Source organism: Pseudoalteromonas sp. APC 3358, from assembly GCF_030408075.1.
Classification (GTDB): Bacteria; Pseudomonadota; Gammaproteobacteria; order Enterobacterales; family Alteromonadaceae; genus Pseudoalteromonas; species Pseudoalteromonas arctica.
Genome location: NZ_JASDCE010000018.1, coordinates 1 through 57,671, shown reverse-complemented (window position 1 = coordinate 57,671; position 57,671 = coordinate 1). Strand labels below are relative to the sequence as shown.

52 protein-coding genes (1 of these 52 running past the window's edge) are annotated in these 57,671 nt (G+C 39.5%); 30 read left to right on the top strand and 22 right to left on the bottom strand.

What is annotated here, in order from left to right; translation table 11 throughout:
• From hemF to QL995_RS20140, 6 genes are all read right to left on the bottom strand, one after another.
• Nucleotides 1–891, bottom strand: partial view of an oxygen-dependent coproporphyrinogen oxidase gene (gene hemF / locus QL995_RS20165; RefSeq protein WP_010555164.1) — the 5' portion only. 60 nt of this gene lie to the left of the window's left edge; only the first 891 of its 951 coding nucleotides appear in the window; the start codon lies at nt 889–891; the stop codon falls past the left edge of the window.
• Between the two features lies 1 nt (nt 892).
• Entirely contained in the window at nt 893–1,456 is a 564-nt protein-coding gene (locus QL995_RS20160; RefSeq protein ID WP_010555163.1) for an L-threonylcarbamoyladenylate synthase, read from the bottom strand.
• Nucleotides 1,457–1,481: 25 nt separating this feature from the next.
• Nucleotides 1,482–2,057, bottom strand: a complete 576-nt coding sequence (locus QL995_RS20155) for a topoisomerase DNA-binding C4 zinc finger domain-containing protein (RefSeq protein ID WP_008138064.1) — start codon at nt 2,055–2,057, stop codon at nt 1,482–1,484.
• A 114-nt stretch (nt 2,058–2,171) separates the two neighbouring features.
• Nucleotides 2,172–2,645: a DUF494 family protein gene (locus QL995_RS20150; RefSeq protein ID WP_010555161.1), complete on the bottom strand. Its 474-nt coding sequence runs from the start codon at nt 2,643–2,645 to the stop codon at nt 2,172–2,174.
• Between the two features lies 1 nt (nt 2,646).
• On the bottom strand, nt 2,647–3,738 hold the full coding sequence (gene dprA / locus QL995_RS20145) for a DNA-processing protein DprA (RefSeq protein WP_290294939.1): 1,092 nt from the start codon (nt 3,736–3,738) through the stop codon (nt 2,647–2,649).
• A gap of 31 nt (nt 3,739–3,769) precedes the next feature.
• On the bottom strand, nt 3,770–4,888 hold the full coding sequence (locus tag QL995_RS20140; RefSeq protein WP_010555159.1) for a LysM peptidoglycan-binding domain-containing protein: 1,119 nt from the start codon (nt 4,886–4,888) through the stop codon (nt 3,770–3,772).
• A 118-nt stretch (nt 4,889–5,006) separates the two neighbouring features.
• Here QL995_RS20140 and def point away from each other — a divergent pair, with 118 nt between their 5' ends.
• From def to trkA, 4 genes are all read left to right on the top strand, one after another.
• Nucleotides 5,007–5,510, top strand: a complete 504-nt coding sequence (def, locus tag QL995_RS20135) for a peptide deformylase (RefSeq protein WP_007584168.1) — start codon at nt 5,007–5,009, stop codon at nt 5,508–5,510.
• Between the two features lie 24 nt (nt 5,511–5,534).
• A complete protein-coding gene (fmt, locus tag QL995_RS20130; protein ID WP_101216779.1) occupies nt 5,535–6,488 on the top strand; it encodes a methionyl-tRNA formyltransferase in 954 nt (317 codons plus the stop codon).
• Nucleotides 6,481–7,776: a 16S rRNA (cytosine(967)-C(5))-methyltransferase RsmB gene (rsmB, locus tag QL995_RS20125; RefSeq protein ID WP_007584175.1), complete on the top strand. Its 1,296-nt coding sequence runs from the start codon at nt 6,481–6,483 to the stop codon at nt 7,774–7,776. Before fmt ends, rsmB begins: the two co-directional genes overlap by 8 nt.
• Before the next feature lie 86 nt (nt 7,777–7,862).
• A complete protein-coding gene (gene trkA / locus QL995_RS20120) occupies nt 7,863–9,239 on the top strand; it encodes a Trk system potassium transporter TrkA (protein WP_004335170.1) in 1,377 nt (458 codons plus the stop codon).
• An 81-nt stretch (nt 9,240–9,320) separates the two neighbouring features.
• Here the strand turns inward: trkA and QL995_RS20115 are convergent, their stop codons facing one another.
• From QL995_RS20115 to QL995_RS20080, 8 genes are all read right to left on the bottom strand, one after another.
• Complete coding sequence (locus QL995_RS20115) at nt 9,321–9,536, bottom strand: EF-hand domain-containing protein (protein ID WP_007584177.1); 216 nt, start codon at nt 9,534–9,536, stop codon at nt 9,321–9,323.
• Nucleotides 9,537–9,613: 77 nt separating this feature from the next.
• Nucleotides 9,614–9,826, bottom strand: a complete 213-nt coding sequence (locus QL995_RS20110) for a calmodulin (RefSeq protein WP_004335174.1) — start codon at nt 9,824–9,826, stop codon at nt 9,614–9,616.
• 139 nt (nt 9,827–9,965) lie between these two features.
• Nucleotides 9,966–10,178, bottom strand: a complete 213-nt coding sequence (locus QL995_RS20105) for an EF-hand domain-containing protein (RefSeq protein ID WP_007584184.1) — start codon at nt 10,176–10,178, stop codon at nt 9,966–9,968.
• Nucleotides 10,179–10,643: 465 nt separating this feature from the next.
• Nucleotides 10,644–11,303, bottom strand: coding sequence for a flagellar brake protein (locus QL995_RS20100; protein WP_165729282.1), 660 nt, complete (start codon nt 11,301–11,303; stop codon nt 10,644–10,646).
• A gap of 44 nt (nt 11,304–11,347) precedes the next feature.
• The gene (locus QL995_RS20095; protein ID WP_007584186.1) at nt 11,348–12,799 is read right to left on the bottom strand and encodes a TrkH family potassium uptake protein; all 1,452 of its coding nucleotides are present in this window, start codon (nt 12,797–12,799) and stop codon (nt 11,348–11,350) included.
• Nucleotides 12,800–12,895: 96 nt separating this feature from the next.
• Entirely contained in the window at nt 12,896–13,510 is a 615-nt protein-coding gene (locus QL995_RS20090; protein ID WP_290294938.1) for a YigZ family protein, read from the bottom strand.
• Between the two features lie 88 nt (nt 13,511–13,598).
• Nucleotides 13,599–14,921, bottom strand: coding sequence for a Xaa-Pro dipeptidase (gene pepQ, locus QL995_RS20085; RefSeq protein ID WP_008171989.1), 1,323 nt, complete (start codon nt 14,919–14,921; stop codon nt 13,599–13,601).
• A 310-nt stretch (nt 14,922–15,231) separates the two neighbouring features.
• Nucleotides 15,232–17,118 (bottom strand): transglycosylase SLT domain-containing protein, encoded by a 1,887-nt coding sequence (locus QL995_RS20080; RefSeq protein ID WP_007584188.1) that lies wholly within the window; start codon nt 17,116–17,118, stop codon nt 15,232–15,234.
• A 192-nt stretch (nt 17,119–17,310) separates the two neighbouring features.
• Here QL995_RS20080 and fadB point away from each other — a divergent pair, with 192 nt between their 5' ends.
• From fadB to tusA, 3 genes are all read left to right on the top strand, one after another.
• Nucleotides 17,311–19,470 (top strand): fatty acid oxidation complex subunit alpha FadB, encoded by a 2,160-nt coding sequence (gene fadB, locus QL995_RS20075; protein ID WP_290294936.1) that lies wholly within the window; start codon nt 17,311–17,313, stop codon nt 19,468–19,470.
• A gap of 4 nt (nt 19,471–19,474) precedes the next feature.
• Nucleotides 19,475–20,644, top strand: a complete 1,170-nt coding sequence (gene fadA / locus QL995_RS20070) for an acetyl-CoA C-acyltransferase FadA (RefSeq protein WP_007584192.1) — start codon at nt 19,475–19,477, stop codon at nt 20,642–20,644.
• A 315-nt stretch (nt 20,645–20,959) separates the two neighbouring features.
• A complete protein-coding gene (gene tusA, locus QL995_RS20065) occupies nt 20,960–21,199 on the top strand; it encodes a sulfurtransferase TusA (RefSeq protein WP_290294934.1) in 240 nt (79 codons plus the stop codon).
• A gap of 199 nt (nt 21,200–21,398) precedes the next feature.
• Here the strand turns inward: tusA and QL995_RS20060 are convergent, their stop codons facing one another.
• The 7 genes from QL995_RS20060 to dnaA form a co-directional block, all read right to left on the bottom strand.
• The gene (locus tag QL995_RS20060; RefSeq protein ID WP_290294933.1) at nt 21,399–21,848 is read right to left on the bottom strand and encodes a hypothetical protein; all 450 of its coding nucleotides are present in this window, start codon (nt 21,846–21,848) and stop codon (nt 21,399–21,401) included.
• Between the two features lie 75 nt (nt 21,849–21,923).
• The gene (gene glyS, locus QL995_RS20055) at nt 21,924–23,993 is read right to left on the bottom strand and encodes a glycine--tRNA ligase subunit beta (protein WP_290294932.1); all 2,070 of its coding nucleotides are present in this window, start codon (nt 23,991–23,993) and stop codon (nt 21,924–21,926) included.
• Nucleotides 23,994–23,995: 2 nt separating this feature from the next.
• Entirely contained in the window at nt 23,996–24,898 is a 903-nt protein-coding gene (gene glyQ, locus QL995_RS20050; protein ID WP_007584197.1) for a glycine--tRNA ligase subunit alpha, read from the bottom strand.
• Between the two features lie 142 nt (nt 24,899–25,040).
• Complete coding sequence (gene gyrB / locus QL995_RS20045; protein ID WP_008172005.1) at nt 25,041–27,467, bottom strand: DNA topoisomerase (ATP-hydrolyzing) subunit B; 2,427 nt, start codon at nt 27,465–27,467, stop codon at nt 25,041–25,043.
• Nucleotides 27,468–27,479: 12 nt separating this feature from the next.
• Nucleotides 27,480–28,574 (bottom strand): DNA replication/repair protein RecF, encoded by a 1,095-nt coding sequence (gene recF, locus QL995_RS20040; protein WP_008138030.1) that lies wholly within the window; start codon nt 28,572–28,574, stop codon nt 27,480–27,482.
• A 15-nt stretch (nt 28,575–28,589) separates the two neighbouring features.
• On the bottom strand, nt 28,590–29,693 hold the full coding sequence (gene dnaN / locus QL995_RS20035; RefSeq protein WP_010555149.1) for a DNA polymerase III subunit beta: 1,104 nt from the start codon (nt 29,691–29,693) through the stop codon (nt 28,590–28,592).
• Between the two features lie 13 nt (nt 29,694–29,706).
• A complete protein-coding gene (gene dnaA / locus QL995_RS20030; RefSeq protein ID WP_010555148.1) occupies nt 29,707–31,095 on the bottom strand; it encodes a chromosomal replication initiator protein DnaA in 1,389 nt (462 codons plus the stop codon).
• Between the two features lie 530 nt (nt 31,096–31,625).
• Here dnaA and rpmH point away from each other — a divergent pair.
• The 21 genes from rpmH (at nt 31,626) to glmU (ending at nt 52,958) form a co-directional block, all read left to right on the top strand.
• A complete protein-coding gene (rpmH, locus tag QL995_RS20025; RefSeq protein WP_004335215.1) occupies nt 31,626–31,760 on the top strand; it encodes a 50S ribosomal protein L34 in 135 nt (44 codons plus the stop codon).
• 7 nt (nt 31,761–31,767) lie between these two features.
• On the top strand, nt 31,768–32,190 hold the full coding sequence (gene rnpA, locus QL995_RS20020) for a ribonuclease P protein component (RefSeq protein ID WP_007584204.1): 423 nt from the start codon (nt 31,768–31,770) through the stop codon (nt 32,188–32,190).
• Nucleotides 32,191–32,319: 129 nt separating this feature from the next.
• On the top strand, nt 32,320–32,595 hold the full coding sequence (gene yidD, locus QL995_RS20015; RefSeq protein WP_008138026.1) for a membrane protein insertion efficiency factor YidD: 276 nt from the start codon (nt 32,320–32,322) through the stop codon (nt 32,593–32,595).
• Between the two features lie 8 nt (nt 32,596–32,603).
• On the top strand, nt 32,604–34,241 hold the full coding sequence (gene yidC / locus QL995_RS20010) for a membrane protein insertase YidC (protein WP_290294931.1): 1,638 nt from the start codon (nt 32,604–32,606) through the stop codon (nt 34,239–34,241).
• A 135-nt stretch (nt 34,242–34,376) separates the two neighbouring features.
• Entirely contained in the window at nt 34,377–35,741 is a 1,365-nt protein-coding gene (gene mnmE, locus QL995_RS20005) for a tRNA uridine-5-carboxymethylaminomethyl(34) synthesis GTPase MnmE (protein WP_007584209.1), read from the top strand.
• Between the two features lie 1,106 nt (nt 35,742–36,847).
• Nucleotides 36,848–37,297 (top strand): FMN-binding protein MioC, encoded by a 450-nt coding sequence (gene mioC, locus QL995_RS20000; protein WP_024591277.1) that lies wholly within the window; start codon nt 36,848–36,850, stop codon nt 37,295–37,297.
• A gap of 428 nt (nt 37,298–37,725) precedes the next feature.
• Nucleotides 37,726–39,615, top strand: coding sequence for a tRNA uridine-5-carboxymethylaminomethyl(34) synthesis enzyme MnmG (mnmG, locus tag QL995_RS19995; RefSeq protein ID WP_290294930.1), 1,890 nt, complete (start codon nt 37,726–37,728; stop codon nt 39,613–39,615).
• A gap of 15 nt (nt 39,616–39,630) precedes the next feature.
• Nucleotides 39,631–40,251 carry a 16S rRNA (guanine(527)-N(7))-methyltransferase RsmG gene (rsmG, locus tag QL995_RS19990; protein ID WP_290294929.1) on the top strand — a complete coding sequence of 207 codons (621 nt, stop codon included), beginning with the start codon at nt 39,631–39,633 and terminating at the stop codon, nt 40,249–40,251.
• A 14-nt stretch (nt 40,252–40,265) separates the two neighbouring features.
• The gene (locus QL995_RS19985; protein ID WP_004335235.1) at nt 40,266–41,051 is read left to right on the top strand and encodes a ParA family protein; all 786 of its coding nucleotides are present in this window, start codon (nt 40,266–40,268) and stop codon (nt 41,049–41,051) included.
• A gap of 20 nt (nt 41,052–41,071) precedes the next feature.
• Nucleotides 41,072–41,995, top strand: coding sequence for a ParB/RepB/Spo0J family partition protein (locus QL995_RS19980; protein ID WP_290294927.1), 924 nt, complete (start codon nt 41,072–41,074; stop codon nt 41,993–41,995).
• Between the two features lie 142 nt (nt 41,996–42,137).
• On the top strand, nt 42,138–42,518 hold the full coding sequence (locus tag QL995_RS19975; RefSeq protein ID WP_007585983.1) for an ATP synthase subunit I: 381 nt from the start codon (nt 42,138–42,140) through the stop codon (nt 42,516–42,518).
• A gap of 15 nt (nt 42,519–42,533) precedes the next feature.
• Nucleotides 42,534–43,391 (top strand): F0F1 ATP synthase subunit A, encoded by an 858-nt coding sequence (atpB, locus tag QL995_RS19970; RefSeq protein ID WP_004335244.1) that lies wholly within the window; start codon nt 42,534–42,536, stop codon nt 43,389–43,391.
• 61 nt (nt 43,392–43,452) lie between these two features.
• Nucleotides 43,453–43,695: a F0F1 ATP synthase subunit C gene (gene atpE / locus QL995_RS19965; RefSeq protein WP_008112128.1), complete on the top strand. Its 243-nt coding sequence runs from the start codon at nt 43,453–43,455 to the stop codon at nt 43,693–43,695.
• A 41-nt stretch (nt 43,696–43,736) separates the two neighbouring features.
• The gene (gene atpF, locus QL995_RS19960) at nt 43,737–44,207 is read left to right on the top strand and encodes a F0F1 ATP synthase subunit B (protein ID WP_004335264.1); all 471 of its coding nucleotides are present in this window, start codon (nt 43,737–43,739) and stop codon (nt 44,205–44,207) included.
• 16 nt (nt 44,208–44,223) lie between these two features.
• Nucleotides 44,224–44,757, top strand: coding sequence for a F0F1 ATP synthase subunit delta (atpH, locus tag QL995_RS19955; RefSeq protein WP_007585978.1), 534 nt, complete (start codon nt 44,224–44,226; stop codon nt 44,755–44,757).
• A 14-nt stretch (nt 44,758–44,771) separates the two neighbouring features.
• A complete protein-coding gene (gene atpA / locus QL995_RS19950) occupies nt 44,772–46,313 on the top strand; it encodes a F0F1 ATP synthase subunit alpha (RefSeq protein ID WP_007585976.1) in 1,542 nt (513 codons plus the stop codon).
• A 60-nt stretch (nt 46,314–46,373) separates the two neighbouring features.
• Nucleotides 46,374–47,234: a F0F1 ATP synthase subunit gamma gene (gene atpG, locus QL995_RS19945; RefSeq protein ID WP_007585974.1), complete on the top strand. Its 861-nt coding sequence runs from the start codon at nt 46,374–46,376 to the stop codon at nt 47,232–47,234.
• 33 nt (nt 47,235–47,267) lie between these two features.
• Nucleotides 47,268–48,653, top strand: coding sequence for a F0F1 ATP synthase subunit beta (gene atpD, locus QL995_RS19940; protein WP_007585971.1), 1,386 nt, complete (start codon nt 47,268–47,270; stop codon nt 48,651–48,653).
• 13 nt (nt 48,654–48,666) lie between these two features.
• Nucleotides 48,667–49,089 (top strand): F0F1 ATP synthase subunit epsilon, encoded by a 423-nt coding sequence (locus tag QL995_RS19935; RefSeq protein ID WP_007377666.1) that lies wholly within the window; start codon nt 48,667–48,669, stop codon nt 49,087–49,089.
• 164 nt (nt 49,090–49,253) lie between these two features.
• Nucleotides 49,254–51,356, top strand: a complete 2,103-nt coding sequence (locus QL995_RS19930; RefSeq protein ID WP_169061389.1) for a winged helix-turn-helix domain-containing protein — start codon at nt 49,254–49,256, stop codon at nt 51,354–51,356.
• Between the two features lie 243 nt (nt 51,357–51,599).
• Nucleotides 51,600–52,958 (top strand): bifunctional UDP-N-acetylglucosamine diphosphorylase/glucosamine-1-phosphate N-acetyltransferase GlmU, encoded by a 1,359-nt coding sequence (gene glmU, locus QL995_RS19925; protein ID WP_024592267.1) that lies wholly within the window; start codon nt 51,600–51,602, stop codon nt 52,956–52,958.
• A 27-nt stretch (nt 52,959–52,985) separates the two neighbouring features.
• Here glmU and QL995_RS19920 read toward each other — a convergent pair whose 3' ends face one another.
• Nucleotides 52,986–53,828, bottom strand: coding sequence for a LytTR family DNA-binding domain-containing protein (locus QL995_RS19920; protein WP_290294924.1), 843 nt, complete (start codon nt 53,826–53,828; stop codon nt 52,986–52,988).
• Between the two features lie 144 nt (nt 53,829–53,972).
• Between QL995_RS19920 and QL995_RS19915 the strand changes: the two genes are divergently transcribed.
• A complete protein-coding gene (locus QL995_RS19915) occupies nt 53,973–55,202 on the top strand; it encodes an acyltransferase family protein (RefSeq protein ID WP_290294923.1) in 1,230 nt (409 codons plus the stop codon).
• Nucleotides 55,203–55,284: 82 nt separating this feature from the next.
• A complete protein-coding gene (locus QL995_RS19910; RefSeq protein WP_290294922.1) occupies nt 55,285–57,078 on the top strand; it encodes a choice-of-anchor I family protein in 1,794 nt (597 codons plus the stop codon).
• Nucleotides 57,079–57,671: the final 593 nt, after the last annotated feature.

Genomic DNA, 57,671 nt, shown 5'->3' with positions numbered 1-57,671 from the left:
GCGTAAGTAATACTGATATAGGTTAGCTTCTGGGCTACTTGGCTCTGGTTTATAGTTATATTCCCAGCGTGCAAGTGGTGGCATAGACATTAATATAGACTCAGTGCGCCCGCCACTTTGCAGTCCAAACAACGTGCCTCTATCCCATACTAAATTAAACTCTACATAACGTCCGCGACGATAAAGCTGAAAATCACGTTGTTGTTCTGTGTATTCGTCATTTTTGCGACGTTCAATAATAGGTAAATAGGCATCTAAAAAGCCATTACCCACCGATTGCATAAACGCAAAACTCTTTTCAAAACCAAGTTCGTTTAAATCGTCAAAAAACAAACCGCCTACTCCGCGCGTCTCGTCTCTGTGCTTTAAATAAAAATACTCGTCGCACCATGTTTTATATTTTGGATAAACTTCACTACCAAATGGCGCACAAATGTCGTGAGCAACTTGATGCCAATGCTGTACGTCTTCTAATACTGGATAAAAAGGAGTGAGATCAAACCCGCCACCAAACCACCATATTGGCTCTTCGCCTTCTTTTTCGGCTATAAAAAAGCGCACATTGGCATGACTTGTTGGTACATGAGGGTTTTTAGGGTGAATAACTAACGACACACCACACGCATGAAAGCTGCGCCCTGCAAGCTCTGGCCTGTGTGCTGTTGCAGAGCCTGGCATTGAAGCGCCAAATACGTGTGAGTAATTAACTCCGCCTTGCTCTATTACAGCGCCATTTGTGGTTACACGTGTACGACCACCACCGCCTTCTGCTCGCTGCCAGTTATCCTCTATAAATTTAGCACTGCCATCTGCAGCCTCCAAACCTTTGCAAATAGTGTCTTGCAAAGCCATAAAGTATGCTTTTACTTGATCTAATAATTCGCTTTGCATATTAACCTCTAAATATTTTGCCAGTCATGGCGTCTTTTATTGTGCTTGGTTGAGTATTACCACCTAACGCCTCATCAACGTAAAAGCCAACTTGTTCTGCAAATTGCGCTTTCGCTTGCTCAATACTAATTACTGTTTCTTGACCGGTTAAGTTTGCACTGGTTGATACTAGTGGCTTACCAAACTCCTGGCACAAACGCTTTACTGTTGGATGGTTTGTTACTCTTACTGCGATGGTATCAAACTGCCCTGTGAGCCATTTAGGCGTATTTTTAGATGCAGGCATAACCCATGTAATAGCAGCAGGCCAACTGGAAAAAATATCAGCGCGTTTATCCATTGGTATTTTTGCATCATCTACGTATTTTAATAACTGCCCATAATTATCAGCGATTAAAATAAGCCCTTTTTCAACCGGGCGCTGCTTAATAGCTAATAGTGCCTCAACGGCTTGTTGATTATCTGGATCACAACCTAAACCATATACAGCTTCTGTTGGGTATAAAATAACTTCGCCTTGCGTTAAGCATGTTATTGCAGTGGGCGTATTTGAAAGGTCTGACAAAGTAGTCTCCAGATATAATTAAACGTTATTCAGTTGGGGTAAGCTTATGCATGCAGCTTTTTTGTGGGCATTGCAATAATGTGCCATTTGCCATATTTCTTTCTATGACAATAGGCCAGTCACATTCAGGACACGGATGTTCAACCGGTTTATTATTAAGCGTGTATTTACAACTTGGGTAGCAATCACAAGAATAAAATACTTTACCAAACTTATTACTGCGCGCGACTAAATGACCTTTTTTGCATTTAGGGCAACTAGGCAAAGTATCTTCGCTTTGCTTTTCTTCATTTTCGTTAGCAATATAATGACACTCTGGATAACCCGTACACCCAATAAACATACCATAGCGGCCATTTTTAACCACCAGCGGTTTGCTACACTCAGGACATGCTGAATCTTCTAATATTTTGATTTCGTTACTGTCGTGATGTGCTAGCGGCCTAATAAAGTCGCATTTGGGATAACTTGCGCATCCTAAAAAAGGACCTGATTTACTATTGCGGATCACTAACTCTGAACCACACTGTGGGCATATCTCGTATTCTTTTTCGAGGGCGTGCTTGTTCGCCGAGAAAAGCGAATGGTCGATTTTACTCATGGTGATCCTAATGGGTTGGTGAATTTTCGCCTAATATACCCAAACCACTTAAAGATACAAGCAATGCCGTGCTTATCCGTTTAAGTAATTTGAGTACAATTAAGATAATTATCTCTAATGAAGAAGTTCGCTGGGTTCATCAAAAATCAAATCTTCCATTTGCTCGTATGCCTCTTCAGAGCCAGGAACGTTAAACAAGATCATAAGTACAATCCACTTTAAGTCTTCTAGGCTTATAGTTGGTTTATCGAGAGAGGCTAAACAGTCCATTACCATTTCACGTGTTACATTGTTAATTACGCCTATTTGCTCAATAAACATTAAAAAGCCACGACACTCAGCGCTGAGCCTTTGGCATTCACTATCGGTAAATATACGCACAGCATCTTTAGGGTTAGTAATAAGATAAGGAGACTCATCGCTGTGTTGTAAATCAGCGAGTTGCTCTAACCAATCGAGAGCTTTAAATATCTCAGGCTTATTAAAGCCCGCACGCAGTAGCTCATCGGTTAACTCATTTTGCTCTGCAAATATATCCGCTTCGCTATGAATGTAATTTTCAAAAAGATATAAAAGAATATCAAACATATTACCTCCCTGCGCTCAACTTAATATAACCATCTAACACTCGCTCAATCTGATCGTCTAATTCTAAATCGAGCAACCTACTGAGTACTTTGTCTATTGGCCACTGCGCACGACGTACAATGTCGTCTACGCTGGTTACTTCAAAGCCAATGCTATTTAAAACCTCGCATTGAGAATTTGCCTGAATAGGCTGCTCTTTGTTACATACATTATTGTCGTAAGTAAAACTCACCTCATCAAGAATGTCAGCCACGTTTTCTACCAGCTTAGCACCTTGCTTTATTAAAAAATGACTTGCCTGCGCTAACGGGTTTTTAATAGAACCCGGTACTGCAAATACCTCTTTATTTTGTTCAAGCGCATAGCGTACTGTAATTAACGAACCACTTTTAATTTCAGCCTCAACAATAAGCACTCCCAACGATAACCCAGAAATAATACGATTTCGGCGCGGAAAGTTATGCGCATGAGCAGCTGCCCCTGGTAAAAACTCACTCACCAACAGGCCGCTTTCTAAAACTTGGTCTGTTAATAGTTTATGGCGTTTAGGATAGTAAATATCAACCCCAGTACCAAGCACCGCTATGGTTTTACCCGTACCAGCAAGAGAGCCCTTATGTGCTGCTCCATCTATTCCCCGCGCCATACCTGAGGTAACTGTAATACCCGCTAAAGTTAACTCGTATGCAAATTCTGATGCTATTTCAAGCCCGGTAGGTGTGGCATTACGACTCCCTACAATTGCAATTTGTGGAGTAGATAATAACGAGACATCTCCCCTACAAAATAGTAATAAAGGCGCACTGGCAATCTGTCGGAGATCTTCTGGATAAAGCGCATCAAAAATACAGACAACCGTAATGTTGTGCAGCGTAATTAGTTGCTCATAATGGCTGACTTGTTGCCAATTGGTGTTGAGTAAATTACTCGCCTGATTAGCGGTTAATCCAAGCTGTAAAAGCTTGTCATGAGATAAGTCGAATAACGACCCAAGGGAATAATTTGTAGATAGTGCTAAAAGGGTTTTGATACCCAACCCTTTACACATATAAAAGGCAAGCCAGTGGGCTAGCTTGCCAGATGACTGATCCATGCTCTCTCCTAGAGCACCGACTCGCTACTTCTTAATGAATAACTGCAATATCTCCAATGCGAATTGGGTGCTGGTTTTTAGTTATTAATGCATAACTTATTTTGTCATACACTTTAAAGACAATTAGCTCGCCAACTTTTTCTTTAGGCATAGTCCACGTTGTGCTCTCTTCGTCAGACTCATCACCAAATAATTGGCTCACATCAGATAAAAGCTTCTCGTATTTACTAGAATCTTCTGGGTAACGAGGGCCACGAGGACCATCAATAACCGTTGGCGATTGACGTTCTAGATCTAATACATGACCCGCTTCTATGTTTTGTTCACTGCCTAAGTTTAGCACTACAACATCCATTGTGCTGAATTCTCTAACTTGTCGTGGGGAAGCAATAATATTCCCTGTTACGGGCTCAGAAGGACGGTGAATATTAAAGTACGCAGGAAGCATTTGACCTTCCATTGCCGGCATTAAAAAATCGCCTTGCTGAATTTCTCGTTTAACAGACTCAACACGTAATGACGAAGGCACACCATTGTGTTCATCACCCGCTCTAAACGCACGTGCGATACCCACGTAAGATGCACGCGTTGCTAACACTTCACCGGTTAAATCAGTGTAAGGATCACCTTTATGGTAAATGGCATATGCCTTATGTACTTGTAAGTCGCCTTTAACATATAAAATATGGCCTAACGTTTGTGTTTTAGTATTTTCGTTAGCACCTAAAATATAAGGTTTGCCTTTAATATCGTCACTATTCATTGCTTGCTCGTAACTGATATACGGTTTGATCATTTCAAGCGGCAAAGTAGTAATAGCATTACGCCCTTTTGGTGTAATACGACCCTGAGGAGATAGCTTTCTATATCCTTTATTAATCACTAAACGTGGGTTTCCATCTGCATCGTATATCAGCGCTAATGCATCACCGGGGTAAATTAGGTGCGGGTTGTCAATTTGTGGATTCATTTGCCAAAGTTCAGGCCATAGCCAAGGCTCATCTAAATAGATGCCAGAAATATCCCAAAGTGTATCGCCTTTTTTTACAACATACTGTTTTGGTGCATCTTTTTTTATTTTAAGCACGTCAGCAATTGCGGGAAACGCAGCACTTAGCGTAAGCATGATTGCAAGTAATGGAGATTTCATTGAGCTTCCTTGTATTGTTTTTTCATTATTATTGCCCAAAACCTGTTAAAGGTGAACGCGAATGGCTAAAATAAGAGCATACAATACCCTAAATTAAGCACAAGTGAAAAAGGTAACTATGGCTAGGTTAGAAGTTTTAAGATTTCCAGATGAACGTTTACGTACTATAGCAAAAGATGTTGCACAAGTTGACGATACAGTACGCCAAATTGTAAAAGACATGCTAGAGACAATGTACGATGAAAATGGCATTGGACTTGCGGCCACGCAAGTAGATATTCATCAACGAATCGTTGTTATTGATGTATCAGAAGAGCGCGACGAGCCACTGGTATTAATTAATCCACAAATCATTAAAAAAGACGGCTCTACCGTTAGCGAAGAAGGCTGTTTATCAGTACCTAACTCGTATGCAAAAGTAGACCGCGCTGAAACAGTAACAGTCGCTGCACTTAACGAAAACGGTGAAGAGTTTGTACTAGATGCAGATGAATTACTGGCTATTTGTATTCAACACGAACTAGATCACCTTCAAGGTAAGCTGTTCATTGATTACTTATCTCCATTAAAGCGCCAACGTATTCGTAAAAAGCTTGAAAAAGAAGCTAAATTTGCAGATTAGTAATAAGTACCTTAGGAAAACTCAGTGACTCAACCATTACGCATTATATTTGCCGGTACGCCGGACTTTGCAGCACGTCATTTACAAGCGCTGATACAAAGCGAACACCAAATAGTGGGTGTATATAGCCAGCCAGATCGCCCTGCAGGTCGTGGTAAAAAATTAAAAGCCAGTGAAGTGAAAGAGCTAGCGCTTGAGCACAACTTACCGGTTTTTCAGCCACAGTCATTAAAAAATGATGAAGCACTAGCAGAACTAACAAGCTTAAATGCCGACATTATGATTGTTGTAGCGTATGGCTTAATCTTACCTAAAGCTATATTAGAAGCCCCACGTTTGGGTTGTTTAAATGTGCATGGTTCTATATTACCGCGCTGGCGCGGCGCTGCACCGATTCAACGCGCAATTTGGGCAGGTGATGAACAAACCGGCGTAACAATAATGCAAATGGATGAAGGGCTAGATACCGGCGATATGCTACATATAAGTCGCTGCCCTATTAGCACGACAGAAACTAGCGCTAGTTTATATACAAAGCTTGCTGAGCTAGGTCCAGACGCGTTAATTGAAACCATTAATAAATTAGCGAATGGCGAGCTCACCCCTGAACCTCAAAATGATGAACTTGCTAACTACGCTAAAAAGCTTTCTAAAGAGGAAGCTAATATCGATTGGTCAATGAGTGCACTGCAAATTGAGCGAAACATTCGCTCTTTTAATCCATGGCCAGTGTGCTTTACCCAAATGGGTGGGCAAACAGTAAAAATTTATCAAGCGCAGGTTGTGCTGCAATCAGGTGATCCTGGGCAAATTTTATCAAGCGATAAGAATGGCGTAGTAGTGGCGTGTGGCGAACACGCTTTATGTATTACGCAATTACAGCCGCAAGGTAAAAAACCAATGGCAATTAACGACTTTTTAAATGGTCGTAGTGACTGGGTTACCCCTGGCACAATATTAGGCGAAAACAATGAGTAATGTTCCAAACGTACGAGCGCTGGCCGCTGAAACTTTATATAACGTAGTTGATAAAGGCGCATCGCTTAATCAAGAACTTCCATTTGCAAGCCAAGGCTTGCCGCCTAAAGATAAAGCGTTGCTACAGCAAATTTGTTATGGCGTTTTACGCTACTTACCGAGCCTTGAAAATTACTGCCAACACTTAGTAGAGCAGCCATTAAAAGGTAAACGTAGAATATTTCAGTTTTTATTATATGTAGGTATTTATCAACTGCAGCATATGCGCGTACCACCACATGCTGCAATTTCAGAAACTGTAAACGCACTGGCTCAACTTCGCGCTTTAGGATTAAAAGGGCTGATAAACGCCATTTTACGTAGTTTTCAGCGCCAACAAGCAGAGCTTGAAGAAAAAGCGAAGCTTATTCCGGTATGTTTATACAACCATCCAAATTGGTTTATTAAACAGGTGCAAACAGCCTACCCAGATAGCTGGGAAGCACTACTTGAAGAAAACCAGCAACAAGCGCCAATGTGGCTTCGTGTAAACCAAGCACAATTTAGCACGCAAGAATACAGCGAAATGCTTAGCGCTAACGATATTGAACACACCTTAAACCCTGACTTTATTGATGGGATTAAGCTTGCCAAACCACGTGATGTATTTTCGTTGCCTGAGTTTGATACAGGTGCATGTTCAGTACAAGATGCTGCAGCACAGTTGGCAGCCCGCTTTTTAGAACCTAAAGCAGATGACTATATTTTAGATGCCTGTGCAGCACCTGGCGGAAAAACGTGTCATATATTAGAGCTTGCTGATGCTGATGTACTTGCACTTGATAGCGACTCAACTCGCCTTGAACGCGTTAAGCAAAACTTAACCCGTATTGGCTTAGGTGCAGACCTACAATGTGGCGACGCATCACAACCACATACTTGGTGGGACGAAAAATTATTTGATCGTATTTTGCTTGATGTGCCTTGTTCAGCCACTGGCGTAATTCGCCGTCACCCTGATATAAAATGGTTACGTCGCGCATCAGATATCGAAGACTTATCTAAGTTACAAAACGATATTCTTGATAGCATTTGGCCACTGTTAAAACCAGGTGGCACATTGGTATATGCTACGTGTTCGGTTCTTCCACAAGAAAACCAACAGCAAGTTGCTAAGTTTTTAGCTAATAACGATGATGTAGAACATATACCTCTACACGAAAATGATACCGTAACAACTCCAGGTTTGCAGTTACTGCCCGGTGAAAGTGATGGATTTTATTACGCTAAGCTAGTTAAAAAAGCCTAATAGCCGTACACTAAATAGTTAGCCATTTATGAAACATTAAATGGCTATTTTTTTAATTAAATTATGATCAATACCACGGGTAAATAATGAAAATAATTATACTCGGTGCCGGGCAAGTTGGTGCTACGCTTGCTGAAAACTTAGTTGGCGAACAAAACGAAATTACCGTTGTTGATATAGACGGTAACCGATTACGTGAACTTCAAGATAAGTACGACTTACAAGGGGTTATGGGCCACAGCGCGCACCCTGATGTATTACGCCGTGCAGGCGCTGAAGATGCCGATATGATTATAGCGGTAACCAGTTCAGATGAAGTGAACATGGTTGCATGCCAAGTGGCGTACAGTATTTTTAAAACGCCCACTAAAATTGCCCGCATTCGCTCAGAGCAATATTTAAAATACCGCGAAAAACTATTTCAAAACGATGATTTACCAATCGATCATTACATTGCTCCCGAAGCACTGGTCACTAAGTATATTCGCCGTCTAATTGACTACCCTGGTGCTCTGCAAGTATTGCAGTTTGCTGATGGCATGCTCTCGTTAGTAGCCGTAAAAGCTTACTATGGGGGTTTATTAGTAGGTTATGCGTTATCTGCACTTAAAGAACATATTCCTAATGTAGAAACTCGTGTTGCCGCTATTTATCGTCAAGGTAAAGCAATCAAACCACTGGGTACCACCGTTATTGAAGCCGATGACGAAGTATTCTTTATTGCCGCTACAAAACATATACGCGCAGTAATGAACGAGCTACAAAAACTTGAGCGTTCGTACAAAAAAATTATGATAGCTGGTGGCGGTAACATTGGGGCAGGCCTTGCCCGCTCACTTGAAAAAAACCACACCGTTAAACTAATTGAACGCAGTAAAGAACGTGCCGAGCAACTCTCAGAAATGCTCGATAACACGGTCGTTTTTTGTGGTGACGCATCTGATCAAGAATTGCTCTCAGAAGAACATATTGAACAAGTCGATGTATTTATTGCTGTAACCAACGACGATGAAGCAAACATTATGTCGGCCATGCTTGCAAAACGCATGGGCGCACAAAAAACCATGGTACTTATTCAACGTGGAGCTTACGTTGATTTGGTACAAGGCGGCGAAATAGATATTGCCATATCGCCACAACAAGCAACTATATCAGCGTTATTAACGCACGTACGCCGTGGTGATATTGTTAACGTGTATTCACTGCGTAAAGGCGCAGCAGAAGCCATTGAAGCGGTTGCTCATGGTGATGAAAACACATCTAAAGTGGTTGGTCGTGCGATTGCCGACATAAAACTTCCTGCAGGTACAACCATTGGGGCAATAGTACGTAATGACGATGTGTTGATAGCTCACGATGATACAATTATTATGTCGGGCGATCATGTCATCATGTTTTTAATCGACAAAAAACACATTACCGTTGTAGAAAAACTATTCCAAGTAAGTGCTATATTCCTTTAACTAGTTACTCTAATTAGTTAATTTAATACACAAAAAAGCCGCTGACTAAGGCGGCTTTAATGGAGTATGCTTAAATATTGATTACTGTACTTTTGAAAACTCTTCTTTAGAGATTTCACCATTACCATCAGTATCCAAATCATCAAAAATCTTTACAAGCTGAGGGTTAACCTTTGCTTCTTCCATTGTAATAGCACCGTTACCATCTGCATCAAAAGAGGCAAAATCTACTGCGGCATATGCTGCTGATGAAGATGCTAAAACGATAACTGCAAGTGTTGTATTTAATGTTTTCATAATAATATTCCTAGTAATATGGGAAGTCCTTTTCAAAGATCCCTGACTGTGAAAAATGTTTAATCTGAAAAGATTAATTAGTAATTAGCGAATTCTTCTTTAGAAAGCTCGCCGCTACCGTCGGTATCTAGCTCAATAAATTCAGCCATTAAATCTGTATCGACTGCCGCTTCGCTTGGGCTAATTGTGCCGCTACCATCGATATCAAGGCTGTCAAAATCTGATGCTGCAAATGCAGCGGAAGAAGATGCTAGTACTATAAGTGCTAATGCTTTATTTAAATGTTTCATAACTTAATCCTTCAATGTTCTATCAAAAAAATTGCTTCGTTTAACTTAAAACGTAATTTTTCACTTCCTTGTTATCCTCTTTCGTAAGCTCCCTTGCCTACTTAGGTGTCTTTGGCAACTCAGGATAAATACTTTTCAATTAAGCTTCTGAAAATTCTTCTTTTGATAACTCACCATTTTGGTCAGTATCAAGCTCAGAAAACATGCTCATTAGCTTTGCATCTACTGATGCTTCTGCTTGGCTAATTGTGCCACTGCCGTCTACATCCAGTGTGTCAAAATCTGTTACAGCAAAAGCGGCTGAAGAAGATGCAATAGCGATAAGTGCTAAAGTTTTATTAATGCTTTTCATAATATGTATCCTTCAAATTTATGTGTGTGCGATTAAGTATTTCACTTTGAATCACGATTTCGTTCAGTACACTTAGACTATTACAACTTAGATGCCAACATTTAAAAGTTAATAATTTTCAATAAGTTAAATGAAAAACGTACAACAAGAAGGCATTTTTAGAATAATTATTGTTGCCCTTTAGCAACACGTTTTAAAGGGTCTACATTAAAACCAATAAAAACATATAGTTATGTTTATATAAAAAGATACATTTTAAAATGTATGGTTTTAAATGGAGGGATTTAAAAGAATAATTGAGATAAATTTTACCGAGGAAACTTTAATAACAAAAAATAAGCTGTAAAAAACAATACGTAATCAGTTGTTTTATTTAAATAATAATTTTAATTATGAAAGAGAGAAAAAACATTTTACAAATACTGACGTAAAATGCCTTTTTGTTGCAAATAAGCGAAAACCTATTTATTCAACGGTAGGCTCAAGCGCAGAAGGGTCTATAAAATGCTCTTTCATAAAGGCTTTCATTTCATCCTCGCTTGCTAGTAGCTTAATTCCACAGTGCACACCGGCGGCATGCTCTTTAACACTGCAAATTTCACCTTCAAAATCTTTATCACTGCTATTAAGTACGACAGTGCATTGCATATCTTTAATACTTTCAACTTGCTGATCGCCTCTAATATCAAACATTACACCAGTGAGTGAAATGTCTTTAATAAGGCCTTCAAGTACCCTATCGTCACTTAGCTTTAGCTTTGCAGGTAATAAGGTAGGTATGCGTGTTTGTGAGCGTAGCGCAAATAACTGCACTTGCTTTGGAAAGTTTATAAACACGAGTTTAGCGGGATGAGAGGCTACCGACATAATTTGCTGGCGAAACGCAATAACTTGCCCGCCACTGCCTTCAATAAGCGCTCTTACAACAACCATTACGCCATCACGTAAATAGTCACTCGCCACAGGTAAACGCTTTGCATTGGGATAATTTAAAATAATAAACTGTTTATCGAGTAAACCAACTAATTCAGTTTTAACACGCTTACTGCTTGTAGGTGTTAATATTTCTAGGTCGACTAAGCTGCCTACACTTATATGCTTTAGCTTTTCTAAATTTGTTGGCATATCCCTTTCCCAATAGTTCGTAATTTAAAACTTAAGCCGCTCGTTTATCCACGCCAAAAAGTAGGCGTAAATAGCACTAATAAAGTAAATATTTCTAGGCGACCAAACACCATTGCAATGGTAAGCAACCATTTAGCACCATCGGTTATAGCGCCATAATGCGATGCTACATCACCCAAACCTGGACCTAAGTTATTTAAACAAGCCGCAGTGGCTGAGAACGCAGTTATGTTATCCATACCCGTGCCCATAAGCGCTAACATAATAATAATAAACACCAACGCATATGCAGAGAAAAATCCCCACACGGCTTCTACTACTTTGTCTGGCAACGCCTTTCGACCCAGCTTGATTGAATATATAGCCCGAGGGTGCACCAAACGATTAAGCTCACGCACACCCTGCAAGTAAAGTAAGAACACGCGCACTACTTTCATACCACCACCGGTAGAGCCTGCACAACCACCAATAAAGCTCGAAAATATAAGTAAAATAGGTAAAAACAAAGGCCATGTTGAAAAGTTATCAGTAGCAAAGCCTGCTGTTGTACTCATAGAAACAGCTTGAAATAATGCCTGATCGAGGGTTTCATCGCCATTAGCAAATATTTCATTAGAGGAAAGTACGGTAAAACAAATAACCACCAGCGCTAATTGAATACACAAAAACACCTTAAACTCAGGGTCTCGAATATAAACTTGTATGTTACGACTGGCCACTGCGGCGTAATGCAGGGAGAAGTTAACAGCGGCAATAATTAAAAAGAACACACAAATAAAGTTAATTACAGGGCTGTCAAAGTGCCCCATGGAAGCATCGTAAGTAGAAAAACCACCTATCGCGACCGTTGAGAATGCATGACATATCGCATCAAACCACTCCATCCCGGCTGCCCAATAAGCCAGCATACAAGCAATAGTCAGTGACACATAAATATACCAAAGGTGCTTTGCTGTATCGGCAATTCGCGGGGTCATTTTGGAATCTTTTACAGGCCCAGGTATTTCAGCGCGATATAACTGCATACCACCAACACCTAGCATGGGGAGTATAGCGACAGCGAGTACGATTATACCCATACCGCCAAACCACTGGAGTTGCTGGCGATAAAACAACACCGACTTAGGTAAGTACTCAATACCGGTAAGTACTGTAGCGCCGGTGGTTGTTAAGCCAGAGAATGCTTCAAACACCGCATCGGCGAGCGATAAATTAGGTTCTTGTAAAAATATAAGCGGCAAGGACGCAAACGCCCCAAGTACCAGCCAAAACAAAACAACAATTAAAAAGCCTTCACGTGCTTTTAAGTCACCGTTTTCATGGCGGTTTGGGTAATAAGCCATCATGCCAATAACAACACTAAAGATAAATGCTAAAACAAAAGGAACACCACCACCGTCTTTATATATTAAAGACACCAGTGCCGGAGGCACCATGGTAATACTAAACAGCGCAACAAGTTGGCCAAGAATTTTTATGATGGTACGAAATTGCATTTAGCTTGTCGCTTTTATTATTAGTAAATTCAGGCTGAGTAGTATCAACCAAATTAAATAGGGTCAGTATGCATTACATGCAACTTGTGTAGGTTATTACTCTTTAATAGTTAACTCAACTGCGCCGTGACTTAAATCAAAAATATCTTTGATTGCTTGCTGAGCTTCGCGGCTATCTATTGTAATCACCCATTCAATATTAGCAGTAAATTGCTTATCAATATTAAGCACTTGATACTTTGTTTTTAATAACTGCTCAATCGCACCTTGCATGCTGTACTCGCTACTCCCTGTAATTTCAACACTGGGAACTTTAAGTACCGTTTGCAATTTTAATAATGCATTATTTAATGAGCCACCATAAGCACGTACTAATCCGCCCGTGCCTAATTTTATTCCGCCAAAGTAACGTGTGACTACAGCTGTGATTTCGCCAAGGCCTGAACCCACCAGCACATTTAACATAGGTTTTCCTGCAGTGCCATTTGGTTCACCATCGTCCGAAAAACCATAAACATGGCTGCCACCGGGGTTGCCTGCCACATGTGCCCAGCAGTTATGACGCGCATCGCTATACTTTTCTTCAATGCTTTTAATAAATGCTTTAGCTGAATTTAAATCGGGGGTATGTGCAATGTGAACTATAAACGTACTTTTTTTAATTTCTTCTTGATGAAAAACGTCAGCAGCGGGATATTTATATTCAGACATATTTTAAACTTGTAAAAAGGGGGCCAAAAGGCCCCTTTAAATAATGTACGTATTTTAACGTGTATAAACTAATTAGTGTTAACTAGAATTAATCGAGCGCTAAATCTCGTGTCATATTCTCTAAGCTATCTTCGTGAACAATAATGTTATCTTCAATACGAATACCGCCAAATGGTTTAAATGACTCAATCTTTTCCCAATTAATAAACTGCTTATTATCGGTTTGCGCTAAATCACCAAGCAGTGAATCAATAAAATATAAGCCTGGCTCAATGGTAAACACTTGGTTTTTTTCAATCAGGCGAGTACAACGCAAGAACGGATGCCCTTCAGGCGATGGCTGATGTGTGCCCTTTTCGTCACTCATAAAACCACCCATATCATGCACTTGTAAACCAAGATGATGCCCTAGTCCATGCGGGAAGAAAGTAGAGGTAATTTTACGCTCAACAATTTCCTCAGCGGGTAGGTTAACAATTTTAAAGTCACTGAGTATTTGTGCGATACGGTTATGGCATTCAACGTGTAAATCACCATAAAGCATACCCGGCTTTAAACCTTTACCTAACTCTATTTGTTGAACTGTCATCGCTTGTACAAGCTCAGCAAACTCACCCTGCTTTTTAAAATCATACGTACGAGTAATATCAGCAGCATAACCATTAAAGTTTGCACCAGCATCAATTAAAAATGAGTTATGAGTGTGTGGCGCTTTTGGATCAAAGTGCGTGTAGTGCAAAATAGCGCAGTTTTCGTTAAGCGCAACAATGTTGCCGTACGGCATTTCATTTTCGCTTTGACGTGTTGCCATTAAGTACGCTTGCTGAATATCGAACTCGCTACCACCATTAAAGAATGTGTCGCGTGCAGCTTTATGCCCATCTACTGCAATGCGGTTAGCGTTGCGTAAACATTCAAGTTCGTACTGCGTTTTATAAGCGCGGTGGTAATGAAAATAGTTAAGTACAGGCTCAGGGTTCATAATACTAAAACCAAGTGCTTGCGCTACTTCAATATATTCGCCCATGTAAGCGTATTTAGCTTTGTCGTATGGTAATAACTTTTCAACTTGATCAGGCTGAAGTAATAGCTCTATATCAAAGTACTCAGCCCAAAAGTCACGAGGCTCGTCTGGTACTTTATGCCAAAAATCTACCGGACGATAAAATATTAGTTTTGGTTTGTCGCTGCCATTTACCACAATCCAGCAATGAGGATTATCAATAACCGGTAACCACGCTTTAAACTGTGGATTAACTTTAAATGGATAATACATATCATCTAAAAACTGGCGCTTAGCTTGGCCTGAATGAATTACTAATCCTTCTAACCCTTCGCTATTACAAATTGTACGAGTACGCTGTTGCAGTGTTGCAATATGTTCGGCGTATAAAACGGCTAATTTATCCATTGTTAATCCATCTGTTAAATTTAACTTGCTCTGAGTCTATCACTTATACCAATTGCATTAAATTAATGATCTATTATAGCGACAAGAAAATAGCTTAATAACAAGGCTAAAATTATGATACATAGTTGTTCTATATAAATAATTTTTAACGCAGTTATTGAGTTATTTAATACGCTAGAATGATCATGTTTTTAATAAAATTGGTATTACACTAAGCGCTCAAAAAAGGGGGATATTTAACATGTAAACATCCCCCTTATTAATACCTATACCTATCGTGTTAAGTTATTGGTCGATTGGTATCATATATTCAACCGCCCATTTTCATTTCGAGTAGCGGCGCTAATACATTACCTTCTCGGCCCATTCTTGTATGGTAAACCTGCCTGTACGCAAATACATTTTTTACGTAATCGCGGGTTTCGCGATACGGAATAAGCTCTACCCATAACTCAGCCGGAATAGCGTCATCAGGTAACCAACGCTTTATACGGTGATAACCCGCATTATAAGAAGCCGTAGCCAGCACCTCATTGCCATGGTTTTTCTTTTTTAAGTATTGTAAGTAACTCGTACCCAACCTAATATTTGTTTTAGGTTGATATAAACGACTACTTGTCACACTGCCTTTATTTACATACTCAGCAGTACTAGGTAATAACTGCATTAAACCACGTGCATTAGCATGCGAGCGTGCATCTGGCGCAAAAGAGCTTTCGCGCCTTGCAATAGCAATACTCCAGGCAACATCTATCTTGCTACGTTTACTGTAGCGCTCAAAAACATCTTGAAACGCAAACGGAAAACGTTGCTCTACGTTATCCCACGCTTTAATTTTTGCTAAAGTAAAAATAGTACTGTCGTGCCAACCTAAATCGGTAGATAGTTGTGATGCTGCTAGCTTTTCTTCATCGCTAGACGTATCCGTTAAATAATTCCACTCACGGCGCGCCGACGTAAAGCGCTCAATATCATAAAGTGCTTTTGCACGCTTAAAGCCAGGTGCATTACTTACTTTATCTACAAGCACCTTATCGACTGCTAAAGGTTGATTATTTAAATCAACGGGCAAACCTAAACGTGCTGCTGCTAAAAAGCCGTAATAATCACGATTAGCCGCTACTTTTTTCCAAATATCGTCTGCTTTTTGTTGCTCGCCACGTTTAGCATAGCTATAAGCTAACCAATATTGCTGGCCAAGGCTTAAATCCTCTTTTCCTGTAAAAAACGCAGCAATCCCTTCCCAATCTTGGGTTTTGAGCATATTGCCCAGTTGCCATTGAATAAGCTTGCTGTCTAATCGCTCTTTCGGCACTTTATTTAGCCAAAAGCTCGCTTGCTTATGCCCGCTTGAAGCAAGTGACAACGCAAAGGTGTAATACACGTCAGCTTTATCTTCATCACTATACTTAAATATTTTTTCTAGTTTTTCCCATGCTTTTAAAGCAAGCTCTTTATCGCGCCAAACCAAGCGTTTAACACCATAAATTGCTATTTGGCCTTCTTTAGCCGACTTATTTTTATATCGATATAATCCAGCTGCCGTGCTTGGATCTTTTCGCACTTTTAAATATAAGTCAGCTAAGTAACGATCCTTACTTGGCAATAAAGTTTTTAAGTAAGGTAATAAGCTTTGCGTCCCGCCTTGTGCAGCAAGTGTTACACGCTTCCAAACCGTTTCTTCTTTCATGTAGCCTTTTTTACGCCACGTAGAAAACAAACTATCACAGCCATTAGGTTGCGATTTACCAACGGCCCATAAGTCGGTCACCTGATTTAGAATCGCCTTTTCAGGCGCGCCCAAGTCGAGCTGAAAATCTAAATAAGTACAGGTAAGCCCAGTATTAGAAGTTTCACGGTAGTTGCGTATGTACGCCGCTTTTTCATTGTTCTCTTTTAAATACTCCAACCACGCTTTGCGCACAGGCCACTCAAGCGGTGTATGCTGATATATATTTAAATAGTCTTCTATCTCTGCCTGATGCTTAATACTCGGGTGACGTTGCCAATATGTTTTTTCAACATACGGTTTTAACGGATGATTTAGGTTACTAACCGCTTGTTTAAAGTCTTGGTAACTTCCGTACCTTACTTTTTTTTCGGCATCTAAAAAGGCATCGTTATCGATACTTGCCTCGGCAGAGTGAAGAGGGAAAATGAATGCAGCTGCCGCAACACTTAGTAAATATTTTTTCATAATGTCCTTTAATAAAAATTAAAGTAGTGAATAAAAACTTTTCAACCACCTTAGCACCAAACCAGCTATATTTTAACCAGTCGATTGTAACCGAGTTAAATTTTTCGTTGCATTTTTAATTTAAAGCAAGCACACTGATTGAAATGCAAACTCATCGTACCAGTCTTAGTTCGTCAACTAGGGAGAATAATAATGTTATATAAAAGCGATTCCTTTGAAGTTAGCTTCCTAAAGGAAAACATCGCCGAGTTTAAGTTTTGTGTTGCAGGTTCTGTAAACACATTATCTCAAAAAACTCTTTCAGATTGCGCAGCAGCATTAAAAGAATTAGCTGCCAATACTGATATCAAAGGCATGATTTTTACCAGTGATAAAGACCACTTTATTATTGGTGCCGATATCTTCGAATTTTTACCTACATTTACTAAACCTGAAGAAGAATTAGTAGTGTGGATCAAAAACGCAACCGACGTTTTTGATGCAATCGAAGATTTACCATTCCCAACTCTAAGCGCTATAAATGGTATGGCACTTGGCGGTGGTTGTGAGTGGGCACTTGCTACCGATTATCGCGTGGCAAGCGAAACAGCTAAAATGGGCCTACCAGAAGTTAAACTTGGCATAATGCCTGGTTTTGGTGGCACAGTGCGCTTACCACGTATCATTGGCGCCGATAACGCGATGATGTGGATTACCTCAGGCGCAGAAAACCGCGCAGCAGATGCCCTTAAAGTAGGTGCGTTTGACGCGGTAGTTAGTGCTGACAAACTTTTAGAGTCAAGTGTATCAACACTTGAACTGGCGATTGCTGGCAAGCTAGATTGGCAAGCAAAACGTAACGTAAAACTACAGCCACTTAAATTAAACCGTGTTGAGCAAGGCATGAGCTTTGCTATGGCAGAAGGTATGGTAATGGGTAAAACCAAAGGCCACTATCCTGCACCGGTTATGGCTGTACGTACTATTAAAGCAGCGGCAAACTGTACTCGCGATGAAGCAATGGCAATCGAAAACGCTAACTTTGCTAAATTAGCACGTACACCAGAAGCGGCTGCACAGACAGGTATATTCCTAGCTGACCAATACATTAAAGGTAAAGCACGTAAATTTGCTAAACAAAGCGATGTAGAAATTAAACAAGCCGCTGTATTAGGTGCTGGTATTATGGGTGGCGGTATTGCATACCAGTCTGCTTATAAAGGCACACCTATTATAATGAAAGACATCCAACAAGATGCGCTTGATTTAGGTATGGGTGAAGCGTCTAAGTTATTAGGTGCAAAAGTTAAGCGTGGCCACATGCCAATGGAAAAAATGTTGGCAACACTTAGCAAAATTAAGCCAACACTTAACGCGTCAGACCTACAAAGTGCCAACATTATTGTTGAAGCCGTTGTAGAAAACCCTAAAGTTAAGCAAGCAGTACTCGCTGATCTTGAAAAGACCATGCCAGAAGGTACGGTACTTACTTCAAACACATCAACTATTTGTATTGATTTACTAGCACAAGCGCTAGATAAGCCAGAAAACTTTTGTGGTATGCACTTTTTCAACCCTGTGCCAAAAATGCCATTAGTAGAAATTATCCGTGGCGCAAAAACCTCAGATAAAACAATTAATGCAGTAGTTGATTACGCACTTAAATTAGGTAAATCGCCAATTGTTGTTAACGATTGCCCAGGCTTTTTTGTAAACCGTGTTTTATTCCCTTACTTTGCAGGTTTTAGCAAATTAGTGGTTGAAGGCGCTAACTTTGCAAAAGTAGATAAAGTAATGGAAAACGTATTTGGCTGGCCTATGGGTCCGGCTTACTTACTTGATGTTGTAGGTATTGATACAGCGTTCCATTGTACTGGCGTAATGGCTGACGGTTTCCCTGAGCGTATGGCGCGTGCTGATAAAGACCCTGTTACTATTTTTGCCAACGAAAAACGTTTTGGTCAAAAGAACAAAGCCGGTTTTTACAAATACGAAACAGATCGTCGCGGTCGTCTTAAAAAGTCTCATGACGAGACAGCAGTTGAGCTACTAAGCCCAATTACAGACGCATCAAAAGAATTTGATAAACAAGAAATCATCGACCGTTGTATGATTCCAATGATTAACGAAGTGCTACTGTGTTTGCAAGAAGGCATTGTTGCCTCTCCGCAAGAAGCAGATATGGCATTAGTTTACGGTGTTGGTTTCCCTCCATTTAGAGGCGGCGCGTTCCGTTACTTAGATCAAACTGGTTTAGCTAACTTTGTTGCAGCAGCAGACAAATACGCTCACCTAGGTGCGATTTACCAAGTATCTGAGCAAACTCGCAAGTGGGCCGAAGAAGGTCGTGTTTTCTATAAGGTGGAAGGTTAATATCATGAATAATCCAGTAATTGTAGATTGTATCCGCACACCAATGGGTCGCTCTAAAAGTGGTGTATTCAAACATAAACGTGCTGAAGACTTAAGCGCACATTTAATGAAAGGCTTACTTGATCGCAACCCAGCAGTTGATCCAGCATCAATTGACGATATTTATTGGGGTTGTGTACAGCAAACATTAGAGCAAGGCTTTAACGTAGCACGTAACGCAGCATTACTTGCCGGTATCCCACACAGCGTACCTGCTGTAACGGTTAACCGTTTATGTGGATCGTCAATGCAAGCATTGCATGACGCTGCACGCGCAATAATGACAGGCGCTGGCGACACTTACCTAATTGGTGGTGTTGAGCACATGGGTCACGTACCTATGACTCACGGCAACGACTTTCACCCTGGCCTTGCAACAACGATTGCACAAGCATCGGGCTCAATGGGTTTAACAGCAGAATACCTTGCAACACTTCATGGCATTAGCCGTGAGCAACAAGATGAATTTGCTTATCGCTCACATCAACGTGCACAAGCTGCAACTGTTGAAGGCCGTTTCCGTCGCGAAATTTTAGCAATGGAAGGTCACGCAGCAGATGGTTCTCTTATATTAGTTGAAGACGACGAAGTAATTCGCCCAGAAACAACAGTAGAAGGCCTATCAAAGCTTCGCCCTGTATTTAATCCTGCATCGGGCACGGTAACAGCCGGTACGTCTTCTGCACTTTCTGACGGCGCATCTGCAATGTTAGTAATGAGCGAAGAAAAAGCAAAAGAACTTGGCTTACCAATTCGTGCGCGCATTAAAGCAATGGCAGTCGCTGGTTGCGATCCATCAATTATGGGTTACGGCCCAGTACCAGCAAGTAAAAAAGCACTTGCTCAAGCCGGTATTACAATTGATGACCTAGGCGTAGTAGAACTTAACGAAGCCTTTGCAGCACAATCATTACCTGTAATGAAAGATTTAGGGTTAATGGATGTTGTTGACGAAAAAGTGAATTTAAATGGCGGCGCAATCGCACTTGGTCACCCTCTGGGTTGTTCGGGTTCGCGTATTAGCACATCGCTTATTCACTTAATGGAAGACAAAAATGTACGATACGGTTTAGCAACTATGTGTATTGGTTTAGGCCAAGGCATTGCCACTGTATTTGAACGTGTTCAAGACTAATTAGTTTTAAACATGTAAAACCATCTTGGTGATTAAAAAGGCGGACTGATTTTATTCAGTTCGCCTTTTTTATTAGCTTTAATTTATGAAAACGTCCCTTTATCAAACAAGCATGTAACAGCGTAATTATGTGATCGGGCGTATTATTAAATAAAGTCTTTTGCAGCAATAAAGTTTCAAATAAAATGAACATATTAAGATAAGTAAAATAGTTAAATTACACTTAAAATTGCGTTAAACTCCCAAACTTATTAATTGCTATACCTAAGCACTCGCGTACGCAGCAATCACTTTAATTAAACAGGTCAATTTATTATGAGCTTTGATAATCCCGATCACCAATTAGATGCCATAGGCCTTCGCTGCCCAGAGCCAGTAATGATGGTACGTGCTGCTATTCGTAAAATGAGTGATGGTGAAACGTTATTAATAACCGCAGATGATCCGTCAACGACTCGCGATATTCCGAGTTTTTGTACGTTTATGGATCACACGCTGGTGGCTAAAGATGCAGAAGAAGCACCGTATAGATATGTGGTTATGAAAGGGCTTTAAAATAACGTAGGTTGGGTTGAGTTTTACGAAACCCAACGTATTTAATAACCACCAAAATAGTTTTATTCGCCACACATGTTGGGTTTCGTTTCACTCTACCCAACCTACGAAACCCCCTTGGTGTTAATGCTGAATAAACACTACAACGTCCTTGTCACAAATCCATTAATTCACTCGGGCTGCTTTAAAAATACAGCTATCACTTCTTCGTTATCGTCACTTGTGGCTTGTCGTAGTCACTGTAATCAATACTTACTATGTATGTGCCTTTTATTGCTGGTGTGAAACTAAAGTAGTTATAAATAGTATTACAGTCTGCGATAGCTGGTTGGCCGAGTGTTAGGCTTTGCCCTGCTGGTTGTACGTCGCTGTAACCACAGTTGTAACCTTCACTAAAATCGACATCGGCTATTTTAAATTCGTACACTTTACCAGGCGTCGAAAATTTCACTTCTGCTTGATAAAGCGCAGGGCCAACTGGTGCAAACTGATACTGGGGTTCTGCATCCCACAGTGTAAAGTCGCCACGTAAGTAAATTGTGCGGTCAAGCTCTTGCTGTGGTAATACATCGTTAATCGAAATTTGGCTTGTACAGGCAGTAAGTAAACCAGCAATTGCTAAGGTTAAAATTCGTTTCATAGAAATCATCAATGGGGTTTCCTTTGCATACAGTGAAAACTAAAAAGCCAGCAAAACGCTGGCTTTTAAAATTGCTAATCGGTGTTATTTTTGTAAAACAGAAATATCTGCAATACCTAAAAACAACCCGCTTAACTGGCTTAGCAGCGCAAGACGATTTTGCTTAACAGCTTCATCGTCGGCCATAACCATTACGTTGTCAAAAAAGTTATCAACACTTTCGCGAATACCTGCCAACTGGCTTAATGCTTCTTGGTAGTTTCCATCTGCGTAAAGTGGTGCAAGGTCAGTGGCAAATTTTGCTACTTGTGATGCCAATACTTTTTCAGCGTCGTCGCTTAATAAGCTCTCATCAACACTACCTTGGCTGGTAATGTCGTTTTTAGCCAGAATATTACCTACACGCTTATTAGCTGCTGCAAGCGCTTCTGCTGCGTCTAATGTACGGAAGTGGCTTACGGCTTTAACACGGCGATCAAAATCAACAGGTTTAGTCGGACGACGTGCAAGCACTGCTTGAATTACGTCTACTTCAATACCTTCGTCTTGATACCAAGCACGGAAGCGCCCTAGCATAAATTCAAATACGTCAGTTGATACATTTAAGTTAGTTAACTTGTCGCCAAACAATGTTTGCGATTTAGCTACTAGGTCTAAAATATCAAGTGGTAGTTCTTTTTCTACCATAATGCGAAGTGCACCAATAGCAGCACGACGAAGAGCAAATGGGTCTTTGTCACCTTTAGGTGCCTGGCCTATACCAAAAATACCCACCAGCGTATCAAACTTATCAGCAATAGCTACTGCACAGCTAATTAAGTTTGTAGGTAAATTGTCGCCTGCAAAGCGTGGCATGTACTGCTCGTTTTGCGCTATGGCTACATCTTCGGCTTCACCATCGTGGCGAGCGTAATGCATTCCCATTACACCTTGCACGTCGGTAAATTCCATTACCATTTCAGTCATCAAGTCTGTTTTACTTAATAAGCCTGCACGCTGTGCTAGTACTTTATCAGCACCTAATTGCTCAGCAATATAACCTGCAAGCTCACTAATACGCTGAGACTTATCTTTGAGCGTACCAAGTTGCTTTTGGAACAATACGCTATCAAGCGATCCTAATCGGCTTTCTAGAGTTTTCTTTTTATCTGTTTCAAAGAAGAACTGTGCATCGGCTAAACGCGGACGCACTACTTTTTCGTTACCAGAAATAACCACACTTGGATCTTTACTTTCTATGTTAGATACAAACAAAAATTTATTTAAAAGTTTGCCGTTTTGATCTAATAACGGGAAATATTTTTGATCGTCTTTCATGGTGTAAATTAACGCTTCGGCTGGTACATCTAAAAATGCTTCTTCAAATGTTGCCGTTAAAGTAACTGGCCACTCTACAAGTGATGTTACTTCTTCTAGTAAATCTTCATCCATTGCAACAACAGCGTTAACTGCGCTTGCAGCCTCTTCTATTTGTGCTCGAATTTGCGCTTTACGTTGCTCGTAATCAGCAATAACGTAAGCAGATTTAAGTACGTCAAAAACGTCATCTGCATGGTTTATACTAATTTTTTCTGGGTGGTGAAAACGATGACCCTGAAGCTGGTTAGTTATTTTCTTACCAAGGATCTCGCCTTCAAGTAGCTCATCACCAAACAAAATAGTTACCGTATGCACAGGGCGAATAAATTGTGTTTTATTCGCGCCCCAACGCATTGGTTTAGGAATTGGTAATTTAGCCAACGCTTTAGTAATTGCACCTGTCATTAGCGTTTTAGTTTCTTGCCCTGCTACTTTAGCAATGTGCAATAGCCATGCGCCTTTGTCTGTTTCGAGTGTTTGTGCATCTTTTACTTCAATACCACAACCACGTGCCCAACCCATTGCTGCTTTTGTTGGGTTACCGTCACCGTCAAATGCAGCTTTAGTTGCTGGACCGCGTTTTTCAACTTCTTTGTCTTGTTGCTTAGCTTCAAGCGCTTTTACTTGTAAACCTAAACGACGAGGCGATGCATACCAGCTTACGCCTTGATGTGCTAACTCTAGTGTTTCAAGCTCTGCAGTTAAGTTTGCAGCAAAGGCTTCTGCTAATTTACGCAGTGCTTTTGGTGGCAACTCTTCTGTGCCAATTTCTACTAATAAATTTTGTGCTGACATACTTACTTATCCTTACACAGCGGGAAACCAAGCGCTTCGCGTTTGTCATAGTAACTTTGTGCACACGCTTTTGATAACGCACGAACGCGTAGAATATAACGTTGACGTTCGGTTACCGAAATTGCGTGGCGTGCGTCTAGTAAGTTAAATGCGTGCGATGCTTTCATTACTTGCTCGTAAGCCGGTAGTGGTAAGTTTGCTTCAATTAACTTTTGGCTCTCTGCTTCACATTTATCAAACTGAGCAAATAAGTCTTCTACGTTTGCGTGTTCAAAATTGTAAGTAGACTGCTCTACTTCATTTTGATGGAACACGTCGCCGTAGGTTACGCGCCCTAGTGGACCGTCTGCCCATACTAAGTCGTAAATACTATCTACGCCTTGAATGTACATTGCTAAACGCTCTAGGCCGTAAGTGATCTCACCCGTTACTGGTGAACACTCAATACCACCAACTTGTTGGAAGTAGGTAAACTGCGTTACTTCCATGCCGTTTAACCAAATTTCCCAACCTAGGCCCCACGCACCTAACGTAGGTGATTCCCAGTTGTCTTCTACAAAGCGAACTTCGTGAGTTAGTGTATCGATACCCATAGCCGCTAAAGAGCCTAAATAAAGCTCTTGGATGTTATCTGGCGATGGCTTTAAAACTACCTGAAATTGGTAGTAGTGTTGTAAGCGATTTGGATTTTCACCGTAGCGACCATCGGTAGGACGACGACACGGTTGCACGTATGCACTCGCCATTGGCTCTGGACCAATAGACTTTAAAAAAGTTTGCGGGTGAAATGTCCCTGCGCCCACTTCCATATCAAGTGGTTGAATAATGACACAGCCTTGCTGCGCCCAATAATCCTGTAAAGCCAGGATCAAACCTTGAAAGGTTTTTACGTCATATTTTTGCATATTTGGCTTTTTACTATCTAAGAAGTAGCGTGAAAATTACCCTTAGTATACCGTGTGTACACTCAGGTTTTAAGCAGTTTGTGTAATTGAAGAAAATAAAAAAGGAGCCATTAGGCTCCTTTTTCTATGTAAGCAATATTTTTTACACGTCTAAGTTAACTACACGTAGTGCGTTCTTTTCAATAAACTCACGACGAGGCTCTACTTGGTCACCCATTAAGGTCGCAAATAATTGATCCGCGCCAACAGCATCTTCGATCGTTACTTGTAACATACGGCGAGCACTAGGATCCATTGTGGTCTCCCAAAGCTGGCTTGGGTTCATTTCGCCCAGTCCTTTATAGCGTTGAATATAGATCCCGCGCTTCGATTCTGTGATCAACCATTCCAAAGCATCCACAAAGTTATCAACAGGTTTTGTTTTCTCACCACGTTGAATATATGCACCTTCGCTAAGGATGTTTGCGATGTTAGTACCAGTCACAGCAATGCGTTGGTAGTCACGTGACGCAATAAAGTCATAATGAAGTACGTGTGCTTTATCTACACCGTGCTGACGAATATTCACAACCGGGTAATACATATTACGCTCAGCATCATGCTCTGTACCAGCATGGAAAATAGTCGCATCTTCATCACGTGCAATCAGGTCGTCAACCAACACTTTAGTCCAAGCAATTACTTTAGCTTCATCTGAAAGGTCATCAGTTTTCAATTCTGTTTGATAAATTAAGCGTTCCATTACCGTGTTAGGGTATTTACGCTTTAAACGCTCAATTACTTTAACTGTGTTTTGATAATCGTGAACGATTTCTTCTAGTGCCTCACCTTCAAGAGCTGGTGCATCTGTACTTGCATACAACGCTGCACCATTAAGAGCAAGCGATGTTAGGTATTCAACTAATGCAGGGTCATCTTTAATATAACGCTCTTGCTTACCTTTTTTCACTTTATAAAGTGGTGGTTGAGCAATGTAAATATAGCCGCGTTCTACAATTTCAGGCATTTGGCGATAGAAGAATGTTAATAGTAACGTACGAATGTGAGAACCATCCACGTCCGCATCGGTCATGATGATGATACGGTGGTAACGTAATTTCTCAGGGTTATATTCGTCACGACCAATACCACACCCTAATGCAGTAATTAGTGTTGCTACTTCTTGTGAAGATAACATTTTATCAAAACGTGCTTTTTCTACGTTTAAGATTTTACCTTTAAGCGGAAGAATAGCTTGGTTTTTACGGTTACGTCCCTGCTTGGCTGATCCGCCAGCAGAGTCCCCTTCCACTATATATAGTTCAGATTGGGCAGGATCTTTTTCTTGGCAATCAGCTAGCTTACCAGGTAAGCCTGCTAAGTCCATTGCACCTTTACGACGTGTCATTTCACGGGCTTTACGCGCCGCTTCACGAGCACGTGAGGCATCAATAATCTTACCTACAACAATTTTGGCATCAGTTGGGTTTTCTAATAAAAACTCAGTGAATTTTTCAGCCATTGCTTGTTCAACTGCAGACTTAACTTCACTTGAAACAAGCTTGTCTTTAGTTTGCGATGAGAACTTAGGATCAGGAACTTTAACACTAACAACAGCCGTTAAGCCTTCACGGGCATCATCACCGGTAGCATTGCTGGTTGTTTTAGCTTTTTTGTTAAAGCCTTCTTTTTCCATGTAGTTATTAAGTGTACGTGTTAGCGCTGATCTAAAACCGGCTAAGTGAGTACCACCATCACGTTGTGGAATATTATTTGTGAAACAGTAAATATTTTCTTGGTATGCATCATTCCACTGCATTGATACTTCAACGCTAATACCATCTTCTTCACGTTCGTGAGTAAAATGGAATACACCTTTATGTATAGGTGTTTTATTACGGTTTAAGTATTCAACGAAAGCTTGAATACCGCCTTCGTATTTAAAGTGGTCAGATTTATTTTCTTCACGTTCATCATTTAAAATGATGCTCACACCTGAATTTAGGAATGAAAGCTCGCGTAAACGCTTAGCTAAAATTTCGTAATGAAAATCTAAGTTTGTGAATGTTTCACCACTTGGCCAAAAACGCAGTTCTGTACCAGTCGTGTCTGATTCACCAATAACAGCTAAAGGTGCATCTGGAACACCCATAGTGTAAAACTGCTCATGAAGTTTACCTTCACGGCGAACTGTAAGTTTTAGCTTTTCTGAAAGTGCATTTACAACAGAAACACCAACACCGTGTAAGCCACCTGATACTTTATAAGAGTTATCATCAAACTTACCACCGGCATGAAGTACCGTCATAATAACTTCGGCTGCTGATACACCTTCTTCTTCATGGATAGAAGTTGGAATACCACGACCGTTATCTCGTACTGAGACAGAACCGTCTAAGTGAATCGTTACATAAATATCATCACAATGACCTGCTAAGGCTTCATCGATCGAGTTATCAACGACCTCAAACACCATGTGGTGTAAGCCTGTGCCATCATCGGTGTCCCCAATATACATTCCAGGACGCTTTCTTACTGCGTCTAATCCTTTAAGTACTTTAATACTCGACGAGTCATAATTCTCAGACATGGTTAATCCCACTTATCTTGTTATTAGGTTGCCATGTTTCACGTGGAACATTTGTAGTTCTCGTTGCATGGGTTCCACCACAGCAGAAATACTTTCAGACAAAATTGAAGAGATAAAAATTTGAGAACTGCAGTGAGCAAGTAATTGTCCCACTTTCTCTTTTGTATCTTCGCCTAACTCTGAAGGTAGATCATCTATTAGCAATATAGATTGCTTATCTGTCTCTGACTCAATTAAGCTATTTTGCGTAACTTTTAACGCATATAATAGTAACTTCAATTGACCGCGTGAGAATGTATTCTCCACACTGTTGCCAGCGACACTAAAACTAAAATCGGCCTTATGAGGGCCTTTACTTGTAAATCCTTGGCGAGCATCTCGCTCAAAGTTTTGCTCTAACGCATCTGCAAGAGATTCGGTCTCTTTCCAGCCTGCGTTAAAGGTCATTTCTAAATCACGTACAAGCGTTAATTCTGCACACATTTTATCAAAAAACTGCTGCTTAAACCTACTTATATACGCCAATCTTAATTTATTTATTTCTTCAGCCAGTCTAACAAATTCTTTGTCCCAAAACTTAATTTGGTCAAAATAATTCTTGGGCTTAGTTTTTAACAATGCATTACGTTGTTTAAGTACTTTATTAAACGATTGCCATAAAAAAAAGAACTCATGTTCCACGTGGAACAAACCTAAATCTAAAAACTTTCTGCGCTCTTTAGGCCCACCAAAAAATAAAGAATAGCTCTCTGGTGTTATAATTTGCACTGGCATGAGTTGAGCTAGTTCGGATATTTTACGGCTCGCCTTACCTTGAATTTTTAAATTAGTTTCACCCGTTTGGGTTTTACTAATACCAATTGGAATAGATAAGTCGTGTATTGTTTTGCGCCCGTGAATTACAAACTGCTCTTGCTGATGCGCGATAATACTTTTGTGTTTTGGAGTACGAAAAGATTTGCCGTGAGAAAGGTAATAGATAGCCTCTAAAAGGCTGGTTTTTCCGCTGCCGTTTTCACCATATATTATATTAACGCCGTTAACTGGTTCTAGCGTCAGCGCCTCAATATTACGAAAATATTTGAGGCTCAAATGACTTAAGCTCATTATGTATTTATAGTCTTATAAACGCATAGGCATAACAACGTACATTGCTTCTTCATCGCCCGCACCTTCAATTAATGCACTGCTGTTTGAGTCGGCTAATGTAAATAGTACGTCTTCTGTTTTTAATGTGTTTAGTACGTCTAATACGTAAGACACGTTAAACCCTATTTCTAGGTCAGCACCTTCGTAACTTACTTCAACAACTTCTTCAGCTTGTTCTTGCTCTGGGTTGTTGGCCGTAATTTTTAATAAACCATTTGATAAGTTTAAGCGTACGCCACGAAACTTTTCATTAGATAAGATAGACACTCGTTGGAACGCATTACGTAACCATTCTCGGTTAGCTGTAATTACTTTGTCGCCACCACGGGGTAATACACGACGGTAATCTGGAAAACGCCCATCAACCAGTTTACTTGTAAATGTAAACTCAATATCAATAATACGGATATGGTTAGCACCAAACTGAATTGTTACCAATTCATCGTCAGCTACCATAAGGCGCATAATTTCTTGCACACCCTTGCGAGGTATAATTAATTGACGTTGAGTATTAAGCGATTGCGTTAATTGCTTTTGCGCTATAGCTAAACGGTGACCATCTGTTGCTACTGTTTTTATGTCGGTATTATCTACTTCAAACGACATACCATTTAAGTAATAACGTACGTCTTGATTTGCCATCGAAAAATGCGTGCTTTCGAGTAACTTACGAAGCTCTAAACGAGTTAGTTGAAATTCAACCTCTCCGTCCCACTCTTCTAAATTAGGAAAATCATCAGCAGATAAAGTCGTCAATGAAAAACGGCTTTTACCACTGGTTAAAAGTAATTGATGCTCTTGCAAGCTTAAAGTAATGTCTGAACCATCTGGTAGACTTTTACAAATATCGAGTAACTTTTTAGCGGGTAACGTTAGTTTTGTATCGGCAATATCATCACCTACAAATACGCCAGAAACTAGTTCAATTTCAAGGTCAGTACCCGTCATTGAAAGTTGTCCGTTTTCTACCACTAACAAAACGTTAGATAAAATTGGCAACGTGTGTTTGCGCTCTATTGCGCCCGACACTTGCACCAATGGCTTTAAAAATTGTTGTCTTGATATTGTTATTTGCATAATAAAGTCAGCCCTAAGATGACAATGTTCTTATTAAGTTTTGGTAATCTTCTTTAATTTCGTGGCTTTCGTCACGTAGTGATTTTATCTTACGACATGCATGTAATACGGTCGTATGATCGCGTCCACCAAATGCGTCACCAATCTCAGGTAAGCTGTGATTAGTTAATTCTTTAGATAATGCCATAGCTACTTGGCGCGGCCTCGCTATAGAGCGACTGCGGCGCTTAGATAACAGGTCTGATATACGAATTCGATAGTACTCAGCAACAGTGCGCTGAATATTGTCTATGGTAACCAGTTTATCTTGCAAGGCAAGTAAATCGCGTAGCGCTTCTTTTACAAAATCGATTGAAATAGGACGACCGGTAAAGTTCGCATTAGCGATTACACGGTTAAGTGCACCCTCTAGTTCACGAACATTTGAACGTAATTTTTTGGCAATAAAAAAAGCAACTTCGTGTGGTAAGTTAATCTTACTTTGCTGGGCTTTTTTCATTAAAATAGCAACGCGTGTTTCAAGCTCTGGTGGCTCAATCGCAATTGTTAATCCCCAACCAAAACGTGATTTTAGCCTGTCTTCAACGCCTTCAATCTCTTTAGGGTAACGGTCAGAGGTTAAAATAATTTGTTGGTTGCCTTCAAGCAATGCATTAAAGGTATGAAAAAATTCTTCCTGTGAACGCTCTTTGTTAGCAAAAAATTGAATATCATCAATCATTAATGCATCAACACTACGGTAATAACGCTTAAATTCTTCTATCGCATTATTTTGAAGTGCCTTTACCATGTCTTGAACAAAGCGTTCTGAATGCATGTAAACAATTTTAGCATCTGGCTTATTTGCCATAATGCCATTACCTACTGCATGTAATAAGTGAGTTTTACCTAAACCAGTGCCACCGTATATAAATACAGGGTTAAAAGCAGAGCCAGGATTGTCGGCAACCTGTGTGGCCGCAGCTTTTGCTAATTGGTTTGATTTACCTTCAACAAAGCTATCAAAAGTATAGTTTTCTTTAATGTTAGATTTGTAACCTGACTTAGGTGCAGGTTCAACAACTGGCTTTTGCTCGCGAGGCTGTTGTTTTGCTGAAGCGTGTGCACTTGGTGCCGATTGAGTTTCTATAACCGGTGCAGCTTGTGCATTTAATAAAGGTTTACTACCTACATCAAAACGTAGTTTTGGTGCTTCAACACCACAAATCTCTACTAATAATTCGTTAATTCTATTTAGGTACTTTTCTCTCACCCAATCAAGCACAAAGCGATTAGGTGCATAAATCGTCAAGGTATCTTCGGTACTTTCTGCTTGTAGCGGTCTTACCCACATACTGAATTGCTGCGAAGGCAACTCATCTTGCAATACATATAAACAACTTTGCCAAACCGACAGATACACAGTTAAACTCCCAGAGATATAATTTTTATTCCCGCACATCATTAATGATTATAAATCATACATTTATTGCGTTCAAATGGTCCAATAAGCGACCCAAGACCGCGTATTATGAAGACACTTTATCCACAAGTAAAAGATTGATTTTTATAAAATTGTTGATATCGATGTATAAAATCATTAACAAGCTGATTTAAAACAGTTTTTATTTTAGATCCTGAGAGGAGATCATAACAAAATAACACCAAGATCGCGAACCAAATTTACGATCCAATTTACTTTTCCCCCGCTTTTATTCACTTTTTATACAGGGGCTGTGGAAAACTTCTTATTTATGATGATCCTAACAGATCGCCTTATATGATCTCTTATATGATCTCTTATATAGTAGTAGGTGGGTTATATACCCTTAACGTAATTATGATTGACTTTACATTACTTACTCTATAATATCTCGCGCTCGCAATGGCACCTATGCCAGGATCGCGACCTGTATAGGATGTTTTAACTTTAACCGATCGGATGAGATTGTTATGAAAAGAACTTTTCAACCTAGCGTTTTAAAACGCAAACGTGCACACGGCTTCCGTGCTCGCATGGCAACTGTAAATGGCCGTAAAGTATTAGCACGTCGCCGCGCTAAAGGCCGCAAAGTTCTTTCTGCTTAATTTATAAGTGGAAGACTTTAGCTTTGGCAGGGAGTTACGTCTGTTAACTCCCTCGCATTACTCTCGCATATTTAATGAACCCGCTCGGGCTGCAACTCCCTTCTTTACTCTATTAGCTAAACCAAATGACCAAGAAAAACCTCGGTTAGGTCTAACTGTTGCTAAAAAACGTGTAAAAAAGGCATGCCAACGAAACCGTATTAAACGTCTCGCTCGCGAAAGTTTTCGTTTAAATCAACACAGCATCGATAATATTGATATTGTGCTTATGGTTAAAAATGGTATTGATGAGCAGTCTAATGAAGAAATAACCAAACAACTTACTAAATTATGGCGAAAAATTAACGAACGCTGTAAACCAGGTGCACCTAAACCGCCACCTTTTAAGAAACGCCCAAACAAATCAGCTAAATCTAACAAACAAACCTAATTGCAATAGAATTGCAGGGTTAATTAATGTATCTTTAGCTCACCTTTTAATCATGCATTTAAATTTTCTAATTGAGTCTTTAAATACATGATATCTATCTCACTAAACTTAAGTAGGGGCATAAACATCATGAGGTTACTTAAACCACTTGTTGCTTTACCAACTTTTTGTTTAGTGTTATTTATCCGCGGTTATCAAAAGTGGATTAGCCCGCTGTTAGGTCCGCATTGTCGTTTTAATCCAACCTGTTCTAGTTATGCTATTCAAGCAATTAAATTGCATGGATCGGTAAAAGGTAGTTGGTTAGCTTTAAAACGCATATTAAAATGCCATCCTTTACATTCAGGCGGAGACGACCCCGTTCCTGAAAAATTAACCCATATTAACCACCAACACGAGAAATAAGAGCTGTTATGGAATCGCAACGCACGTTTTTATTAATTGGCCTAATGCTAGTGTCGTTTTTATTGTTCCAAGAATGGGATAATGATTACAACAAGCCTAAAGTCGATCCAAGTGCCACAACACAAACACTACAAGCAAATTCACCAGAGTCGGATGATTATATTCCTTCATCGTCAGATTCAGAGTTCCCTGCTTCAGCAACTTTAGCTAAGCGTTCAGTTATTGAAATTACAACTGACGTTTTTAAAGTTAAAATTGACACCAAAGGCGGTGACATTGTTGAAACAGACCTTCTTCAATACGAAGAGACAAAAGGCAGTGACACGCCTTATATGCTTCTTGGTCAGCTTGATGGTGGCAAACAATACTTTTCACAAAGTGGCTTAATTGGTTTAAATGGCCCTGACGGATCAGCTAATGGTCGCCCTACTTATAGTACCGAACAAAAATCATATACCTTAACGGGTGATGAGCTTCGCGTTCCACTTCAGTTTACTGATAGTAATGGTGTTAGTTTTACTAAAACGTATGTATTCAAAAAAGGTCAGTATGACGTAGGCCTAGAATACAAAATTAACAACACTACCAGCGCACCTCTTCAAGTACAGCTATACACGCAAATTAAGCGTACCGTACAAGAAAAAGGTAGCATGGTTGATCAAAACTATTTAGGTGCTGCATACGGTACTGATGAAGAAAAATACGAAAAGTATAGTTTTTCAGATATGGCTGATAAAAACCTAAATAAAAGCACGCAAGGTGGTTACGTTGCCTTTATTCAACATTACTTTGTAAGTGCTTGGGTTCCAATGCAGGATCAATCAAATACACTTTATAGCTTAATTACAAAAAGTAATGCCGCTATTATTGGTGCTAAAGATCCCGCTGTAAATATTCAAGCTGGTAGTGAGCAAACACTAACTGCTACTTATTATATGGGCCCGAAAGAGTCAGATATTCTTGAAGCTATTCACCCAGACCTAGACCTAACCGTAGATTACGGTTGGTTATTCTTTATCTCGCAACCTTTATTTGTATTGCTAAAATGGCTACACAGCATTTTAGGTAACTGGGGTGTAGCAATTATTGCCATCACTATTATCGTTAAATCGTTAATGTACCCACTTACTAAAGCGCAATACACTTCAATGGCAAAAATGCGTGCCCTACAGCCTAAAATGGCAGCCCTTAAAGAAAAGTTTGGTGATGACCGTCAAAAGTTCGGTCAAGCAACTATGGAAATGTACAAAAAAGAAAAAGTTAACCCAATGGGTGGCTGTTTCCCTATTTTGCTACAAATGCCAATTTTCTTAGCCTTGTTCTACGTATTCTTAGAGTCTACTGAACTTCGCCATGCTGAATTCATTTTTTGGTTAACTGACCTTTCTGCGAAAGACCCGTACTACGTATTACCAATATTATTTGGTGCGAGTATGTTTGTGACGCAAAAGCTACAACCTATGACGGTTACTGATCCAATGCAGCAAAAAATGATGACCTTTATGCCGGTTATCTTCTCTGTATTCTTCTTATGGTTCCCATCTGGTTTAGTTCTTTACTGGTTAGTGTCTAACCTTATTTCTATTGTCCAGATGTTAATCATCTACCGTGGCATGGAAAAGAAAGGAATTAAAGTAAGAGGCTAACTAAGCTCCTACTTATATAAAGGCGACTTCGGTCGCCTTTTTTATTGCCTGTTTTTCACCACAGCTATTCGCTACAAATAAATCGATAGGTTACAATACGGGCATAAAGTTACTCATCGTTGGCAAATTAATAGCATGATCAATCAAGATACAATTGCAGCACAAGCAACAGCACCTGGACGTGGTGGTGTTGGTATTATTCGCGTTTCAGGTAGCCTTGCTAAAAGTGTCGCCGAAAAAGTAGTAGGTAAAATACCTAAAGTTCGCTACGCCGATTATGTGCCATTTAAAAGCCTTGCTGGCGAGCAACTTGATCAAGGTATTGCCATTTACTTTGCAGGTCCTAACTCATTTACTGGTGAAGACGTACTTGAATTACAAGGCCACGGCGGTCCTGTAGTACTGGATATGTTACTTAAAGAAATTAGTAAAATAGAGGGCGTTCGTTTAGCAAAGCCTGGTGAGTTTTCTGAGCGCGCATTTATGAATGACAAGCTTGATTTAACACAAGCAGAAGCCATCGCCGACTTAATTAATGCCACTAGCGAGCAAGCCGCTAAAAGCGCCCTACAGTCTCTCCAAGGTGAGTTTTCTAAGCACATAGAAACACTCGTAGAAAAAGTAATTCACTTACGCATGTATGTAGAAGCGGCAATAGATTTTCCTGATGAAGAAATTGATTTTTTATCAGATGGTAAAGTGTCAGGCGACTTAGACGCGATTATTACTCAGCTTAACACTGTAACCAACCAAGCCAAGCAAGGCAGTATCATGCGCGAAGGTATGCGTGTTGTTATTGCAGGTCGCCCTAATGCGGGTAAATCAAGCCTACTTAACGCTCTAGCCGGTCGTGAAGCCGCAATCGTAACAGAAATAGCCGGTACCACTCGCGACGTACTACGAGAGCATATACATATAGATGGTATGCCACTGCATATTATAGATACCGCAGGCCTTCGTGAAAGCCCAGACAGAGTAGAACAAATAGGTATTGAGCGTGCATGGGATGAAATAAACCAAGCCGACCGCGTTTTATTTATGCTTGATGGCACTGATACTATAGATACTGACCCGCACAAAATTTGGCCTGAATTTATGGCAAAATTACCAGAAGGTATGGGGGTTACGGTCATCAGAAATAAAGCTGATTTATCGGGCGACATAGTCGGAATGGAGCAAGAGCAACAATACCCGGTTATCAGCTTAAGTGCTAAAAATGCTGACGGTATTGAACTTGTTCGCGAGCATTTAAAAGCTTGTATAGGCTTTCAAGGTGCAACAGAAGGTGGCTTTATGGCGCGCCGTCGTCATTTGGATGCACTAGAAAGTGCTGCGTATCATTTAGAAACGGGTAAAACACAGTTAGAAATGCACATTGCTGGTGAAATACTCGCTGAAGAACTGCGTTTAACACAGCAGTATTTGAATGAAATTACCGGTGAATTTACCTCAGACGACTTACTTGGCAAAATATTTAGCTCGTTTTGTATTGGTAAATAAACACCCTATTACAGATATATTTTTATTATAAGAGCACTTAGGTGCTCTTTTTTTATGTAAAATATTCTGCTGTAAAATATGTATTTATACACCTGATGCCTGCAAATTACTGCCAATAAAATCATATCCAAAACTACCTTTGTTACGTGCTAAGAGAGGTCAGATTATATAGAGTAGGCAATACTGAGAGTGCTTATTGGAGGAATTAATAGCACAAATTACACCTATTATTAAGGCTAAAACCGATGCCTTTTCAAACAACCGCACGCTTTAATAGCATTATATGTCATACAAAAAGTAGTTATAAATGGCTTCCTTATACTTACTTTAGCTCACAAAAATGCACTAAAACACACCTCATACACGCAAAAAATAATGCTATTCGCTCAATTAAAGAGCTAAAAAACACTGATTAGTACTCTAAAAGGCTTACTTTTGACAACATATAATTTGATAATCACCGTGATTTTTAAATAAAATAACTCAACTGTTAAGTATTCAAAACTTTTGATCTGCTAACTCCACCAGCAAAATTAATAAAAATAGCAGCTCTAAATTCGCATAAAATTAAAAATACCGAGATTACTTATCCACAATACCTAATTTTCAGCTCAAATAAATACCAAAACTAGGTAAATCAGTCGCAAAAACCTCATGATCAATTGTAATTTATCTATTTATGAACTTATTTTTAATTAATTTCATTAGATCTGCTTTATTAGATCATTTTTAAAAATTATTTTCGATCTAAATTTAAGGTTATCAACAGGCTTTATATCCACATTATGATCAACATGTATTTTTAATTGAGATATTTACAATTTAATTTTTTACTGACAAGTAATATCAATAACTTAGCGAATATAAAACAACCTAAAAAAACAGTTTAAGCAGAGCTTTCCCCACTGTTATCAACAACTTGATCAGAAGATTACATTTAAAGATAATTTGTTAAACACTATATTATCAACAACTTAAAGACACAATTTTGAATGAGTGTAAAATTACCGCAAAAATAGTTATACAAAAAAGCACTCTTAACTTTACTGTTATCCTCACTCAGTTATCATAGGCGGCAATTATAACCAATGTGATCACTAATATTCATGAGTTCAGTAAATCTTATTGTCGGCAGCCAAATGGGATCAGCCGAGTATGTTGCAGAGCAATTAAGCGACGCGCTTAATAACCTTGGTATTACTACGCAACTACATGATCAACCTGAATTTAGCGATATTGATCAGCAAAATACCATTTGGTTAATCTGCACATCAACTTATGGTGCAGGTGATTACCCTGAAAATCTTATTAGTTTTGTTGAAGATGTAACTCAAGCAGATGATTTATCTGAATTAAAATATTCAGTAATCGCTTTAGGCGACACTAGTTATGACACTTATAACCTAGCAGGACGTAATATAGATGCCTTATTAACTCAAAAAGGCGCTATAAAAGTAGCAGAACGTTTAGAGCTTAATATTCTCGATGAAGCATTACCAGAAGACACTGCATTAACATGGTTAGACTCTTGGATAGCTCAAACAGGCATAAAATAGATAGATCAAGTAAAAAGTTATATATAAAGTTACCCACAATTTACTAATAATTTAATAGGTTTTGTGGATAAAGATTGAATAAACTGCGTTTTAAAGCATGCTTATCCATTGGATAAGATCCAACTGATTCAACCCTGTGCATAAAGTGCCTTTTTGATCAGAGCTTATTTGCTGGATGATCCGATCATATTAACACCTTTAGATCTGATCTAATTTCATGTTTTAAATGAAGATCCAAACCTTATCAACAGAAAAGTCGATCAGTAGTAGTAATAGTAATAAAAGATCTCTTTAAAAGATCCTTTATATTATTAGAGATCACATACTTAGATCTTGCCCTTTGTTTAATCATTTATCTTCTGCCAATTTCTAGGTAGAATACGCTCCCTTTTGAAGTTTACCGGTTTGATTTAAGTAGGATCCCATTAATGATTTTTCACGAAAATTTTGACGTTATCGTAGTAGGTGGTGGACATGCTGGCACTGAAGCCGCATTAGCAGCTGCCCGTATGGGGATGAATACCCTGCTACTGACTCACAATATGGATACCCTTGGTCAAATGTCTTGCAACCCAGCAATTGGTGGGATTGGCAAAGGTCATTTGGTAAAAGAGATTGACGCGCTTGGTGGTGCAATGGCACAGGCCATTGATAAAGGCGGGATCCAATTTCGTACACTAAATTCTTCAAAAGGACCTGCTGTTCGTGCTACTCGAGCACAAGCAGATCGCGCTTTGTACAAAGCGGCTATTCAAACAACATTACAAAACCAAGATAACCTTAAAATTTTTCAACAATCATGCGATGATCTTATTGTTGAAAACGATCGTGTTACTGGCGTAGTAACTCAAATGGGTTTACGTTTTAGTGCATCAAGTGTTGTTTTAACCGTGGGTACTTTTTTAGGCGGCTTAATTCATATTGGTTTAGAAAATTATAAAGGCGGTCGTGCAGGCGATCCTCCTTCAATCGCTTTAGCTGATCGCTTACGTGAACATCCATTTAGAGTTGATCGTTTAAAAACAGGTACACCTCCACGTATTGATGCACGTACTGTTGATTTTACAAAAATGGAAGCACAGCCAGGTGATACACCAACTCCTGTGTTTTCGTTTATGGGTAAACAATCAGATCACCCACAACAGATACCGTGTTACATAACTTACACAAACGAAAAAACACATGATGTTATTCGTAAAAACTTACATCGCTCACCTATGTACTCAGGTGTTATTGAAGGTATTGGTCCACGATACTGCCCTTCAATTGAAGATAAAATTGTTCGTTTTGCAGATAAAGATAAACATCAAATATTTGTTGAGCCTGAAGGTTTAACATCATACGAATTATACCCAAATGGTATTTCGACTAGTTTACCGTTTGATGTACAACTTGAAATTGTGCAATCGATTACAGGTTTTGAAAATGCACATATTTGTCGACCTGGTTACGCAATTGAATATGATTACTTTGACCCACGTGATTTAAAACAGTCTTTAGAGACTAAATTTATTGAAGGTTTATTTTTTGCGGGTCAAATTAACGGTACTACCGGTTATGAAGAAGCGGGTGCACAAGGCTTAATTGCAGGTATGAATGCTGCACTAAAAGTACAAGGCAAAGATTCTTGGACACCACGTCGTGATGAAGCTTACGTTGGTGTATTAATCGACGACTTAGCAACACTGGGTACAAAAGAACCATACCGCATGTTTACCAGTCGTGCCGAATACCGTTTATTACTTCGTGAAGATAATGCTGATATTCGTTTAACTGAAAAAGGCCGTGAACTAGGTTTAGTTAATGACGAACGCTGGCAGGCATTTAACGAAAAAATGGAAGTAATCGAAAAAGAGAAGCAACGCATTAAAGATACGTGGATTCATAAAGATCACGCCGTTGTAGATCAAGTAAATGCATTACTGAAAACACCGCTTACACGTGAAGCAAGTTTAGAAGAATTACTTCGTCGCCCAGAGATTCGTTATAACGATCTTATGGCTATAGAAGGATTAGGATCTGAATTTACAAACAAAGCGGCACTTGAACAAGTTGAGATCCATACTAAGTACGCAGGTTATATTGCGCGTCAACAAGATGAGATCAACAAACAGCTTCGTCATGAGCAAACAATTTTACCAAAAGAGTTTGATTATAAAACCGTATCTGGTTTGTCAAATGAGGTAGTTGCCAAGCTTATTGAGTCGCGTCCTGACACTATTGGTCAAGCATCGCGTATTTCTGGTATCACCCCAGCGGCGATTTCGCTATTATTAGTGTATCTGAAGAAGCAAGGCTTATTACGCAAATCCGCGTAACGGTAAGGGTACATAGTGTTACAGCAACAATTAACTACATTGTTAGCGCAAACTGATATTGCGCTAACAGAAAAACAACAGCAACAGCTAGTTCGTTACGTCGAGTTATTGAATAAGTGGAATAAGGCTTATAACTTAACCTCAGTACGCTTACCTGAAGAAATGATGATTAAGCATATAATGGATAGCTTAGTTGTTGCGCCTCACTTACCCGGTCATCATTATATTGATGTTGGAACGGGTCCTGGATTACCGGGTATCGTATTAGCAATTGCATTACCTAATACACATTTTGTGTTATTAGATAGCTTAGGTAAACGTGTACGATTTTTAATGCATGTTAAACATGAGCTTGGTCTTGATAATGTAACCCCGGTTCAGTCAAGAGTTGAAGAATATCAACCAAGTGTTAAATTAGACGGCGTACTAAGTCGTGCTTTTGCTTCATTACAAGATATGGTTGACTGGTGTTCGCACTTAATCGAGCATTCGGGTAAATTTATAGCACTTAAAGGCGTGTTCCCTAGCGAAGAGCTAGAGTCACTACCTGCAGGCGTTAAGTTTGAGCAAAAAATTGCATTAGAAGTACCTAATTTAGATGCACAACGACATTTAATTATTCTTTCTAAAGACTAGGGATCAGAGACACCGTGGCAAAAGTCATCGCATTAGCAAATCAAAAAGGTGGAGTGGGTAAAACTACAACCGCTGTTAACCTCGCTGCGTCTATGGCTGCAACGAAACGTAAAGTGCTGTTAATTGATCTCGATCCGCAAGGTAATGCGACTATGGGTAGTGGCGTAGATAAATATGGCGACGTGCCAACTATTTACGACCTACTTATTGAAGATAAACCTATAGAAGACGTTATCATTAAAGAAACGTCTGGTGAATACCATATGATTGCTGCAAACGGTGATGTAACCGCTGCAGAAGTTAAATTGATGGAATTATTTGCCCGTGAAGTGCGTTTACGTAATGCACTTGAAAAAATTCAGGACCAGTACGAATTTATTTTTATCGACTGTCCACCCTCTCTAAATATGTTAACTGTTAATGCAATGGCCGCAGCTGATTCTATTTTAGTGCCAATGCAGTGTGAGTATTATGCACTTGAAGGGTTAACCGCATTAATGGATACGATTACGCAGCTTGCTAAGTTAGTGAATCCTAGCTTACAAATTGAAGGCATACTTCGTACTATGTACGACCCGCGTAACCGTTTGGCAAATGATGTATCAGAACAATTAAAACAACATTTTGGCGATAAAGTATACCGTACGGTGATCCCGCGTAATGTTCGTTTAGCTGAAGCACCTAGTTTTGGTACTCCTGCTATGTACTATGACCGGGCATCAAGTGGCGCTAAAGCATATTTAGCACTCGCTGGTGAAATGTTACGCAGAAAAGAAAAAACAGCGTCCGTTGTCGCCTAACTTTGAGGTAAAAAAATAACATGTCTGCTAAAAAACGAGGTTTAGGCCGAGGACTCGATGCACTTTTAAGTTCGTCAAAGCCTGCACCAAGCCCAAGCAAGGAACAAGACACATCAAACGTTTCTGAGGCTGTGCAAAATGCCGCGGCTAATAATAGTGAATTACAAAAACTCCCAATAGAGTTTTTACACTCTGGTAAATACCAACCTCGTAAAGACATGTCTGAAGAGGCGCTAGAAGAGCTTGCTAGTTCTATTCGCTCACAAGGTATTATTCAACCTATTGTTGTGCGCCCTATTGCATACAATAGCTTTGAAATTATTGCTGGTGAGCGTCGTTGGCGCGCAGCGCAAATAGCTAAGCTTGAAACAGTGCCTTGTATTATTAAAGATGTACCTGATGAAGCTGCCGTTGCGATTGCACTGATAGAAAATATTCAGCGTGAAGATTTAAATGCCATGGAAGAAGCCGTTGCACTTAATCGTTTGCTAATAGAATTTGAATTAACACATCAGCAAGTAGCAGACGCGGTGGGTAAATCACGTACGACTGTAACTAACTTACTGCGTTTAAATAACTTAAATAGTGATGTAAAAATTCTGTTAGAACATGGCGATATTGAAATGGGCCATGCTCGTTGCCTGTTAGCCCTTGAAGGTGAAGCGCAGTCAGATGCTGCTCGTTTAGCTGTAGCTAAAGCATTAACAGTTCGAGAAACTGAAAAGCTCGTACGTTCAATTTTAGAACCTTTACCTGCTAAAGAAATAACCGAAAAAGATCCAGATGTTAAGCAGTTAGAACAACAACTCGCTGAAAATCTAGGTGCTAAAGTAGAGATTAACTACAATAAAAAAGGCAAAGGTAAACTGGTTATTTCGTATACTAACCTAGATGAACTTGACGGCATTTTAAATCGTATCAATCACGACAATACCCACCATTAGTTTTCTACATGTCTAAAAAGGGACATTTGTAGCTATTTCGTGTTACAAAGCATCTACTCAAGTTGCAAAACTGGCAGGATTAAGTATAATTTCGCCAGTTTTCACACCCTAACAATTAGAACGCAATAAAGGTTAACTAAACGTGACTGATAAGTTAGCGAGTCCATATCGACTTGCCGTATTAAAGTTAATTTGCCTTCAGGGTGTTGTAGCATTAGTTGCTGCTGTAATTATTTTTTTTAGTTCGGGAGTCAATGCCTCGCTTTCATCACTCGCTGGTGGAGCTGTAGCAGTACTTCCGCACTTTGTATTTGCACTTTATGCATTCAGATATATGGGTGCAAGTCGAGCAAATCAAGCGTATGCCTCGTTGAAACGCGGCAACGGATTAAAGTTTATGCTAACAATTGTATTGTTTGCGCTAGTACTGAAGCATTTTCCGGTAATTTTATTACCCTTTTTTAGTACTTATATACTGGCGCTCTTTACTGGATTGTTCGCACCCGTTTTTTTTAAACATTAACTTTTGGGATATAACATGGCAGCAGAAGAAGTTACTCTATCTGGCCATATCCAGCACCATTTGACCAATGCTAAGATGTGTTCGACCGATACAGGTCTCGCCTTCAATAAAGCATGTACGGACAGTGGATTCTGGACATGGCATATAGATACCCTTGCATGGTCTATCGGTTTAGGTCTTATATTTTTATGGATCTTTCGTAGTGCCGCTAAAAAATCAACACTAGGTGTACCTGGAAAATTTCAGTGTTTTATTGAAATAATCGTAGAATTTGTTGGTGACAACGTACGCGATACTTTCCATGGTAAAAGCAAGCTTATTGCACCATTAGCCTTAACGATTTTCGTTTGGGTGTTCTTAATGAACTTAATGGATTTAATACCAGTTGATTTCCTTCCAGCATTTGCAGGTTTCGTTGGTGAGACTGCATTTGGTATGGATTCTCACGATGTGTACATGAAAATTGTACCTACTACCGATATTAATATGACTTCAGCGCTAGCGCTGGGTGTATTTATACTAATGGTTGGCTTTTCAATCAAAATAAAAGGTATTGGCGGGTTTATTAAAGAGTTAACGCTTCATCCGTTCAGCTCAAATAACATGTTTGTTCAAATTATTTTGATACCATTTAACTTATTACTTGAACTGATTGCACTCGTTTCTAAACCGTTTTCATTAGCACTACGTTTGTTTGGTAACTTATATGCTGGTGAGTTGATTTTCATCTTGATCGGCGCTATCGGTTTTATGCAACTACCGTTGCACTTTGTTTGGGCTGTATTCCATATTCTAGTTATTACATTACAAGCATTCTTATTTATGATGCTAACTATTGTATACCTAAGCATGGCAAGTTCAGATAATCACTAATTTTTAGATTTACAATTTTACTTTTACTTTTAACTTTACAATTGAAACTTTGGAGAAATAAATGGAAGCTTTAGAATTATTAAACGGCTTAAAATACATCGCAGTAGCTTTACTAATCGGTTTTGGTGCAATCGGCACTGCAATCGGTTTTGGTAACATGGGCGGTAAATTCCTTGAAGCATGTGCGCGTCAACCTGAGCTTGCACCTTCGCTACAAGTTAAAATGTTTATCCTTGCTGGTCTAATCGATGCTGTAGCAATGATTGGTGTTGGTATCGCTATGGTATTGTTGTTCGTACTTTAATTTTATTCTTTGAACAGCTTACTATTTAAGGAGGAGCGGTTGTGAATTTAAACGCCACTCTTATCGGTGAATTGATTGCGTTTACGGTGTTCGTATTATTTTGTATGAAATACGTATGGCCACCACTAAACGGTGCAATTGAAGCTCGCCAGAAAAAAATCGAAGATGGTTTAGCTGCCTCTGATAGAGCCGAAAAAGACTTAGAACTTGCGCAAAAGAAAGCTGCTGAACAGCTTAAAGATGCAAAAGCTCAAGCGGCTGATATCATTGATCAAGCTAAAAAGCGTGCAGTGCTAATTGTTGACGAAGAAACACTTCGTGGTCAACAAGAGCGTGAAAGTATCATTGCTCAAGGGCACTCTGAAGTTGAGTCTGAACGTAATCGCATAACAGAAGAACTACGTAAGCAAGTAGCAACTCTGGCAGTGATTGGCGCAGAACGTATTTTAGAGCGTGAAATTAATCAAGCCGCACATAGTGACATCGTTGAAAAACTTGTCGCTGAGCTGTAATTAGGAGGGTATGAGCATGTCTAATTTGACTACTATCGCTCGCCCATACGCTAAAGCGGCTTTTGAACTTGCCGTTGAGAAAGGCACTCTAGAAAGCTGGAATGATATGTTGTTCTTTGCAGGCCATGTAGCCAGCAATGAGCAAGCATCGTCTGTTTTAGCGAGTATGCCTACAGCTACTGCACAAGCTGAATTATTTATTCAACTTTGTGCTGAGCAGCTCAACGAACAAGGTCAGAACCTAGTTAAGGTGATGGCTGAAAATGGACGTTTGACAGCTCTACCTGAAGTTGCACAGTTATTTGCTGAATTTAAAGCAGAATACGATAAAGAAATCGAAGTAGATGTGATTTCTGCAACTCCTCTTGTTGCTGCGCAACAAGAGTCATTGGTAGCGGCACTTGAAAAACGTTTCGCACGCAAAGTTAAGCTGAATTGTAGTGAAGACGCGTCAGTGGTTGGTGGACTTATTATTAGGTCTGGTGACACTGTAATCGACGGTACTATTCGCGGTAAATTAAACCGCTTAGCTACAACACTACAATCGTAATTGGGAAAAAGAGCATGCAACTTAATTCCACTGAAATTTCAGATCTGATCAAACAACGTATTGAGAAGTTCGAAGTTGTAAGTGAAGCTCGTAACGAAGGTACTATTGTATCTGTTACTGACGGTATCATCCGCATCCACGGTCTTGCTGACTGTATGCAAGGTGAAATGATTGAGCTTCCTGGCAGCCGTTATGCTATCGCACTAAACCTTGAGCGCGACTCAATTGGTGCAGTAGTAATGGGTCCGTACGCTGACCTTACTGAAGGCGTAAAAGTATATACAACTGGTCGTATTTTAGAAGTTCCTGTTGGTCCTGGTTTACTTGGTCGTGTTGTAAACACACTAGGTGCTCCAATCGATGGTAAAGGCGCTCTAGATAACGACGGGTTTGAACCTGTAGAAAAAATTGCACCAGGTGTAATCGAGCGTAAATCTGTAGATGAGCCAGTTCAAACTGGTTATAAATCTATTGATGCGATGATTCCAGTTGGTCGTGGTCAACGTGAACTTATCATTGGTGATCGCCAAACAGGTAAAACTGCACTAGCAATCGATGCAATCATCAATCAAAAAGACACAGGCGTTAAGTGTGTGTACGTTGCGATTGGTCAAAAAGCATCTACTATTGCAAACGTAGTTCGTAAATTAGAAGAGCATGGTGCATTAGCAAATACTATCGTAGTTGTTGCATCTGCTTCTGAATCTGCGGCACTTCAGTACTTAGCACCGTTCGCGGGCTGTACTATGGGTGAATACTTCCGTGACCGTGGTGAAAACGCATTAATCGTATATGATGATTTGTCTAAGCAAGCAGTTGCTTACCGTCAAATTTCATTACTACTTAAGCGTCCACCAGGCCGTGAAGCATACCCAGGTGACGTATTCTACCTTCACTCTCGTCTTTTAGAGCGTGCATCGCGTGTAAACGCAGATTACGTTGAAAAGTTCACTAATGGTGAAGTGAAAGGTAAAACTGGTTCATTGACGGCATTGCCAATCATTGAAACTCAAGGCGGCGACGTTTCTGCGTTCGTACCGACTAACGTTATCTCTATCACCGATGGTCAGATCTTCTTAGAAACTGACTTATTTAACTCAGGTATCCGTCCGGCAGTAAATGCTGGTATCTCGGTATCGCGTGTTGGTGGTGCTGCACAAACTAAAATCGTTAAGAAACTAGGTGGCGGTATTCGTCTAGCCCTAGCTCAGTACCGTGAATTAGCTGCGTTCTCGCAGTTCGCGTCTGACCTTGATGATGCAACTCGTGCTCAACTTGAGCATGGTGAGCGTGTAACAGAGCTAATGAAGCAGAAACAGTACGCGCCAATGTCTGTTGCTGATATGTCTTTGTCGTTATTTGCTGCTGAAAAAGGCTTCCTTCAAGACATCGAAATCGCGAAAATCGGTGACTTTGAAGCAGCTTTACTTTCGTATGCAAATAGCACATACGCAGAGCTTGTGGCTCAAATCAATGAAACTGGTAACTTGAATGCCGAGATCGAAGCGCAGCTTAAAGAACTTCTAACGAAGTTCAAGTCTACGCAAACTTGGTAATTTAGTTATTAATGGTGCGCTTTAGGAAACTAAAGCACACCTTGATTCGGAGAGAGAGTCATGGCCAGCGGAAAAGAGATTAAAAGCAAGATCGGGAGTATTAAAAATACTCAAAAGATCACTAGCGCAATGGAAATGGTTGCTGCGTCTAAAATGAAAAGGGCGCAAGAACGCGTTGCTTCAAGCCGTCCATACGCTGACAAATTACGTGAAGTAATTGGTCGTGTTGCTCAAGCAAATCTTGATTTTACTCACCCGTTCTTAAAAGATCGTGAAGTGAAACGAGTTGGTTATATTGTTATCTCTACAGACCGTGGTCTGTGTGGCGGTCTAAACTCAAACGAGTTTAAGAAAGTTGCACTTGATGTTAAAGCGTGGAAAGAAAAAGGTGTTGATGCTGAATTTGCTACTTTAGGTAGTAAAGCAGCTGGCTTCTTTCAACGTTTTGGTGGTCAACTACTCGCTAAAAAAGCGGGCCTAGGAGATAAACCTTCAGTACAAGACGTTATTGGTCCTGTAAAAGTTATGCTTGATGCATTTTCTGAAGGCAAAATAGACCGTTTATTCTTGGTATATAACAAATTCGTTAATACCATGAGGCAAGAGCCAATTATAGATCAGTTACTCCCTTTGCCAAAAGCTGAAGAAGAAGTATCTGCTCACACATGGGATTACTTATACGAGCCAAATCCAGAGGCTATTTTAGAGTCTTTGTTAGTACGCTTTATTGAGTCTCAAGCATACCAAGGTGTGGTAGAAAATGCTGCCTCTGAACAGGCTGCTCGTATGGTTGCAATGAAAGCTGCAACTGATAACGCAGGTGACCTTATGGACGAGCTACAGCTTGTTTATAACAAGGCTCGCCAAGCAGCAATCACACAAGAAATTAGTGAGATTTGTTCTGGCTCAGCAGCAGTTTAATGCTTCGGGTAAAGATTAACGAGAGGAATAGACATGAGTTTAGGTAAGGTCGTCCAAATTATCGGCGCCGTTGTGGATATTGAATTTCCACAAGATAGCGTGCCAGCGGTATACCACGCACTAAGAGTAACAGATGGCGATTTAGCTGGTTTGACTCTAGAAGTTCAACAACAGCTAGGTGGCGGTGTAGTGCGTACTATCGCTATGGGTACTACTGATGGTTTACGTCGTAGTGCTTTAGTTATGAATACAGGTGAATCGATTCAAGTTCCAGTTGGTAAAGCAACACTTGGTCGTATCATGAACGTACTTGGTGAGCCAATCGATGAAGCGGGTCCAATCGGCGAAGAAGACCGTATGTCTATTCACCGTGCAGCACCTTCATACGAAGAGCAATCAAGTTCAGTTGAACTTTTAGAAACTGGTATCAAGGTTATCGACCTTGTATGTCCGTTTGCTAAAGGTGGTAAAGTTGGTTTATTCGGTGGTGCCGGTGTTGGTAAAACTGTAAACATGATGGAACTTATCCGTAACATCGCAATCGAGCACAGCGGCTACTCAGTATTCGCAGGTGTTGGTGAGCGTACACGTGAGGGTAACGATTTCTACCATGAGATGAACGATTCAAACGTACTTGATAAAGTATCGCTTGTATACGGTCAGATGAACGAGCCTCCTGGTAACCGTTTACGCGTAGCGTTAACTGGTCTTACTATGGCTGAAAAGTTCCGTGATGAAGGTCGCGATGTACTTTTCTTCGTAGATAACATCTACCGTTATACTCTTGCTGGTACAGAAGTATCTGCACTACTTGGTCGTATGCCATCAGCGGTAGGTTACCAGCCTACACTTGCTGAAGAAATGGGTGTGCTTCAAGAGCGTATCGCTTCTACTAAGACGGGTTCAATTACATCAATCCAAGCGGTATACGTACCTGCGGATGATTTAACGGATCCATCTCCAGCAACTACCTTTGCTCACTTAGACGCAACAGTAGTACTTTCACGTGATATCGCGTCACTTGGTATCTACCCAGCGGTAGACCCACTTGATTCATCTTCACGTCAACTTGACCCACAAGTAATTGGTCAAGAGCACTACGATACAGCACGTGGCGTTCAAACAGTTCTTCAGCGTTATAAAGAACTTAAAGACATCATTGCAATCCTAGGTATGGACGAGCTTTCTGACGAAGATAAGCAACTTGTATCTCGTGCACGTAAAATCCAACGTTTCCTATCTCAGCCATTCTTCGTGGCAGAGGTGTTTACAGGCGCGTCTGGTAAGTACGTATCACTAAAAGATACAATTTCTGGCTTTAAAGGCATCTTAAACGGTGAATTTGATGATATGCCAGAGCAAGCGTTCTACATGGTTGGCTCTATCGAAGAAGCTCAAGAAAAAGCCAAAGGCATGTAACTAGGAGGGTAGTATGACAGCTATGACTGTACATCTTGACGTAGTAAGCGCTGAGCAGAGTTTGTTCTCTGGTCTTGTTGAATCGATTCAAGTATCTGGTAGTGAAGGCGAGCTGGGTGTAAACCTAGGCCATGCTCCACTACTAACTGCCCTTAAACCTGGTATGGTACGTTTAGTTAAGCAATTTGGTCACGAAGATGTGATATATGTTGCTGGCGGTACATTAGAAGTTCAACCAAATCACATCACGATTCTTGCAGATACTGCGGTTCGTGGTGAAGATTTAGATGAAGATTCTGTACAAAAAGCTAAACGTGAAGCTGAAGAACATATGGCGAATTCGTCAGCTGTTGAGTTTGATTATCAGCAAGCGGCTACGCGACTGGCAGAAGCAGTTGCTCAGTTACGCGTAATTCAGCAATTACGTCACAAGTAAGCCTATCCGGTTTGTAAAAAGCCCACTTTAAGTGGGCTTTTTTGTGCCTGAAGAGATGACACTGAAACACTAAACTGTTAACCTTCAGTTAATGGAGTGTGGCGGTTTATTGTGAAAATCAAGCAACGAATAGACTGCTATAAGGATATAAAGTAAGTGAAAAAATGAAACAAGCAGAGTTTTCTGATTCAGTAGTAGAAGTCAAATTTGGTGCTTGGTGTTTAAATATAAAGCGGCAAATAATTAGTGATGGCACTGTAGAAAAAGAGTTAGAGCCACTACTGTACAAAATTTTAAGTTACCTTATCTTAAATCAAAACATGATTATTACCCGCGAAAATCTAATTGAAGATGTTTGGTGTCAGACTTATGTTGACGATAACGCCATTAATCGAGCTATTTCAGAACTTCGCAAAATATTAAAATCGCCGCAACAAAGCGAGCTAGTAGTAAAAACCCATTATCGTAAAGGATATAGTTTTGTTCCTAGCGTTGAATTTATTGGAAGCGAATACCAAAACCTCCCCATAGATAACCTTAATAAACCAGATGTAATAAAAAAAGCAAAACCTGTAATAAATAAAACTCGCTTAAGGGCGTTCCTACTACTTTTATTAGTTAGTATCCTGTTAATTTCTTTTATTTGGCCAGTCAAAAATCGTGAAGTAAAAACAACTTACAAAGACTACCAAGAAGAGGTTTTATCAATGAAAGATGGAACCCATAGTTTTCTTGTACTTTCACCTAATGAAAAGAACTTAGCGTTTATTGTTTCAAAAAATGAAGGGCTAGAGTCTTATTTAATCAATAAAGATCTTATTACAGGCAGAGAAAAGGTATTATTTAAAATAGGATATGAATTAACTCCAGTTGGTTGGTCATATAATAATAGTGATATTATTTATAGACAGAATAGTGGCAAGAAAGACTGCCAAGTGTTTATTATTGATAGTAATTTTATAGGTGAAGCAAAGCATTTGTTTGATTGTAATAATTTACCTTTTTTTGGTGAAGGGGTTAATAATACGAATTTTGTATATTCCAAACTTGGTTACCGTAATCGGGATGAGCTTGCTGTATTGATGAATCGTAACCTCATAACGGGTGAAGAGTATCAAATAAGCTCTCCCAATTTAAATTCTTACGGTGATAAATTTCTGGCTCATATAGAAGATAAAAATAAGGTGGTTTTCGAGCGCCATCAATTTGGTTTTAGTGAATTGTACATTGCAGATACTGAAGGCGGAGCTCAAACTCACCTTTATACGACCAAAAATCGTATCTGGTCATTAAACTACGATCAAAAATCGAACTCATTACTTTGGTACGATAATGTTGATAATATTCTTTATCAGTACTCCCTCGTTAGTCAAAAATTACTTCAAAAAGTATCTATGCAGGGAGTTTCAGGTTATTCAACTACGTTACCTTTGAGCCCAAGTGAAATGCTAGCGACACAATACCCGTACACCCGCCACATTTATCAACTCAGTTTAGATGCCCTTAATTTAGAAGATATTGCACCGGAAAATATAAATACATTCAACGCTCAGAACACTAATAATGGATATATTTATTATTTACTTAATGATGCACAAATAAAAAGGTTAGCTGTTTTAGATACTGCTACGGGTACTGTGAGTATTAAATCAAACATTATTGATTTTTCAATAATGAAAGTTTCAAGTGATGGGGAAGAGCTATTAGCATTAAAGAGCAATGTAATTGATATCCGCGACACTGCTGAGTTAAGTTTAAAAGATACTATTACAGTTGATGGTAATATTGTAAATGTAGAGTATTTGAATAACAAAAATATAGGCTACATTTTGCGGGGTGATACAGCTACCAGTAACACGGCTTACCTATATGATAGGGCTACCAAAAAAAGTATGTTGCTACCAATTAGCAATCCAGTTTGGTTTGAGCAACTTTCAACCTCAAAGTTTATATTCCTTTCTGCGCAAAATAAGTTACAGATTTTTGATAGTTGGAATAATTTGATAACCCATGAATTTGAATTAAACTCTGTTCTATACAAGCATTCATTTGCACTTAATGATAATAAACTTTTTCATTCTGATGGCTCTAATATCTATTTATATGATTTGAATTTAGGCTTTAAAGCGAATGCTGAGCTTATTTACACATTAAAGGTTGGTTTGATAACACAGCTAAGCTATGCAAAAGAGCTTGGTACTCTAGCCTTTACCACTATTACTATTAACAATAATAAGCTAGTAAAAGCTATAGAAGTGCCTAAGTAAGCTTTATTGAGTTTTTTACTTTTTAATTTAATAAGAATGAAAGCACTATAACGATAATTTTCACTTATATCCTTCACCAATCCTCGCTACAATAACGTCATCCAATTAAGTGTGTTTTTTCAGTCAAGATTCAGTACTAATAAACTAACCTACTGAGTATTTGCACAAGAAGTGATTTACGTAATCTTCTGATCGAACATAAGACTTATTTAGCTAAAACAACGAAAAAAGGAAATTGTTTTAATGGCTCTAACAACTATTATTCTTGCTGCGGGTAAAGGTACTCGTATGCGCTCTGCTCTACCTAAAGTTTTGCACAAAGTTGCAGGTAAACCAATGGTGCAGCACGTTATTGATAATGCGATGGCATTAGGTGCAACGACTACAAACCTAGTTTACGGACACGGCGGCGAACTATTACAACAACAACTTGCCGATAACAATGTAAATTGGGTACTTCAAGCTGAACAACTTGGTACTGGCCACGCAGTAGCGCAAGCCAACTCTTATGTTAATGATGAAGACACAGTATTAATTTTATACGGTGATGTACCACTAACAAAACAATCAACATTAGAGCGTTTATTAGCCGCAACACCTAAAAATGGTTTAGCTGTATTAACGGTAAATTTGGTAAACCCAAATGGCTATGGTCGAATGCTTCGTGCCGGTGGTAAGTTAGTTGGTATTGTTGAGCAAAAAGATTCAAGTCCAGAGCAGTTACTTATTAACGAAGTAAATACAGGCATTATGGCTGTTAACGGTAAGCTATTAAAAACATGGTTAGGTAACTTATCTAACAATAATGCACAAGGCGAGTACTACTTAACAGATATCGTTGCAATGGCTCACAGTGAAGGCGTAGAAATCACTTCAGCTCAGCCAGACCATGCAATGGAAGTTGAGGGCGCAAATAACCGCGTACAACTTGCAGGCTTAGAGCGCGCTTACCAAGCATGGCAAGCAGAAGAGTTAATGTTAAATGGCGCAACACTTGCTGACCCTGCGCGTATTGATGTGCGAGGAACAGTTACCACCGGTGAAGATGTACTTATCGACGTAAACGTTATTTTTGAAGGCACAGTCACGCTTGGTAATAATGTACAAATAGGTCCTAACTGTGTCCTTAAAAATTGTAGTATTGGTGATAACGTTATTATTAAAGCTAATACGCTGATTGAAGATGCCACAGTTGCAGATAAGTGTACGCTTGGTCCTTATGCTCGCCTTCGCCCAGGCGCTGTAATGGAAGAAGACTCACACATTGGTAACTTTGTTGAGATGAAAAAAACCCGACTAGGTAAAGGCTCTAAAGCCAACCACTTAAGTTATTTAGGTGATGCTGAAATTGGCGAAAAAGTGAATATTGGCGCTGGCACTATTACCTGTAACTACGATGGTGTTAACAAAGCAAAAACTATTATTGGCGATAATGCCTTTATTGGTTCTAATTCATCACTCGTTGCTCCAGTAAATATAGGTGCAACTGCAACAATTGGTGCAGGCTCTGTGATCACCAGTACCGTTGAAGATGATCAATTAGCAATAGCACGCTCTAAACAGCGTAATTTAACGGGTTGGAAACGCCCAGTTAAAAAATAACAATAGAGGCTACTTAGGTAGCCTTTTTTATTTTAGCTGAAGTTTAAATTGCTCTTTATAGCGTCTAGACAAGTTAAGTACTTTACCTGTTGTTAGTTTTATTTCACTGTCGCCACTGGGGAGTGCTGTAATGGACTCCACTTTATCGAGTTTTACGCCATGGCTGCGGTGAATTCTACAAAATCCCTGTACTTCAAGTTGTTTGCTCAATGCTGTAAGCGTTGTCCTTAACGGATATATGCGTGAGCCTATATGTAGGTTTACATAATTACCCGACGATTCAAGCCAATCAACATCCTCTATTTTTATAATGAATTCTTTTCCGAGCTTTTTAACTAATAGGCGGTTTATGGTCGATGCTGTTTGCTGCTCACTTTCTTCAATTGAAGAGGCTTCACCTAGTAACTGCTGCACCACATATTGATATACTTTGATAAGTACGATGAAAAACACAAAACTTATAGCGTCTTTCTGGTATTCATAAATAAGCTCAAACCAGCTAAGTCCAAAGTTGTAAGACCCATCATTCAACAAATATATGAATTTACGAACCCCTACCATAATACCAACGTGTAACACGCTAAATATAATAGAGGCACCAAAGTACATACCTAATGAGGCTGTAATATTTTGCCAATTAAAAGATAAGTGTCTTAAAAACCAAATTAAAATAGGGAATATAAGCAAAGTACTCAAGGCACTTGAATACTCCCAAACAAATGGCTCCCACATTAAAAAAGTTAAAGCCCCTTCTCTTTGGGCTTCCATTATTTGGGTTGTAGCGTTTACTGTATTATTAATTAATACGTAAGCACACAGTAATACTGATGCGTAAATGCTTTGAAAACGTTGAAAGTGCTGTAGGTTCATAAATGTATGCTTATTGCTGATGTGGCACGCTTATCCCTGTATACCACCTTTTATCACTATTGCTTGTAATATAAGCACTTATAGATAGTTTTAGCGAGAGATTTAGGTATGAATAGCGCATAGCATACATAAAGTAGTAAAAGCATGAGCACTCAAGTACAACAACCTTCATTAGTTAATTCGCGTAAATATTATCTTGATTGGCTTAGGGTAATCGCATTTGCGTCGCTAATTTTTTATCACATTGGCATGTTGTATAGCGAAAGCTGGGGGTTTCATTTTAAGAGTAATTATACATCACAGTATGTTGAATATTTAATGTTGGTGTTTTCACCTTGGCGCATGTTGCTCATTTGGTTTATATCGGGCGTAGCACTGCGTTTTATGATTGATAAAGTAAGCAGCTTTAAGTCTTGGTTACATTTCACCTTATACCGCTCTATTTTTTTACTATTACCCTTGCTGGTGGGGTTATGGTTAATAGTGCCTTTACAGCTGTTTGCAGAAATGTCACAGCAAGGTGTTATTGATATTAGCTATTGGCAATTTTATTTAGCTTTTATAGAGACGAACAATACGCTTTTTATTAATTATCAGTCTGGAGTGTGGCCGAATGTGGATGTAAATCACTTATGGTATTTGCGCTCGTTGTGGCAATTTATGCTGATCATTATTGTTTTAACTCTTTTTGCACGCTTGCCTTTTATTACGCCTTTAAAAACATTTGTTAAAGGGGATATGTCATTTGGGCTTTTAATTACCTTGCTCACTATTGCCGTACTATTTACAAGCCATTACTTAACTGGCGATTCAATCAGAGAGACTAACGGCTTAATACTGCTACTCGCAGGATACATACTTGCCAAAAACACTTACTTTTGGAACTGCTTAAATAAAAACTTGGTATTACTGGCTTTGAGTTTTGCGGTTTTGTTTGTACTTATAATATTAAGTTATCAGAAGGTGTTTACTCTTCCTCATTTTATTTTAAGCGCTAGCTACAATATTCAACGTGTTGTAGGTGTATTTTTTGTACTCGCGTTCGCTCACCGATTTTTAAATTTTAATACTTACTATTTAAAACAGCTCAATGTATGGGTGTTTCCCTTTTATTTATTGCATCAAAGCATTTTGATTATTTTGTGTTTTTTACTACAGCCTTTAAGTTTAGGGCCTGTTGCTGAACCATTCATCATTATTACAGGGACTTGGTCTTTTTGCGGTGTTATTACATGGGGTATTACACGTATTGATGTACTTAGACCTTTGCTAGGGGTTGCAATTAAACGAGATTATTCCCCGACTGTAAAAATTCTTGGCTATACGGCCGCTTTAATTTTAATAACTCCGCTAGCGTATAAGCTAATTACTTAGGCTAAGGGCTGTATTAAAACTGCCATAATCTTGTCATGCCTGTGTGTTGATATTTAGTAAATACAATACTAAGGAAAATTACATGTTTAAAAAATCAATTATTGCGCTGTCACTTATATCTGTTCTTACTGGTTGCTCACTTGATGGTGACGATGGTCAAAACGGCTCTCAAGGATTACAGGGAGAACAAGGCACAGATGGAACTAATGGGTTAAATGGTATAAATGCCAATTCAGCATTAAATATTAACCTTGTGGGTAGAGGTGTATTAAATGCACAAAGCCCAGAAGGTGCAGCTGAAATAGTTGCATATCAAGCATCTAAAAAATGGATTTACGCTATTAACAGTTCAGGCGATGACGCTGTTGTTAATATTTTACCCGCCGACACCTTTGATACTGCCGCACTCGTTAAAGATAACGAAGGGGTTATAAACGCCACAAATTTAACGTCCATTATTACGTTGTCTTTAAACGAATATACCCAAGGCGATGCAAACAGCATTGCTATTGATGAAAACAATAATTTACTAGCGGTTGCAATGGCTGCTGAAAGCACGGGTGATACAGGTCAAATTGCTTTTTACGATATAAGCGGCGACTCACCTGTATTTATTAAAAATGTTACAGTCGGATTTTTACCAGACATGGTGACGTTCACCCATGATGGCGCAAAGGCAGTGGTTGCTAACGAAGGTGAACCAAGTGGCGACTACAGCGTAGATCCTGAAGGTTCTATTAGTATTATCGATATAACAAATAATGTAATAGCCGATACAGCAATAAATATTGATTTTAAAGCCTATAACAACAAACAAACCGAACTAGAAGCGCAAGGGGTAGTTTTTGCAAACCCAAATGGTCGTACTATTAACGGTAATCTAATAAATACCACAGTAGCTATGGATTTAGAGCCCGAGTACGTTAGCATTTCTAAAGATAACAAATATGCTTATGTATCTATTCAAGAAAACAATGCACTTGCAATAGTTAACCTACAAGACAACAGTCTTGAGCTAAAGGGCTTAGGCTTTAAAGATTGGTCAAGCTTACAACTTGATGCCTCAGATAAAGACGGCGGCGTGAATTTTAAATCATACCCAGGGCTCTATGGTATGTACCAGCCCGATACTATCTCAAGCTTTAGTTGGAAAGGCGCTAACTTTATAGTTACTGCCAACGAAGGTGACGCAAGAGAATACTTTTTTGATACAACGGATGAAGCAGACTGTATAGCAAAGGGCGGACTTGATTACGATAAAGACGATGGCTGCTTAGCTTATATAGATGAAAGCCGCGTTGAAGACTTAACTCTTGCTGCTAATTTTGATTACTTAAATAATGACGATGATGATATTGGTCGCTTAAAAGTAACAACAATAAAAGGCGATACTAATAACGACGGACAATACGAATCGCTTTACGGCTATGGCGCACGTTCTTTTACTATTTGGGATAGCAATGGGCTGGTGGTTTTTGATTCAGGTGACGATATAGCACGTATAACAGCATCTGTGCATGGTGAATTATTTAACAATAGTGAAGATGAAAACAAAGGTGACTCACGTTCAGATGATAAAGGCGCAGAGCCTGAAGCGCTGACTATTGGTAAAATTGACGATCGTACATTTGCTTTTGTTGGATTAGAACGTATGGGCGGTATTATGGCTTACGACATTACTAATCCATACAATGTGCAATTTGAAGACTACTTCTATAATAGAGGCTTAATTAAAGGAGCGAATATTACAGGCGATTTGGCACCTGAAGGAATGGTATTCGTTTCAGCAGAGCAAAGTGCAACAGGAAATCCACTCTTAATTGTTGGAAATGAAATATCAGGCTCTATTGCCGTATGGGAAATAGCATCTAAATAAATCTTTAATTTTAAATAAAGCTGTGTGTTGTTTGTTTAACATACAGCTTAGTTTAAACCTTACTAATACATCATCAATTAATACATAAATTATGAGTGTTTTTTAAACTAAAAGTATCCTGCAGCCCTTTATTTGTATAGCTTTCATACTAAATTCATTTAATTGTCAAAAAGCTGAAATAAAACATTGACCCCCGCTCGAATCTCCCTATAATGCGACCCCACTGAGACAGGAAACGCCAACGCATAGCGAGGAGCGAACTACTCAGAGAGTTAAATAAAACTTCGGTTTTAAATCTTCCAAAAAGAAAGTTTAAAACTAAGTGTTGACTCGGAAAATAAAGGGTGTATTATTCGCATCCCTTGAGACGCTAAAGCGACTCAAAACGTTCTTTAACAATATAAAGCAATCATCTGTGTGGGCACTCGTACAGATTGAGTTCTAACAGCCAACCTACTTAGGTAGCGAGGCAAACAAATTAGAGTCTCAATTGAAAACTGAGTGACCAACAGAATAGTTATTTCGGTAATTATTCGGCGCAGTCAATTCAATATCGAAAGATATTAAAATAAATTCAGCATTCATTGAGCTGT

Bases quoted from the DNA above. Each gene is read 5' to 3' on its own strand.
- trkA (WP_004335170.1), top strand. From the start codon at position 7,863: ATGAAAATAATTATACTCGGTGCCGGGCAAGTTGGTGCTACGCTTGCT.
- mnmE (WP_007584209.1), top strand. From the start codon at position 34,377: ATGATCAATCAAGATACAATTGCAGCACAAGCAACAGCACCTGGACGT.
- QL995_RS19915 (WP_290294923.1), top strand. From the start codon at position 53,973: ATGAGCACTCAAGTACAACAACCTTCATTAGTTAATTCGCGTAAATAT.
- atpH (WP_007585978.1), top strand. From the start codon at position 44,224: ATGTCTAATTTGACTACTATCGCTCGCCCATACGCTAAAGCGGCTTTT.
- dnaN (WP_010555149.1), bottom strand. From the start codon at position 29,693: ATGCAAATAACAATATCAAGACAACAATTTTTAAAGCCATTGGTGCAA.
- dprA (WP_290294939.1), bottom strand. From the start codon at position 3,738: ATGGATCAGTCATCTGGCAAGCTAGCCCACTGGCTTGCCTTTTATATG.
- QL995_RS19920 (WP_290294924.1), bottom strand. From the start codon at position 53,828: ATGAACCTACAGCACTTTCAACGTTTTCAAAGCATTTACGCATCAGTA.
- fadB (WP_290294936.1), top strand. From the start codon at position 17,311: ATGTTATATAAAAGCGATTCCTTTGAAGTTAGCTTCCTAAAGGAAAAC.
- tusA (WP_290294934.1), top strand. From the start codon at position 20,960: ATGAGCTTTGATAATCCCGATCACCAATTAGATGCCATAGGCCTTCGC.
- atpB (WP_004335244.1), top strand. From the start codon at position 42,534: ATGGCAGCAGAAGAAGTTACTCTATCTGGCCATATCCAGCACCATTTG.
- QL995_RS20140 (WP_010555159.1), bottom strand. From the start codon at position 4,888: ATGAAATCTCCATTACTTGCAATCATGCTTACGCTAAGTGCTGCGTTT.
- atpD (WP_007585971.1), top strand. From the start codon at position 47,268: ATGAGTTTAGGTAAGGTCGTCCAAATTATCGGCGCCGTTGTGGATATT.
- QL995_RS20155 (WP_008138064.1), bottom strand. From the start codon at position 2,057: ATGAGTAAAATCGACCATTCGCTTTTCTCGGCGAACAAGCACGCCCTC.
- QL995_RS20150 (WP_010555161.1), bottom strand. From the start codon at position 2,645: ATGTTTGATATTCTTTTATATCTTTTTGAAAATTACATTCATAGCGAA.
- QL995_RS20090 (WP_290294938.1), bottom strand. From the start codon at position 13,510: ATGTCTGAATATAAATATCCCGCTGCTGACGTTTTTCATCAAGAAGAA.
- pepQ (WP_008171989.1), bottom strand. From the start codon at position 14,921: ATGGATAAATTAGCCGTTTTATACGCCGAACATATTGCAACACTGCAA.
- fadA (WP_007584192.1), top strand. From the start codon at position 19,475: ATGAATAATCCAGTAATTGTAGATTGTATCCGCACACCAATGGGTCGC.
- QL995_RS20095 (WP_007584186.1), bottom strand. From the start codon at position 12,799: ATGCAATTTCGTACCATCATAAAAATTCTTGGCCAACTTGTTGCGCTG.
- mioC (WP_024591277.1), top strand. From the start codon at position 36,848: ATGAGTTCAGTAAATCTTATTGTCGGCAGCCAAATGGGATCAGCCGAG.
- yidC (WP_290294931.1), top strand. From the start codon at position 32,604: ATGGAATCGCAACGCACGTTTTTATTAATTGGCCTAATGCTAGTGTCG.
- glyQ (WP_007584197.1), bottom strand. From the start codon at position 24,898: ATGCAAAAATATGACGTAAAAACCTTTCAAGGTTTGATCCTGGCTTTA.
- QL995_RS19980 (WP_290294927.1), top strand. From the start codon at position 41,072: ATGTCTGCTAAAAAACGAGGTTTAGGCCGAGGACTCGATGCACTTTTA.
- QL995_RS20080 (WP_007584188.1), bottom strand. From the start codon at position 17,118: ATGAAAAAATATTTACTAAGTGTTGCGGCAGCTGCATTCATTTTCCCT.
- atpG (WP_007585974.1), top strand. From the start codon at position 46,374: ATGGCCAGCGGAAAAGAGATTAAAAGCAAGATCGGGAGTATTAAAAAT.
- recF (WP_008138030.1), bottom strand. From the start codon at position 28,574: ATGAGCTTAAGTCATTTGAGCCTCAAATATTTTCGTAATATTGAGGCG.
- atpE (WP_008112128.1), top strand. From the start codon at position 43,453: ATGGAAGCTTTAGAATTATTAAACGGCTTAAAATACATCGCAGTAGCT.
- glmU (WP_024592267.1), top strand. From the start codon at position 51,600: ATGGCTCTAACAACTATTATTCTTGCTGCGGGTAAAGGTACTCGTATG.
- QL995_RS19935 (WP_007377666.1), top strand. From the start codon at position 48,667: ATGACAGCTATGACTGTACATCTTGACGTAGTAAGCGCTGAGCAGAGT.
- atpA (WP_007585976.1), top strand. From the start codon at position 44,772: ATGCAACTTAATTCCACTGAAATTTCAGATCTGATCAAACAACGTATT.
- QL995_RS19910 (WP_290294922.1), top strand. From the start codon at position 55,285: ATGTTTAAAAAATCAATTATTGCGCTGTCACTTATATCTGTTCTTACT.
- rsmB (WP_007584175.1), top strand. From the start codon at position 6,481: ATGAGTAATGTTCCAAACGTACGAGCGCTGGCCGCTGAAACTTTATAT.
- QL995_RS20115 (WP_007584177.1), bottom strand. From the start codon at position 9,536: ATGAAAACATTAAATACAACACTTGCAGTTATCGTTTTAGCATCTTCA.
- def (WP_007584168.1), top strand. From the start codon at position 5,007: ATGGCTAGGTTAGAAGTTTTAAGATTTCCAGATGAACGTTTACGTACT.
- gyrB (WP_008172005.1), bottom strand. From the start codon at position 27,467: ATGTCTGAGAATTATGACTCGTCGAGTATTAAAGTACTTAAAGGATTA.
- QL995_RS20110 (WP_004335174.1), bottom strand. From the start codon at position 9,826: ATGAAACATTTAAATAAAGCATTAGCACTTATAGTACTAGCATCTTCT.
- glyS (WP_290294932.1), bottom strand. From the start codon at position 23,993: ATGTCAGCACAAAATTTATTAGTAGAAATTGGCACAGAAGAGTTGCCA.
- QL995_RS20105 (WP_007584184.1), bottom strand. From the start codon at position 10,178: ATGAAAAGCATTAATAAAACTTTAGCACTTATCGCTATTGCATCTTCT.
- rpmH (WP_004335215.1), top strand. From the start codon at position 31,626: ATGAAAAGAACTTTTCAACCTAGCGTTTTAAAACGCAAACGTGCACAC.
- QL995_RS19930 (WP_169061389.1), top strand. From the start codon at position 49,254: ATGAAACAAGCAGAGTTTTCTGATTCAGTAGTAGAAGTCAAATTTGGT.
- mnmG (WP_290294930.1), top strand. From the start codon at position 37,726: ATGATTTTTCACGAAAATTTTGACGTTATCGTAGTAGGTGGTGGACAT.
- QL995_RS20060 (WP_290294933.1), bottom strand. From the start codon at position 21,848: ATGATTTCTATGAAACGAATTTTAACCTTAGCAATTGCTGGTTTACTT.
- yidD (WP_008138026.1), top strand. From the start codon at position 32,320: ATGAGGTTACTTAAACCACTTGTTGCTTTACCAACTTTTTGTTTAGTG.
- QL995_RS20100 (WP_165729282.1), bottom strand. From the start codon at position 11,303: ATGCCAACAAATTTAGAAAAGCTAAAGCATATAAGTGTAGGCAGCTTA.